General features: G+C 67.7%; 33 protein-coding genes and 3 pseudogenes (1 of these 36 cut by a window edge). 26 read left to right on the forward strand and 10 right to left on the reverse strand.

The window, feature by feature from the left end:
- The 10 genes from ACIRQP_RS33015 to ACIRQP_RS33060 form a co-directional block, all read left to right on the forward strand.
- Nucleotides 1-2,973, forward strand: partial view of an amino acid adenylation domain-containing protein gene (locus tag ACIRQP_RS33015; RefSeq protein WP_403896740.1) — the 3' portion only. It extends 7,944 nt beyond the left edge of the window; the window shows 2,973 of its 10,917 coding nt (coding positions 7,945-10,917); its start codon lies beyond the left edge, outside the window; its stop codon occupies nt 2,971-2,973.
- A 47-nt stretch (nt 2,974-3,020) separates the two neighbouring features.
- Nucleotides 3,021-3,248 (forward strand): MbtH family protein, encoded by a 228-nt coding sequence (locus ACIRQP_RS33020; protein WP_403896743.1) that lies wholly within the window; start codon nt 3,021-3,023, stop codon nt 3,246-3,248.
- 68 nt (nt 3,249-3,316) lie between these two features.
- Nucleotides 3,317-4,369 (forward strand): methyltransferase, encoded by a 1,053-nt coding sequence (locus ACIRQP_RS33025; protein WP_403896825.1) that lies wholly within the window; start codon nt 3,317-3,319, stop codon nt 4,367-4,369.
- Nucleotides 4,369-4,719: a nuclear transport factor 2 family protein gene (locus tag ACIRQP_RS33030; RefSeq protein ID WP_403896745.1), complete on the forward strand. Its 351-nt coding sequence runs from the start codon at nt 4,369-4,371 to the stop codon at nt 4,717-4,719. The genes ACIRQP_RS33025 and ACIRQP_RS33030 overlap by 1 nt, the downstream gene beginning before the upstream one ends.
- Nucleotides 4,720-4,753: 34 nt before the next feature.
- The gene (locus tag ACIRQP_RS33035) at nt 4,754-6,046 is read left to right on the forward strand and encodes a lysine N(6)-hydroxylase/L-ornithine N(5)-oxygenase family protein (RefSeq protein ID WP_403896748.1); all 1,293 of its coding nucleotides are present in this window, start codon (nt 4,754-4,756) and stop codon (nt 6,044-6,046) included.
- Nucleotides 6,047-6,064: 18 nt separating this feature from the next.
- Nucleotides 6,065-6,706, forward strand: a complete 642-nt coding sequence (locus tag ACIRQP_RS33040) for an FMN-binding negative transcriptional regulator (protein WP_403896751.1) — start codon at nt 6,065-6,067, stop codon at nt 6,704-6,706.
- Complete coding sequence (locus tag ACIRQP_RS33045; protein ID WP_403896754.1) at nt 6,696-8,309, forward strand: AMP-binding protein; 1,614 nt, start codon at nt 6,696-6,698, stop codon at nt 8,307-8,309. The genes ACIRQP_RS33040 and ACIRQP_RS33045 overlap by 11 nt, the downstream gene beginning before the upstream one ends.
- Nucleotides 8,310-8,328: 19 nt before the next feature.
- Nucleotides 8,329-8,601: a phosphopantetheine-binding protein gene (locus ACIRQP_RS33050; protein ID WP_403896757.1), complete on the forward strand. Its 273-nt coding sequence runs from the start codon at nt 8,329-8,331 to the stop codon at nt 8,599-8,601.
- A 24-nt stretch (nt 8,602-8,625) separates the two neighbouring features.
- Nucleotides 8,626-9,387, forward strand: a complete 762-nt coding sequence (locus tag ACIRQP_RS33055) for a hypothetical protein (protein ID WP_403896760.1) — start codon at nt 8,626-8,628, stop codon at nt 9,385-9,387.
- Nucleotides 9,388-9,399: 12 nt separating this feature from the next.
- Nucleotides 9,400-10,674, forward strand: a complete 1,275-nt coding sequence (locus tag ACIRQP_RS33060; RefSeq protein WP_403896763.1) for a cytochrome P450 — start codon at nt 9,400-9,402, stop codon at nt 10,672-10,674.
- 86 nt (nt 10,675-10,760) lie between these two features.
- On the opposite strand, the pseudogene ACIRQP_RS33065 reads toward ACIRQP_RS33060, so the two are convergent.
- The 3 genes and pseudogenes from ACIRQP_RS33065 to ACIRQP_RS33075 all read right to left on the reverse strand — a co-directional run.
- Nucleotides 10,761-11,480 (reverse strand): annotated as a pseudogene (locus tag ACIRQP_RS33065) (sensor histidine kinase); the annotation flags it as partial.
- A gap of 433 nt (nt 11,481-11,913) precedes the next feature.
- Nucleotides 11,914-12,936 carry an alpha/beta fold hydrolase gene (locus ACIRQP_RS33070; RefSeq protein ID WP_403896766.1) on the reverse strand — a complete coding sequence of 341 codons (1,023 nt, stop codon included), beginning with the start codon at nt 12,934-12,936 and terminating at the stop codon, nt 11,914-11,916.
- A 382-nt stretch (nt 12,937-13,318) separates the two neighbouring features.
- Complete coding sequence (locus tag ACIRQP_RS33075; RefSeq protein WP_403896768.1) at nt 13,319-14,167, reverse strand: SDR family oxidoreductase; 849 nt, start codon at nt 14,165-14,167, stop codon at nt 13,319-13,321.
- 99 nt (nt 14,168-14,266) lie between these two features.
- On the opposite strand from ACIRQP_RS33075, the gene ACIRQP_RS33080 reads away from it, so the two are divergent.
- Nucleotides 14,267-14,707, forward strand: coding sequence for a TetR/AcrR family transcriptional regulator (locus ACIRQP_RS33080; protein ID WP_403896771.1), 441 nt, complete (start codon nt 14,267-14,269; stop codon nt 14,705-14,707).
- Here ACIRQP_RS33080 and ppgK read toward each other — a convergent pair.
- On the reverse strand, nt 14,628-15,365 hold the full coding sequence (gene ppgK, locus ACIRQP_RS33085) for a polyphosphate--glucose phosphotransferase (protein ID WP_403896773.1): 738 nt from the start codon (nt 15,363-15,365) through the stop codon (nt 14,628-14,630). The two genes, ACIRQP_RS33080 and ppgK, sit on opposite strands and share 80 nt — an antisense overlap.
- Before the next feature lie 338 nt (nt 15,366-15,703).
- Here ppgK and ACIRQP_RS33090 point away from each other — a divergent pair, with 338 nt between their 5' ends.
- Nucleotides 15,704-16,447, forward strand: a complete 744-nt coding sequence (locus ACIRQP_RS33090; protein WP_403896776.1) for a beta-phosphoglucomutase family hydrolase — start codon at nt 15,704-15,706, stop codon at nt 16,445-16,447.
- A complete protein-coding gene (locus ACIRQP_RS33095; RefSeq protein WP_403896779.1) occupies nt 16,444-18,789 on the forward strand; it encodes a glycoside hydrolase family 65 protein in 2,346 nt (781 codons plus the stop codon). The genes ACIRQP_RS33090 and ACIRQP_RS33095 overlap by 4 nt, the downstream gene beginning before the upstream one ends.
- Before the next feature lie 116 nt (nt 18,790-18,905).
- On the opposite strand, the gene ACIRQP_RS33100 is transcribed toward ACIRQP_RS33095, so the two are convergent.
- Entirely contained in the window at nt 18,906-19,829 is a 924-nt protein-coding gene (locus ACIRQP_RS33100) for a GNAT family N-acetyltransferase (RefSeq protein ID WP_403896827.1), read from the reverse strand.
- A gap of 949 nt (nt 19,830-20,778) precedes the next feature.
- On the opposite strand from ACIRQP_RS33100, the gene ACIRQP_RS33105 reads away from it, so the two are divergent.
- The 7 genes from ACIRQP_RS33105 to ACIRQP_RS33135 all read left to right on the forward strand — a co-directional run bounded on the left by ACIRQP_RS33105 (nt 20,779) and on the right by ACIRQP_RS33135 (nt 30,323).
- The gene (locus ACIRQP_RS33105; protein ID WP_403896782.1) at nt 20,779-21,585 is read left to right on the forward strand and encodes an SDR family NAD(P)-dependent oxidoreductase; all 807 of its coding nucleotides are present in this window, start codon (nt 20,779-20,781) and stop codon (nt 21,583-21,585) included.
- Nucleotides 21,586-22,426: 841 nt separating this feature from the next.
- Complete coding sequence (locus ACIRQP_RS33110) at nt 22,427-22,516, forward strand: K(+)-transporting ATPase subunit F (protein ID WP_403896785.1); 90 nt, start codon at nt 22,427-22,429, stop codon at nt 22,514-22,516.
- Entirely contained in the window at nt 22,516-24,690 is a 2,175-nt protein-coding gene (gene kdpB, locus ACIRQP_RS33115) for a potassium-transporting ATPase subunit KdpB (protein WP_403896788.1), read from the forward strand. The genes ACIRQP_RS33110 and kdpB overlap by 1 nt, the downstream gene beginning before the upstream one ends.
- A 1-nt stretch (nt 24,691) precedes the next feature.
- Nucleotides 24,692-25,564, forward strand: a complete 873-nt coding sequence (locus ACIRQP_RS33120) for a potassium-transporting ATPase subunit C (RefSeq protein WP_403896791.1) — start codon at nt 24,692-24,694, stop codon at nt 25,562-25,564.
- Between the two features lie 2 nt (nt 25,565-25,566).
- Entirely contained in the window at nt 25,567-27,222 is a 1,656-nt protein-coding gene (gene kdpA / locus ACIRQP_RS33125; RefSeq protein ID WP_403896793.1) for a potassium-transporting ATPase subunit KdpA, read from the forward strand.
- A gap of 194 nt (nt 27,223-27,416) precedes the next feature.
- Nucleotides 27,417-27,506 carry a K(+)-transporting ATPase subunit F gene (locus tag ACIRQP_RS33130; RefSeq protein WP_403896795.1) on the forward strand — a complete coding sequence of 30 codons (90 nt, stop codon included), beginning with the start codon at nt 27,417-27,419 and terminating at the stop codon, nt 27,504-27,506.
- Between the two features lie 327 nt (nt 27,507-27,833).
- A complete protein-coding gene (locus tag ACIRQP_RS33135; protein ID WP_403896830.1) occupies nt 27,834-30,323 on the forward strand; it encodes an ATP-binding protein in 2,490 nt (829 codons plus the stop codon).
- Here the strand turns inward: ACIRQP_RS33135 and ACIRQP_RS33140 are convergent.
- Nucleotides 30,301-30,864, reverse strand: coding sequence for a hypothetical protein (locus tag ACIRQP_RS33140; RefSeq protein ID WP_403896798.1), 564 nt, complete (start codon nt 30,862-30,864; stop codon nt 30,301-30,303). The genes ACIRQP_RS33135 and ACIRQP_RS33140 overlap by 23 nt on opposite strands.
- Nucleotides 30,865-31,454: 590 nt before the next feature.
- Between ACIRQP_RS33140 and tkt the strand changes: the two genes are divergently transcribed.
- From tkt to ACIRQP_RS33170, 6 genes and pseudogenes are all read left to right on the forward strand, one after another.
- Nucleotides 31,455-33,518 carry a transketolase gene (tkt, locus tag ACIRQP_RS33145; protein ID WP_403896801.1) on the forward strand — a complete coding sequence of 688 codons (2,064 nt, stop codon included), beginning with the start codon at nt 31,455-31,457 and terminating at the stop codon, nt 33,516-33,518.
- Nucleotides 33,515-34,588: a transaldolase gene (gene tal / locus ACIRQP_RS33150; RefSeq protein ID WP_403896804.1), complete on the forward strand. Its 1,074-nt coding sequence runs from the start codon at nt 33,515-33,517 to the stop codon at nt 34,586-34,588. Before tkt ends, tal begins: the two co-directional genes overlap by 4 nt.
- Before the next feature lie 28 nt (nt 34,589-34,616).
- A complete protein-coding gene (gene pgi / locus ACIRQP_RS33155) occupies nt 34,617-36,245 on the forward strand; it encodes a glucose-6-phosphate isomerase (protein ID WP_403896807.1) in 1,629 nt (542 codons plus the stop codon).
- Between the two features lie 24 nt (nt 36,246-36,269).
- Entirely contained in the window at nt 36,270-37,307 is a 1,038-nt protein-coding gene (gene gnd, locus ACIRQP_RS33160) for a phosphogluconate dehydrogenase (NAD(+)-dependent, decarboxylating) (protein ID WP_403896809.1), read from the forward strand.
- Nucleotides 37,304-38,740 carry a glucose-6-phosphate dehydrogenase gene (zwf, locus tag ACIRQP_RS33165; RefSeq protein ID WP_403896812.1) on the forward strand — a complete coding sequence of 479 codons (1,437 nt, stop codon included), beginning with the start codon at nt 37,304-37,306 and terminating at the stop codon, nt 38,738-38,740. The genes gnd and zwf overlap by 4 nt, the downstream gene beginning before the upstream one ends.
- A gap of 122 nt (nt 38,741-38,862) precedes the next feature.
- Nucleotides 38,863-39,326, forward strand: a pseudogene (locus tag ACIRQP_RS33170) (MarR family transcriptional regulator); the annotation flags it as partial.
- A gap of 123 nt (nt 39,327-39,449) precedes the next feature.
- Here the strand turns inward: ACIRQP_RS33170 and ACIRQP_RS33175 are convergent.
- The 4 genes and pseudogenes from ACIRQP_RS33175 to ACIRQP_RS33190 form a co-directional block, all read right to left on the reverse strand.
- Entirely contained in the window at nt 39,450-40,424 is a 975-nt protein-coding gene (locus ACIRQP_RS33175; RefSeq protein WP_403896814.1) for a zinc-binding alcohol dehydrogenase family protein, read from the reverse strand.
- Nucleotides 40,425-40,773: 349 nt separating this feature from the next.
- Nucleotides 40,774-41,649: an alpha/beta fold hydrolase gene (locus tag ACIRQP_RS33180; RefSeq protein ID WP_403896817.1), complete on the reverse strand. Its 876-nt coding sequence runs from the start codon at nt 41,647-41,649 to the stop codon at nt 40,774-40,776.
- Nucleotides 41,646-41,867: pseudogene (locus ACIRQP_RS33185) on the reverse strand (alcohol dehydrogenase); the annotation flags it as partial. The pseudogene ACIRQP_RS33185 and the gene ACIRQP_RS33180, both read right to left, overlap by 4 nt.
- A gap of 43 nt (nt 41,868-41,910) precedes the next feature.
- Nucleotides 41,911-42,303, reverse strand: coding sequence for a VOC family protein (locus ACIRQP_RS33190; RefSeq protein ID WP_403896820.1), 393 nt, complete (start codon nt 42,301-42,303; stop codon nt 41,911-41,913).
- Nucleotides 42,304-43,092: the final 789 nt, after the last annotated feature.

The raw sequence follows: 43,092 nt of genomic DNA on the forward strand, positions 1-43,092 counted from the left end.
GACGCCGTGCGCGCGGTGATGACCGCCTGTCCCGGCACGGTGGTGGTCAATGGCTACGGCCCCACGGAGACCACGACGTTCGCGACCCGGCACACGATGGGTCCGGAGCGGATGCCGACGGCTTCCGTGCCGATCGGCCGTGCACTGGACAACCACCAGGTGCGCGTACTGGACGACGGTCTGCAGCCGGTGCCGCGGGGCGCCACGGGCGAGCTGTACGTGGCGGGCGCGGGGCTCGCCCGGGGCTACTGGGGCCTTCCGGGCGCGACCGCCGAACGCTTCGTCGCGGACCCGTACGGCCCGCCCGGCACGCGGCTGTACCGGACCGGCGACCTGGTGCGCTGGGGCGCCGGCGACGCCCTGGAGTTCATCGGGCGCGCGGACGACCAGGCGAAGATCCGGGGCTTCAGGATCGAACCGGGTGAGGTGGAGTCGGTGCTGCGCCGGCACCCGGCGGTCGCCCAGGCCGCGGTCGTCGTACGTGAGGACCACCCCGGAGACAAGCGGCTGGCCGCCTATCTCGTCCCCGCCGACACCAGCACCGGGGACGGCGGCGTCGAGGCGGACGACCAGGTGGACGAGTGGCGCTCGCTCTACGACACGCTGTACGAGAACACCGCCGACATCGCTTTCGGAGAGAACTTCTCCGGCTGGAACAGCAGTTACACCGGCGGTCCGATCCCGCACGAGGAGATGGCGGAGTGGCGGGACGCCACGGTCGCCGAGATCCTCGCGCTGCGGCCACGCCGCGTGCTGGAGATCGGTGTGGGCACGGGCCTGCTGCTGTCCCGCATCGCCCCGCACTGCGAGGCGTACTGGGGCACCGACTTCTCCGCCCCGGTGATCGCTGCCCTCGAACAGCAGCTCCGGCAGCAGCCGGAAGGCTACGACGGGGTCACTCTCCACCATCGGGCGGCGGACGACCTCGACGGGCTGCCCACGGGCTGGTTCGACACGGTGGTCCTCAACTCCGTGGTGCAGTATTTTCCCAACGTCGACTATCTGACGGGCGTCTTGCGCGGCCTGGTCGACCTGCTCGCGCCCGGTGGCACCGTCTTCGTCGGCGATGTGCGCAACCTGAGGCTCGTCCGCACCTTCCACACCGCGGTGAATCTGCACGCGGCCCGTGGGGGAGAGGACCCGGCTCAGACCCGGCGGGCGATCGAGCAGAGCGTTCTCATGGAGAAGGAACTGCTGCTGGATCCGGACTACTTCCCCGCGGTGCGGCGGGAGATCGACGGGATCTCCGGTGTCGCCGTCCGCCTCAAGCGGGGTCGAGCGGGCAACGAACTGAACGGATACCGCTACGACGCGATCCTGCGGCGCCGCGGCGCGGACGGCCTCGACGGGGGCACGGCCGAGGCCCCGGCCAGGTGGCCCGAACTGCGCTGGGGGCTCGATGTGGACTCCCTGGAACAGGCCACCGAGGAGCTGTCGGTCACCGATACCGGCCGACTGCGGATCACCGGCGTGCCCAACGGCCGTATCGCCCACGAGGTATGGGCGATGCGGGAGTTCGAGCGCGGCGGTGACCCGGTGTCAGTTCTGCGTGCGGCGGCCGATGGTGACTTCGGCCCGCAGCCGGAGGACTTCCACCTGCTCGGAGAGCGGCTGGGGCACCGGGTGCGGATCACCTGGTCCGGCGGCAGCGCCGAAGGGGACATGGACGTCCTGTTCACGGTGGACGGGGCCGACGAACTGCCGCCCGATCTCGGCCTCTACCAGGACAGGCACCATACTGAGGTGTCCGCGTGCGCGAACAGCCCGGCACGGTCCGCCGAGGTCGGCGCGCTGGTGACCGAGGTGCGTGCCACGGCCCAGGACGCGCTGCCGGACTACATGGTGCCGTCGGCCTTCGTGGTGCTCGACCGGCTGCCGCTCACCGTCAACGGCAAGCTGGACCGCCGAGCCCTGCCCGTGCCGGACCTTGGCGGTGCGGCCGGCGGACGGCAACCGCGCTCGGCCCGTGAGCAGGTCCTGTGCGAACTGTTCGCCGAGGTGCTCGGCGTCCCCCAGGTGACGCTCGACGACGACTTCTTCGCCCTCGGGGGCCACTCGCTCCTGGCCACCCGGCTGGTCAGCCGCATTCGGGTGGTGCTCGGCGTGGAACTGGCCATACGGAACCTCTTTGAAAGCCCGACGGCGGCCCTGCTTGCGGAGCGCCTGGACCAGGGCGCGAACACCGATGCCTTCAATGCCCTCTTGCCCCTGCGTTCAACCGGTTCCCGTGCTCCTTTGTTCTGCGTTCACCCGGCCGGCGGCCTGAGTTGGTGCTATTCCGGGCTGGTCGCTCAACTCGGGAAAGACCGGCCGATCTACGGACTGCAGTCGCCGCGACTTTCCCATGTGTCCAGCATTCCGGACACGTTGGAGGAATCGGCCGCCGAATATGTGAAGCGTATTCGAGAGGTGCAGCCGAGCGGTCCGTACCATCTGCTCGGATGGTCCTTCGGTGGTCTCCTTGCGTACGCCATGGCGACCGAGCTTCAGCAACATGGGCAGGACGTCGCACTGCTCTCCCTCCTCGACGTATTCCCGGTCCAGGACGAAGCGGTGTACGAGTTTCCCGAGGACCAGATCCTGCCGGCGCTCTTCCAGGTCGTGAGCCGGGAACTGGCCCGCGTCAACGGTCAGGCCCTGCAGGGCGACCTGCTGATGGAGACCATCCGGCGCGAGGGCGGCGTGCTCGGCGAACTGCGGGAGTTCCACCTTGAGGCCGTCAGGGAGATCTGTCTGCGCAGCGTGCGGCAATTGCGCGCCTTCAAGCCCGCCGTATTCCACGGAGACATGCAGTTCTTCACCGCGGTCGAGGGTCGTACCGAAAATTCGGCGGACCACACGGCCTGGAGGTCCTTGGTCGACGGGAAGGTCGAGAACCACGACATCCATTGCGACCACGGCAGCATGACACAGCCGGGCCCCATCAAGGAGATCGGAAGAATCGTCGCGGCCAAGCTCCGTTCCCTGAAATAGCGGACATCAGCGAGACATTCACCGGAAACCACCGGAAGGAAAGAAACATGAGCAATCCCTTCGACCAGGAAGACGGCGCGTTTCTGGTGCTCGTCAACGATGAGGGGCAGCACTCACTGTGGCCCGCCTTCATCGAGATCCCGGTCGGCTGGACGAAGGTCCACGGCGAGGCCGGCCGCGAGGAGTGCCTGGACCACATCAACACCCACTGGACGGATCTGCGCCCCAAGTCCCTGGTGGAGGCCATGGCCAAGACCGAGGGCGGCGGGCAGTGACGTCGGAGGGCGGGGTCTCCCTGGTCGACGAGTCCTTACTCGTCGGCGTGACGGACGAGGACCGGGCGGTGCGGTCGGCCCACCAGTTCTACGAACGGCTCATCGGACTATGGGCGCCCGCGGTGATAGAGGCCGCCCACGAGCTGGGTGTGTTCGTGGCACTGGCCGAAGAACCGGCCGGCAGCGCCGATCTTGCGCGGCGGCTGGGCTGCGACCCCAGGGCGATGCGGGTACTGCTCGACGCGTTGTACGCCTACGACGTCATCGGCAGGATCCACGACACCATCGGCTTTCGCTACGTCATGTCCGCCGAGGCCCGGGAGTGCCTGCTGCCCGGCGGACTGTTCAGCCTCGTCGGCAAGTTCGCGCACGACATCGATGTCGCCTGGCCCGCCTGGCGGAACCTGACCTCCGTGGTGCGCCACGGCGCCCGCGACGCAGCCGGCACCGACAGCCCGAACCGGATCGCGGAGGAGGACTACGAGTCGCTCGTCGGCGGCATCAATTTCTGGGCCCCGCCGATCGTCACCGTGCTGTCCCGCAAACTGCGCACGCTCGGCAGGTCCGGCGATGCGACGGCATCGATTCTCGACGTCGGCTGCGGCACCGGCCTCTACAGCCAGCTGCTGTTGCGGGAGTTCCCGCGTTGGACGGCGACCGGGCTCGACGTCGAGCGCATCGCGGCGCTCGCGAACGCGCAGAGCCTGCGGCTCGGCGTGGCCGAGCGCTTCGACACCCGTGCCGGCGACTTCTGGAAGGGCGGTTGGGGAAGCGGGTACGACATTGTCCTGTTCGCCAACATCTTCCACCTGCAGACACCCGCCTCGGCTGCCCAGCTGATGCGTCACGCCGCCGACTCGCTCGCCGCCGACGGCCTGGTCGCGGTCGTGGATCAGATCATCGACGCGGACCGCGAACCCAAGACCCCCCAGGACCGGTTCGCGCTGCTGTTCGCCGCTTCGATGACCAATACGGGCGGCGGGGACACCTACACCTTCCAGGAATACGAGGAATGGTTCACGGCGGCCGGCCTGCAGCGCGTCGAAATCCTGGACACCCCCATGCACCGCATTCTGCTGGCCCGGCGCGCCACGGAAAAACCGGCGACGGGGGGACGGTGATGGGACGGTCCGAGACAGTCCGTCGCTACTACGAACTGGTCGATGCGGCGGACTACGAGACCATGTTCGGCATCTTCTGCGACGACCTGATTTACGAGCGTGCCGGAACCGCACCGCTCAAGGGAATCAAAGATTTCCGCCGCTTCTATCTCGCTGAACGGAAGATCAGCTCAGGGCGGCACTCCTTGGACGTGATCGTCGAGAGCGGAGACTGGGTCGCCGCTCGGGGAGTCTTTACGGGAGAGCTCCGCAACGGGCAACACGTGACCACCCGGTGGGCCGACTTCCATCACTTCCGGGGAGACAAGATCTGGCGCCGGTACACCTATTTCGCCGATGAAGTGATGTAGCAGTCGGACCCAAGAGGCTGAGGACGGAAGACTTATGACCACACGTTCGGGACCTTCTGTCCTGGAAATCGCCGGAATTGGATTCGGGCCATCAAATATGGCACTGGCGATCGCCCTTGAGGAGATCCATGGCGCCGGGGTGAACTCTCGGGGCCCCACCATGGAGTTCTTCGAGAGGCAGCCTGCCTTCGGTTGGCACCGCGGGATGCTGATGGAGGGCGCCACCATGCAGGTGTCATTCCTGAAGGACCTGGCCACCATGCGGGATCCGGGCAGCCGCTACACGTTCACGGCCTATCTGAAGGCCAAGGGGCGGTTGGCCAAGTTCATCAACAGCAAGACGCTCTTCCCGTTCCGCGTGGAGTTCCACGACTACCTGGAATGGGCGGCGTCCCACTTCGCTCCGGTGGTGTCGTACGGCAGTGACGTCCTCGGTATCCGTCCCGTCGTCGAGGACGGCGTCATGGAATACCTCGACGTGATCGTACGGACCTTCCCGGACGGCTCGGACCCGATCGTGCGCCGGGCCCGGAACGTTGTCATCGGCACCGGACTCGCCCCCTGGCTGCCGGACGGGGTGAAGGAGTCGGCGCGGGTGTGGCACAGCTCCCGGCTGATGGACCGGGCGACGGCCCTGACCGGGGCGCCCCGCGGGTTTGTCGTCATCGGAGCCGGCCAGAGCGCCGCGGAGGCCGCCGAATACCTTCATCACACCTTCTCCGGGGCACAGGTGAACGCGGTCTTCGCCCGCTACGGCTACAGCGTCGCGGACGACAGCCCGTTCACGAACAGCATCTTCGACCCGGAAGCGGTGGACGAGTTCTACGGTGCCTCCCAGGAGGTGAAACAGGATCTGCTCGACTATCACGCCAACACCAACTACTCGGTCGTCGACCTCTCCCTGACCGAGGAGCTCTACCGCAGGACATACCAGGAGAGCGTCCTCGGCCGGCAGCGGCTGCGCATCCACAGAGTCTCCCGCGTCCGGGCGGTGGAGGAACACCCGGACGGAGTGCGCGTCACCGTCGAGCATCTGCCGGACCGCTCCGTGGAGGTACTCGACGTCGACGCCGTCGTCTACGCCACCGGCTACCGGCCGAGCGATCCCGCTCCGCTCCTGCAAGACCTGTTGCCGGAGTGCAAACTCGACGACGCGGGCCGGCTCGCCCTCGACCGTGACTACCGGATCGTCACCGCCGGCGACGTCCGCTGCGGCGTCTACCTGCACGGCGGGAGCGCCGAGCGCACCCACGGCCTGTCGGCCGGTCTGCTGTCCAACACCGCGGTCCGCTCCGGCGAGATCGCCGACTCGATCGTCAAGAGGTAGGCCTTGTTCGTACCACCGATGTACCGGACGAAGGACGAGAGCTGGCTCCGCCGTGTCATGGAGCGATACCCGCTCGCGACGCTCGTCAGCAACGGCGAGCCGACCCCCCATGCGACGCACCTCCCGGTCATCTTCAGCCGGGACGACGCACAGGGCGCGGGCGGCCCGGTGGGCACCACACTGCTGGGGCACATGAACCGGGCCAACCCCCACTGGGCGGCGCTGACCGATACCTCGGCCGCCAAGCTCGTCTTCACCGGACCGCACAGTTACATCACCCCGACGCTCTACGAGACGACGCCCGCCTCGCCGACCTGGAACTTCGTGACGGTGCATGTAGAAGGCACCCTGCAACCCATCGCCGAGTTCGAGCAGACCCTCGACGTGGTGAGGGCCACGGTCGAGACCTTGGAGGCGGCCTTCGGAAACAAGTGGGAGATGGACTCCTCCCTCGACTACTTCCGGAACATCGGCCCAGCGGTGGGCGCCTTCCGCTTCTCGGTCACCTCCGCCGACGGAATGTTCAAACTCAGTCAGGAGAAGACCCCCGAGATCCAGCGCCGGATAAGCGACCGGCTCACCGCCACCGAGGCTGGCACCCGGCGCGAACTGGGCGCCATCATGGCCGAGTTCACCCTAGGAGCCCACGATGGCGTCTGATATTCGACAGGACCGGCCGCTCACCCGGCCGCTCACCGTGTGGGGCGGCCCCGCCGCCCCCGACTGCCTGCTCACCTCACTGCGCCAGACCGCGGCGGCGCAGCCCGACACGGTCGCGGTGGTCGATGACGGGACCGAGTTCACCTACGCGGCTCTGCACGACTGGAGCCTCGTCATCGCGACGCTGCTCACCGAGCACGGGGTGCGGGCCGCGGACCGGGTGGCGGTGACGGGACCACGCAGTGCCGCGATCGTCGCGGCATTCCTCGCCACGGTGAGGACCGGCGCCACCTATGTGCCGCTCGACCCCGAGTACCCGGCCAGACGCCTGGAACACATGCTCAAGGACAGCGGAGCCAGGATCCTGCTCCACACCGGTGACCGGCCCGGGTACGACACGGCCGCCACCACGCTGCGCATACCCGCCCCGCCGTCCACCCCTCCCCGCTCCGCGGACACCGTGGACCAGACACCGGTAGCCTGCGGACCGGACCTCCCCGTCTACGTCATCTACACCTCGGGCACCACGGGCTGGCCCAAGGGCGTGGCCGTACCGCACAGCTGCCTCGACAACATGGCCGCGTGGCAGTGGAACCACTCCGTGCGCCCGGACCTGCGGACCGGCCAGTTCGCGCCTCTCAACTTCGACGTCTGGTTCCAGGAAGTCCTGGGAGTCCTCTGCGGCGGTGGAACACTGGTGATCATGCCGGAACGGCTGCGCAGAGATCCCTTCGAGCTGCTGAGTTGGCTGCACCAGCACCGCATCGAGCGCCTGTTCCTGCCGTACCTCGCCCTCAACATGCTCTCCATGGCCGCCTCGGCCGAGGGCTCCCTCGACCACCTCTCCCTGGTCGAAATCAACACCGCGGGGGAGCAGGTCGTCTGCACACCCCCCATCCGCGAGTTCTTCGCCCGGCTGCCCCGCTGCCGCTTCAACAACCACTACGGACAGAGCGAATCGGCGATGGTCACGGTCCACACTCTCGACGGTCCCAGCGACACCTGGCCGTCCCTTCCGCCGATCGGCTCCCCTCTGCCCGGCTGTGAACTGCTGGTCGACCCCCTCGACCCCGCGGAACCCGAGGTCGGCGAACTGCTGGTGGCCGGCCTGCCGGTGTCCCTCGGCTACCTCAACCAGCCCGAGCTGAACACGCGGCGCTACATCGCCGTCCCGCCGACCCCACAGGGCCACACCCGCGCCTTCCGGACAGGCGACCTGGTACGCCTGGACGAAGGAATCGTGCACTTCCTCAGCCGGCGCGACCACGACGTGAAGATCCGGGGCACCCGTGTCAACCTCCTGGAGGTCGACGCCTGGCTGCTCGACCAGGACCATGTGGCCGAAGCTGTCTGCGTCGCCGTCGAGGCGGCCGAAGGAACCCGCAGCCTGCGCGCGGTCGTCACCGCCGAGGATCCCGCGGCGCCACCGGACACCCGGGCACTGCTCGCCGGACTCGCCACTGTGCTGCCCCCCACCTCCATCCCGGCGTCGCTCACGGTCGTGGCCGAACTGCCCCGCACACCCAGCGGAAAGATCGACAGAGAACAGGTCCACAAGCAACTCGCCGGGACTTCCGCCGACGCCACGCACTGCCCCCACTAGCCGGTCTGGAGCACACGAGATGGAGCCCGCAACCCCGAACCCCACCGAACGCGCACTGGCCGCGATCTGGGAGGACATCCTCAACGTCCGCCCCATCGACCGCAGCCAGAACTTCTTCGAAGGCGGCGGGGACTCACTGCTCGCGACCAAGGCCGTCCTGCGGATACGCCGGACCTGGCCCGTCGCCATGACCGTCCGGACGATCATCGATCGGCCGGTCCTCAAGGACCTCGCGGCGCACATCGATCTCCTGACGGCGACGACGGCCACGCCGTCCCCGCCCGTTGCCTGAGCCCACCCGAAGACGAGGACCACCATGGCACGCACACTGCTGGTGCTCGACTACCCGGGCCGCCGCACCGAGGCCCACATCAGCGACCTCGGCCTCGACGCCCACGGGTACGAGCTGCTCGACCTGCTGGCCGCCCCACTGCCCGACGAGGTGACGGGACGGGAGTACGCCAAGGCCCTCGCCGGCCGACACTCCCTCGAAGGACGGGAGGTCACCGCGGTACTGGCCTACTGCGCTGCCGCCCCCCTGGCACAGGAACTCGCCCGATACCTGGTGGAGGCGGGCCACCCACCGCTTCCGCTGATCTTCTTCAACGCCACCCCCGGCACCGCCGTCGGCGTGGCGCACGACTACACCGCGATTCTGGAGCAGCTCGGCGCCGCACCGCCCGGAGAACCGGCCACCGGGCTCGACCTGCCGAGGCTCCTTCAGTCCCCGCGCGACCTCATCCACGCGATGAACGGCGAACTCGACCGGATCGTCCGGCAGTCCCTCGTCGGCGACCTGTACGACGAGGAGGAGGTCAACGAGGCGAGCGCCCAGATCGTCGCGGTCTATCTGGACCTCCTACGGCACCAGATCGCCGCCTACCACTCGGCTGCCCCGGCCTGGGGCGGCGACGCGGTGAACGTCGTCTCGGCCGGCCATCCCATCCAGAGCGACTGGGCGGGAGCACGCAGAACCCATGTCGTACGGGTCGATTGCGCCCCCGCGGAACTGCTGTCCCGCTCGGAGACCCGCGACAGCGTCCTTGCCCATTTCCCTTCCCACCCTCACGAAGACTGAGAGGCGCGTTCCATGACATCAGCCACCGACCCGGAGTGCCCGCACGCCGCGGAGCACAACACCGGGCCCAGCATTCTGGCCCCCGAAGTGATCGCCGACCCCTTCGGCGCCTACCGCCGGCTGCGGGAGGAAGGCCCCGTCATCCGTGGCCAGTTCCTCGACGGCTCGCCCGCCTGGTATGTGACCCGCATGGAGGACGTCCGCTCCGTGCTCCGTGACCCCCGGTTCGTCGTCAACGTGGCCTCCGTGCCCGACCTGCCGATCGTCGATCCGCACGAGAAGCTGGTCGCATCGATGGGCTTCCCCGCCGAGCTGGTCAAGTACCTGTCCAAAAACGTCCTGAGCAGCGACCCGCCCGACCACACACGACTGCGCCGCCTCGTCTCGCGTACGTTCACCGGCCGTCGGGTGTCCGCGCTGCGGCCACGCGTGGAGCAGATCACCGACGAGCTGCTGACGACCCTGCCCGACCACGCCGAGAACGGGGTGCTCGACCTCATCCCCCACTTCGCCTATCCGCTGCCGATCATCGTCATCTGCGAACTGTTCGGGATACCCGAGGCGGACCGCCCCCTGTGGCGGCAATGGGGAACCGACCTCGTCTCCATGGACCCCCAGCGCATGGCCACCGCCGCTCCGGCCCTCATCGAGCACATTCACTCACTGATCGACGCGCGCCGCGCCAACCTCACCGACGACCTGTTGAGCGGCCTCATCCGCACGCACGACGACGGGGACCGGCTCGACGACGTCGAGATGGTCGCCATGGTCCTGGCCCTCGTCCTGGCCGGACACGAGACGACCGCCCACCTCATCGCCAACGGCACCCTCGCCCTGCTCACCCACCCCGAACAGCTCGAACTCCTGCGCAGCCGACCAGACCTGATGCCGGGCGCCGTACACGAACTGATCCGCTGGTCCGGCCCCGTGCACATCACCCGGCTGCGCTACGCGGCCGAGGACGTCGAACTCGCCGGCACCAAGATCAGGAAGGGGGAAGCCGTCCAGGCCATCCTCGTCTCCTCGAACTTCGATCCCCGCGAGTTCCCCGACCCCCACCGGATCGATGTCACCCGCCACTCGGCGGCCGGGGAGAGCCATGTGAGCTTCGGCTACGGCATCCACTACTGTCTGGGCGCCGCGCTGGCCCGCCTGGAGGTCGAGGTCGCGTTCGCCAAACTGCTGACCCACTGTCCGAACCTGGCGCTCGCCACCGACCTCGGGCAGCTGGAGCGCACCCAGCTGCCCGGCGCCTGGCAGCTGAAGCGACTTCCGGTACGACTGTGACACTGTACGCCGCAAGCCGCTGACGACCTGGTCCCGGCCTCCGAGGCGCATCTCGCGCCGAGGCCCGCTCGCGCCCGCACCGGAAGTCAACTGTCGCTGCCACTCTTCTCGCTGTCGACCTCAGGGCGGAAGGGAAGTCGGATGCGGAAGGTGGCGCCCTCTCCCGGGGCTGTGCGGATCTCCACTCGGCCGTGGTGTGCTGCCACCAGGGAGTCGACGATCGCCAGGCCCAGGTCGGCTCCGCCTCCTTGTGCGCGTCCGCGTGCGTTGTCCGCGCGATAGAAGCGGTCGAACACGCGGGCCGCCTGGTCGGCAGTCATGCCGGGGCCTTCGTCGGCCAGTTCGAGGACCGCGGTGGTGCCCTCGGCGCCCACGCCAATGCGAACCGGTGTGCCGGGTGGGGTGTGGGCGATGGCATTGCCCACAAGGTTGGAGGTCACCTGGCGCAGACGCGCCTCGTCGCCGAGGACCGGTGCGACGCCGGGAGGACCGCCGTCGATGCCGGTGAGCGTGACGGGGTGTTCGGGATCGAGGGCGCGCAGATCGTGCAGCGCGTCGGCGGCCAGGGTGCGTAGGTCCATAGGGGTGAGGTGGAGAGGCAGGTGCGCGCCGGCATCGGCGGCGTCTTCGTCGAGGCGGGCGAGCAGCAGCAGGTCCTCGACCAGGCGGACGAGGCGGGCGGCGTCGCGTTCGATGCGGTTCATCGCGGTGTCGACGTCGGTGCGCTCGGCCATACCGCCCATCCGGTACAGCTCGGTGAAGCCTTTGATGCCGAACAGGGGAGTGCGTAGTTCGTGGCTCGCGTCGTCGCCGCCGAAGTCGTAGCGCCAGACCTGTCCCAGGACCTGGTCCCTGGACAGGACCTGGCCGGCGTTTGCCATCAGCACGTGCAGCAGGCTGAACTCGGTCGGGGAGAGCTGCACCGGCTCTCCGGCTGGAGGATGTTGAGGAAGGCGCGGAACTGTTCATCGGTGCCGTCCGGCGGGATCGCCTCTTTGAGCGCGGCGAGCAGACTCGGGTCGGCGGTGCGGTAGTTGGCCCGGCCGACACCGAGTTCGGCGGCGTTGCCGACGTTCAGGGCGGTGGGAGTTGCTGGAGACGGTTGCCATACGGGTCAGTCCAATGTCCGGTGGGCGGCGCCGCAGGCCTGCGCCCGCACGCGTGCCTGACGATCCGCCTGTGCAGGAGACGCTGTCCGTCGGCGCCTCCTGCACAGTGGGCGGCTGCTTTGACCCGAACCTACTTCTGCAGGAAGGACTGCAGCATGGCCGTCACTTCCTGCGGCTTCTCCTCGGTCACCCAGTGACCCGACCCCTTCAGGACCCGGCCGTCGACGTTCACGGCGTAGTCACGCCATTGGTCGGCGATTTTGCCACCGAACGATGCCTGGCCGCCGATCGCCAGGATGGGCATCCGCAGTTTGCCCTCGGCCAGGAACTTCTTGTTCTGCTGGACGTCTTGGCGGAGCTGGCGGTACATGCTCATCCAGGCCGTCGTGCGGCCGGGCTCCTTCAGGTAGTGGGCGTAGAGGTCGTAGTCAGCCGGGCCGAACGCTGACTTGTTGGCCAGAAGCTCCCCGATGAAGCCCTGGACGAAGGTGCGCTCGTGACCGGCGATGAGCTGCTCGGCGAGAGGCAGCTGGAACAGGCCGAAGTGCCACATCGACGGGGTTTTCGGGTCGGCCTCCAGAGCCGGGAAGCTGTACAGGCTGTCGTCCGGGATGGGAGCTTCCATCACGGCCATGCGGCGCACCTCCGACGGCCACTGGGCCGCGTAGGCGTAGCTGACCCAGAGACCGACGTCGTGGCCGACGATCTGGACGCCGTTGTTCAGCTTCAGCTGCTTCAGCAGCTGATGCACGTCATCAGCCATCTGCGCCTTCTGGTAACCGCTCTTGGTGACCTCGGAGTTGCCGGCGCCGCGCAGGTCGACGGCGATCACTGTGTGAGTCTTGGAGAGCGGACCCATCTGATGCCGCCACTCGGCCCACGTCTGAGGGAACCCGTGGATCAGCACCACCGGTGGACCTTTGCCGCCTCGCAGGTAGTGCATGCGGAAGCCTTTTACTTCCGCGTACTTGGACTGAAAACCAGGGGGCGGTTCCGCTCGCGGGTAAGGCGACCGCGACTGCGCCGCCGAGGTGCCGCGTCCGCGACTCTCGCTCCATGCTCCGGCGCTCGCGGTGACGGAGACGACCAGGACGGCCACCAACGCCGCGATGGGCGAGATGAGCCTATGGGTCTTTCCTGTTCGGGTGCCCATGATTCACCACCTACCTGAAGTCGGTTTCTCGTCAGGCGTCACCGGCACACGTGAGTACGGTCAAGCCACCCACCGAATCCGGCACGGCACACACCGACGAATTCACCCTGCGCTTCCTCAATCTCCCCCCAGTCCACCCGGACAGCAAGCCGAACCCAGTACCCCGGAAAAGGGGTGTCGTCAAGACCGCCTCAATATCCCTGGTGCCCACTGGGGCCTGACCGGGGTGTATTAGGAATCAGTGATTCGTCTGTTTGGTCGACGAGTTGGTCGGTGGGCTGTTCGGCCCGCACTCGGCCGGCGTTCTCGTCGAGCCGGATACCGAAGAGGACTGCCGTCGCAGCGGTGACGCCTATGGCGGGTAGAGCCACGGCAGGCCGGATCAGTCGGTGAAGGCGACGCATGCCGCAAGATCCTTTTGTGTTTCGAGTGCGCTGAGACGTGTGGTGAGTGCGGTGTGGACGGCGTCGTAGGTGTCGGAGCCGAGAGCCAGGCGCAGAGGCGGGTTCGGGTGGCGGGTGGTGTCGTAGATGATCGCGGCGAGCTTGGCGGGGTCGCCGGTGAAGACGCTCTCGTCGGCGGTCTCCAGGTAACGCCGTGTCTGGCCGACGGCGTTGTCGCGGTATGCGGTCGATTCGGTGGTGTAGTGCAGGGCCGAAGCGAAGCCGGTGCGGGTGGCGCCGGGCTCGACCAGAGTGAGGTGAATGTTGAAGTCGCGGACTTCGCCGCTGACGCTCTCGGTGAAGCCTTCCAGCCCCCACTTGCCCGCGTGATAGGCGCTGTGCGTGGGGATGCCGATCTGGCCGCCCATGCTGGAGATCTGGATGATCCGGCCTCCGCCCTGCTCGCGCATCGGCTTCAGGAAGGCCCGGGTGACGAGCATCGGGGCGAGCAGGAGGACCTCGATCTGGTCGCGGATCTGCGCGACGGTCATTTCTTCGGCGGCGCCCACGACCGCGTATCCGGCGTTGTTGACCACGACATCCACCCGGCCGGATTCGAGGGTCCTGCCGATCACGTTGTCGACGTCGGCCGGTCGGGTGAGGTCGAGGGTCTCGACGGTCAGATGGCCGCCGTACTTCGCGCGCAGGTCCTCCAGTGCCGCGGGTCGGCGGACCGCGGCCGTGACGTGGTCGCCGTTCCGCAGTGCGTGCTCGGTGAGGTGGCGGCCCAGGCCGCCGGAGGCGCCGGTGACGAACCAGCGTAGGGCCCTGTCGGATGAAGAGGGCATGGGAAACTCCCCGGGTAGACTGTTACCGGAATCTGTTCCGTTTAATCTAGCCGGAACAGATTCCGGAAAGCAATCGGAACCAGGCCCGAAGGGACCCACTTGCCCGCAACTCCCCGCCGGACCAGGAGCGACGCGCTACAGAACCGGGAACGTCTGCCGGAGGCCGCCGCGCAGGCCTTCGCCGAGCAGGGACTGGACGCATCTCCGGCGGCCATCGCCCAGCGGGCGGGCGTCGGTGTCGGCACGCTTTACCGCCACTTCCCGACCCGGGAGGCACTGATCGAGGCCGCCTGCCGGCGTCAACTCACCCGCGTGTGCGAAGAGGTGGCCGAGCTCCTTCCCCACCACACGGCTGCCGAGGCCACCCGGGCGTGGATGGAGCACTTCCTGGACTACGCGACGGCCGAGATCGGCATGTCAGAGGCCCTCAACATCGTCACCCCATCTGCGGGCAGAGGCGTCAGCGGCCGCCCGCGGCCATGGCCGCGCCGACGATTCCCGCGTTGTTCTCCAGCTGCGCCGGGGTCATCTCCGCCCTGATCCCCTTGATCAGCGGCAGGAACCTGTCCGCCTTCCGGCTGACGCCGCCGCCGATGATGAACAGCTCGGGCGAGAACAGCATCTCCACGTGCTTCAGGTACTTCTCCACGCGCTGCGCCCAGTGATGCCAGCTCATGTCGTGGTCGTCCTTGACCTTGCTGGACGCGTGCTTCTCCGCCTCGTGGCCATTCAGTTCCAGGTGCCCCAACTCGGTGTTGGGCACCAGCCGGCCGTCGACGAAGAAGGCGCTGCCGATGCCCGTGCCGAAGGTCAGCAGCAGCACCACGCCCTTGCGGCCCTGGCCGGCGCCGAACGTCATCTCGGCGACACCCGCCGCGTCGGCGTCGTTGAGGATGTTGACCGGTATACCGAGCCGGTCGCCGATCAGTCGGCCCGCGTCCGTGCCGACCCAGGCCGCGTCGACGTTGGCCGCCGTACGGATCACGGATCCCGTCACCACACCGGGGAAAGTGATTCCCACCGGCCCCGACCAGCTGAAGTGCTCCACGACATGCGCCACCCCCTCGGTCACGCCCTCGGGGGTGGCCGGGTGCGGGGTGAGTACTTTGTAGCGCGGTTCCTCGAGGTCGCCGCGTTCCAGGTCAACGGGTGCGCCCTTGATGCCCGAACCGCCGATGTCCACTCCGAAGACCTTCATGAATCTCACGTTACGGCCATCCGGCGACGGCTACCCCCCGGCCGCTTCCGGGCGCGGCCTCGGCGGGCACGCGGGTCATGGTGCCGGCGAAGACGGAGCGGTACGCGCCCCAGGCGTGGCTTTTCTTGCCATCGGTGACGGTGTGGAGGCGGATGGTTACCAGTCGTCGGTCGGAATGGGGATGGCATCTTGCGCGATCTCATCGCCTGCCAGGACCTCGGCCCCGACCGTCTTCACCAAGCGACTCGGCAAGGAACGGCGGGCCGGGGCGGCCCGTCCGTCTCGCTTTTCCGTGGACTTCGTGGATAGGAGTGCGGCGGAACGGGTACGCGCAAGACATGGCAAAGTTGGGCATTCCTGACGAGGTGCGAGCCTGCCTCTTCGATCTGGATGGTGTGCTGACCAAGACCGCGGTGGTGCACGCTGCCGCCTGGAAGCAAACCTTTGACGACTTCCTGCGGCGCAGGGAGGGCCCCGGCTTCCGACCTTTCGACGCGGTGGCCGACTACGACGAGTACGTCGACGGGCGTCCGCGCTCCGACGGAGTGCGCGCGTTCCTGGCCTCGCGCGGCATCGAGCTTCCCGAGGGAGCCGACGACGACCCACCGGACATGGACACCGTGCACGGTCTCGGCAACCGCAAGAACATCCTGCTACTGGAGAAGATCCATACACAGGGCGCCGAGGCGTACGCGGGATCCGTCCGATACGTCGAGGCGGCACGCGCGGCCGGGCTCAGCACCGCTGTCGTCTCCTCCAGTGCCAACTGCCGCGACATTCTTGTCTCGGTCGGCATGGAGCAGCAGTTCGACGTACGGATCGACGGCGTGGTCGCCGCCGAGCGCAAGCTGCCCGGCAAGCCACACCCCGACACCTTCCTGGAAGCCGCGCACGACCTCGGTGTCGAGCCCGGGGAGGCGGCCGTTTTCGAGGACGCCCTGGCGGGTATGGACGCCGGCCGGTCCGGCCACTTCGGATACGTCGTCGGCGTCGACCGCGTCGGCCAGGCGGATGCCCTGCGCGAGCACGGTGCCGACATTGTCGTGAAGGATCTCGCGCAGTTGCTGAAGGACTTGACGTGATCACCCATTCCGCCTTTACGGCCGAGCCCTGGCGGCTGCGCGAGAGCGGGCTGCACCGGGACGTCCTGGCACAGAGTGAATCGGTCTTCGCCTTGTCCAACGGACATGTCGGCTGGCGGGGCAACCTTGACGAGGGCGAGCCGCACGGACTGCTGGGCAGCTACCTCAACGGCGTGCACGAGAAGCATCCGAGTGCCCAGGCGGAAGCTGGATACGGCTATCCGGAGTCCGGCCAGACCGTCATCAACGTCACCGACGGCAAGCTCATCCGCCTCCTGGTCGGTGACGAGCAGTTCGATCTGCGCTACGGGCACCTGCGTTCCCATGAACGGGTGCTCGATCTGCGGAGCGGGCTGTTGCACCGCGTGTGCGAGTGGACCTCGCCGGCCGGCAAGACCGTTCGCGTGCGCTCCACCCGCCTGGTCTCCTTCTCCCAGCGGGCCATCGCCGCGATCGCCTACGAGGTGGAAGCGGTGGACGATGACATACGACTCGTCGTCCAGTCCGAACTCGTCGCCAACGAGCCCGTGCCCCAACTCGGCAGCGATCCACGGGTCGCCGCGGCACTGGACTCGCCGCTCCAGCCCGAGGAGCACAGCGCCTATGACACGCGGCTGCGGCTGGTGCACCGCACCTCCGCGAGCAACCAGCGCATCGCGGCCGCTGCCGACCACATCGTGCGGGGCCCTACGTCCACCCAGACCTCCAGCGAAAGTGGGGACGACGTCGCCCGGGTCAGTGTCGTCACCGAACTCAAGCCCGGCGAGACGCTCCGTCTGGAGAAGCTGGTCTCCTACGGCTGGTCCGCGATGCGCTCGCTACCGGCCCTCCGGGATCAAGTGGAGGCAGCGCTCGCCGGTGCGCGCAGCACCGGCTGGCAGGGTCTGGTCGACCAGCAGCGAGCATTCCTGGACGGCTTCTGGGCACACGCCGACGTCGAGGTCGACGGCGACGCGGAGATCCAGCAGGCCGTCCGCTTCGCGCTCTTCCACGTACTCCAGGCCGCCGCCCGTGCAGAGCAGCGGGCGATCCCGGCCAAGGGCCTGACCGGCTCCGGATACGACGGACACTCTTTCTGGGACACCGAAACCTTCGTCCTGCCCCTCCTCACCTTCACCTATCCGCGCTGCGTCGCCGAGGCGCTGCGCTGGCGCCACGACACCCTGCCCGCGGCGCGCCAGCGCGCCCGCCAACTGGACCTGAAGGGCGCGACCTTCCCGTGGCGCACCATCGACGGGGCGGAATGCTCCGGCTACTGGCCGGCCGGCGCTGCGGCCTTCCACATCAACGCCGACATCGCCAATGCCGTCGTGCGCTACGTCTCAGCCACCGGTGACGAGGGCTTCGAGCGGCAGACGGGTGTGGAGCTACTGGTGGAGACGGCCCGGTTGTGGCACTCGCTGGGCTACCACGACTCCCACGGCAGCTTCCACATCGACGGCGTCACCGGACCGGATGAGTACAGCGCGCTCGCGAACGACAACGTCTACACCAATCTCCTGGCCCAGAGGAACCTGTGGGGTGCCGCGGACGCTTCCGAGCGCCATCAGGAGCAGGCCGAGGCGCTCGGCGTCGATGAGGAGGAGATCGCCGCCTGGCGGGATGCCGCCAAGGCGATGGCCGTGCCCTGCAACAGCGCGCTGGGCATCCACGAGCAGTCCGCGGGCTTCACCCGACAGGAGGTCTGGGATTTCGCCCGCACCCGCCCCGACCAGTACCCGCTGATGCTGCACTTCCACTACCTGGAGCTGTACCGGAAGCAAGTGATCAAACAAGCGGACCTGGTGCTGGCGATGTACCTGCGCGGTGACGCGTTCGAAGAAGGCGAGAAAGCCCGGGCTTTCGCCTACTACGAGCCACTCACCGTACGCGACTCCTCCTTGTCCGCGTGTACCCAGGCCGTCATGGCCGCCGAGGTCGGCCACTTGCGCCTGGCCTACGACTACCTGGGCGAAGCCGCGCTGATGGACCTGGACGATCTGGAGAAAAACACCCGCGACGGCCTGCACATCGCCTCCCTGGCGGGCACCTGGATGGCGCTGGTCGCGGGATTCGGGGGCATGCGCTACCACGAGGAAACCCTGCATTTCACCCCCAGGCTGCCCGAGAATCTCAGCCGGCTCGCCTTCTCGCTGCACGTGCGGCAGCGGTGCCTGCGCGTCGAGATCACCAACTCCCAGGCCTCTTACTCCCTGCTGGCCGGTGAACCCATCGAGATCAGGCACTTCGGGGAGCGCGTGACCGTTTCCCATGGCACCCCGCAGACCCGGCCCATCAAGCCGCCGACCGTCTTGCCGGCACCCACCCAACCGCCAGGACGCCGCCCCGAGCGCCCCCACTGAACGCAGGCCCCGGCACCCCGGCACATGGGGGGAATCGCTCCATGGCTTCTCCGGTCGACTGGGGTGGGGGAGTCGGGCGGGGGACACCGTCGATGGAGCCCCCGCCCAGAACTCGATCAGCTCCAGGTCATGTTGATCTCGCGCTCGAAATTGATGTATCCAGCGCGCCGGAAGGCGTTCGCCATCGGGATGTTGCCGAGGTCCGTGGACGCGCGGATGCGGGGGACGTGCTGCTCGGTGAGGACCCGGGTGCCCTCGGCGAGGATGTCGTCGATGTAGCCGTTGCCGCGGTGTGAGGGCAGGACCGCCAGGTAGGCGATGATCGGGTTGTAGTTGTTGCGGGCCGGGATGACGAACCCCACTGGCTCTCCATGGGGCAGTGTTGCGATGCGCCACCAGTCCCGCGGGCTCGTGAAACGCGCCAACTCGTCCTCGTAGTGCCGGACGGCCGCTTCGTGCGTGGACATCCTCATCAGGTCGTCACGGCCATGCGCGTCCAACGTACCGTCAAGAACCGAGGCCATGAGAGCCACGAGTTCCTCGCGATCGTGGACCGGCCGGAAGACGAGGCGCCTGCCGGGCACGGGAGCCGGCGATTCCGGACGCCATTCCAAACGCAGTCGTTCGACGAAGAGCCGGGCACCGGTCCGTTCGAGTACCGTCATGCGGTCTTCGACGGCTTGTCTCGTTGCCGCGTTCTCACGCCAGTCCGGCGGGACGAAACGGCTGTACTCAGGGGGACGCGACCCATTCGGGAGGATGGCGGCCATCGCGGTGCGCAGAAGTCGCACCCCGATGTCCAGTTGATCGGGGCCCGAGGCGCTGTCTTCGATGTCGAAGACATCCAGGACGAGTGGTGCGTCGTCGGCTGATCGGCTCCACCAGGCTGCCCTGGCCAGCAGGCGGTCACCGCGCAGCGCGACCCACATCCACTCCGGACGTCGGCGGCCGTTGGCAAGGTCGTCCGCCAATTCCTCATTGAGGACGTACGGCAGTTGGGAGAAGAGGTCGAGTTCTTCGCGTCCGGTGATCGGACGCATGGTCAGGTCGTTCGTTTTCACGGTCAAGGCACGCTCCGGTGAAGGCGCCCGTCCGCTCCGGGGTCAGACGTGGTCCGTACCCCGGGAGGACACAAGCGCGGTGATCATGGGGATCATGGGCTTATCCCTCCTCTCGCTGTCGTGGCCCCCCAACCCTCGTGGTGGGGGCCCAGCGGCAATGTCTACCCAACCGCGGCCCTCGTCCGCAAACCGTTTTCGATCACCCTGCTTCCGACAGTGCCGAACAGCGGGTCCAGGTCTGTCAGCCGCAGGTTCCAACAGCCGCGTCCCGGTGGCCGGCGCGTGATCCCCGCCCGCCGCGTCGCGGGTCAGCTCGGCTTCCCGTGTCCATGAGTCTCAGACCTTCTCGATCGCGTGCGGCAGTTCCGTTGATACCTCCCTGATGTTCTTGGAGCGCTCCTTGACAAGGGCTTTACGGGTACTGTCGGCGGACTGTCAGAGAGCCGTAAATTCCACTACCCGAGGGGGAATTGGCGGCACCCGGAGCCGTAGATTCCTCCTCGGCCGCTCAATGGCACGGTCGCCGGTGCGAGGCAGCACCCCGCGGGAGCGTTCCTCCGGTCGCGTCTCCAGCGGCTGACGCGCGGGGGCGCTCTTCCCGCACCCGCGTCCGCCATCGGCCCTGCCGTCGCCGGAGCTCCGGCGACGGCAGGGCTCGAAGCCGTGTCAGGGCGACGTCAATACGGCCGGCAGACCTTGATGCCGTACTGAGCCATCGAGTTGGATGGTCGACATGAACAGCAGTCCATACCACGAGGACCGGCCGCCTCATACGGTGCCGCCGGCTCTGGGCGCTGTTCGCCGACCGGCGCGGTAACCGCGCCCTTTGGTCGCCTCCGGCTGCCTGACGCCGCATGTATCTTCGCGCGTCGGTGGTTCAAGTCGCACCTCTCACTCAACGCAACACACATCTCCAAGGAACCCTTCTATGTCCTCATCTCTGTCCGGGCGGACCGTTCTGGTCACCGGAGCCACCAGTGGCATCGGCTACGAGACCGCACGACAGCTCGCCGAGCACGGCGCCACCGTCCTGATGCATGGCCGCACCACCGAGGGAGCCCGTGCGGCGGTCGACAAGCTCGCCACCACCACTGAGGTCGACCACGCCCGACTGAGCTTCCTCGGAGCCGACTTCACGCGCCTCGACGAGGTTGAACGGATGGCCTACCAAGTCAATCAGGAACACTCACATCTCGACGTGCTGGTCAACAACGCGGGCATGGCCGCACCCGAGAGGCACACTCTTACCACCGACGGCAACGAAGTCGCCTTCCAGGTCAACTTCCTGGCCCACTACCTCCTCACGTGCCTCCTTGAAAGCGCGCTCACCAGTGCCCCGAGCGGTCGCGTTGTCAATGTCTCCTCCTCACTGCACCGCACCGGCTCCATCCAGTGGAGAGACCCTCACCGCCTCCGCCGCTACTCCCGTCTCGCGGCCTACGCCCAGTCCCAGCTCGCCCTCACCGTCTTCACCGCCGACACACGTGTGACCGCGGTCAGCGTCCACCCCGGCATCTGTGACACCGAGTTGCTGCCGCTGTACGCGCATGAGGGCGCGATGCCGGCTGAGGGCGCCGCGCATGTGGTGCGGCTGTGCGATCCGGCCACCAAGATCGTCAACGGCGCGTACTACGACCGCGACCGGCGCGTGGAGCCGGCCCCCGCCGCGACGGAGGAACGCACCGTCAAGCGTCTTACCAAGCTCGCCGACGTCCTCGTCGGCCAGAGCGCTTGAAGGAGGAGAACGAGCCCGAGCGTCAGCGAGAACACGGCGCATCACTCGGTGAGGCGGGCGCTCGCTGAATTCCCGAGGGGCGGTCTCCCACATGGAGCCGCCCCTCACGCGTAGGACCTCGTGATTCTTCCGTGATCGGGCTGCCGCCGCGCCGGCTCCATACCCTGGTGGGCCGGTCCTGGTGTCCGAACCGCCGGCTACCCGTATGCAGCGCGTTATATCTGGGGTGCCGCGCATCAAGCACCCGTAAGCGCCAGGGCCCCCACCCGGGCACTCGGGCATAGCGTCATCGATGCACGCCCACCGTAGTTCCGGCGGGGCGGCATATGTCGTCGTCCCCAAGGAGCAACAGCATGTCTCAGGCGGATCCCCCCCGAGCACCCGGAACCAGCCGAACGTATCCTGGCCGGGCTCTCCCGTCCGGTGGATGATGGCAGCCATGGCCTCCGTGTCGCGTCCGAAGCTGTTCATGGGCTGAAGTGAGCCTCGACGGAGGCGTCTTGGTCCGGTTTGGTCCGCGTCGGCCTCGCTGACGCCGCGCCCGAATCGTGTCGCCCGTGTCCTGTGTCCTGTCGAGCAGACCGGTCGACCGGGCCGACCGGATGTCGAGCCCCGACGTGCCCGCTTACCGTCTGCCCTCTGGCCTGTCCGCCTGTATGCCCGTCTGCCTGTACGGCGTGAACAGCTCGATGACATGAGCCGCCGAGACCGTGGCCCGCAGGACCCCTGGGCCCGCCCCTGAACCCCCGCCGAGTTCCCCCTTGGCGAAGCGGCGCTCCGCGTGTGCCGCGGGCAGCCCGCAAGATCACCGAATTTCCCCAAGCGTGAGGACGAGGTCTCGATGACCGTCGAAAACACTGCCGGCCTGATCGTGGCCGCCACCTCGCTTGTCCACCCGATGGTGGCCCTGAGCACGCCGGAGCGTTTCTGATGTCCGCCCCCGCGCCGGTCAAGCCCGTCCCCGCACGAGGTGCCGGGCCCGTGGACCCCGAGCGGCCCCGCCGTATCGGTGCCGGAATGCTCGACCCCGAACAGCTCTGGCGCGCGCTCCCTGAGGCGTTGCGCAAGCTCAATCCGGTCACCCTGTTCCGTAACCCGGTCATGTTCGTGACCGAGGTGGGTGCCGCTCTCACCACCGGCATCGCGGTCGTCAGCCCGAGTCTGTTCGGCTGGCTGATCACCGGCTGGCTGTGGCTGACAGTGGTCTTCGCCAACCTCGCCGAGGCCGTCGCCGAGAGTCGCGGTAAGGCACAGGCGCACACACTCCGAAAGACCCGGCAGCAGACCCGGGCCCGCCGTCTGGCCGGCTGGGAACCAGGTGCGGCGAGGGCCTCCTGGCGAGAGCGGAGTGTCGCGGCCTCCGAGCTGCGGCGCGGTGACTTCGTCTCCGTTCCGGCCGGAGAGCTGATTCCCGGAGACGGTGACGTCGTCGAAGGCGCGGCGAGCGTGGACGAGTCCGCGATCACCGGCGAGTCCGCACCGGTCATTCGCGAGTCCGGCGGCGACCGCAGTGCTGTCACCGGCGGTACGCGCGTCCTGTCCGACCGACTTGTCGTGAAGATCACCCAGGAGCCGGGGAAGAGCTTCCTGGACCGCATGATCTCCCTGGTCGAGGGCGCCAACCGGCAGAAGACCCCCAACGAGCTGGCACTGAACCTGCTGCTCGTCATGCTGACCTTCGTCTTCCTGGTGGCGGTGGTGACGCTGCAGCCGATGGCGATCTTCTCCAAGGGGTTCATGGCGGCCGCACCCGAAACCGCGGCACTCACCTCGGACGGTGTCACCGGCATCGTCCTGGTCTCGCTTCTCGTCTGCCTGATCCCCACCACCATCGGCGCGTTGCTCTCCGCGATCGGGATCGCGGGCATGGACCGCCTGGTGCAGCGCAACGTACTGGCCATGTCCGGCAGGGCGGTCGAGGCCGCCGGCGATGTCAACCTGCTGTTGCTCGACAAGACCGGCACCATCACGTACGGCAACCGGCGCGCGAGCGCGTTCCTGCCGGTAGGCGCCGTCCCCATGGACAGGCTCGTCAAGGCCGCGCTGCTCTCCAGCCTCGCCGACGAGACCCCCGAGGGCCGCTCGATCGTCCAATATGTCAACGGCAAGCACCACGAGGTCGTCGAGGACTGCCGTGGCGTCAGCGGCGCCGAGTGGGTGCCGTTCAGCGCCGCCACCCGGATGTCGGGCATCGACCTGCCTACCGGACAGCGGCTGCGCAAGGGCGCGGCGGCTTCCGTCGCGGCATGGGTGCGCGAGCACGGCGGTGAAGTGCCGGCCGCCCTCGAAGCGAGCGTGGAGCGGGTTTCGTCGGCGGGCGGCACACCGCTGGCCGTCGCGGAGCTGAGGAGCGACGGAACGGCCGAGGTGCTCGGCGTCATTCACCTCAAGGACGTCGTCAAGCCGGGCCTGCGTGAACGTTTCGCCGAACTGCGCCGCATGGGGATCCGTACGGTGATGATCACCGGTGACAATCAGCGGACCGCGAAGGCGATCGCCGAGGAGGCGGGCGTCGACGACTTCCTCGCGGAGGCGACCCCCGAGGACAAGCTCGCCCTGATCAAGCGCGAGCAGGCAGGCGGGCACCTCGTCGCGATGACCGGTGACGGCACCAACGACGCGCCCGCGCTGGCCCAGGCGGATGTCGGCGTCGCGATGAACACCGGTACGTCGGCCGCCAAGGAGGCCGGCAACATGGTCGACCTCGACTCCGATCCCACGAAGATCATCGAGATTGTCGAGATCGGCAAGCAACTCCTGATCACCCGGGGCGCGTTGACCACCTTCTCCATCGCCAACGACATCGCCAAGTACTTCGCGATCCTTCCCGCGATGTTCGTGGCCGTGTATCCGGGGCTCGAACGGCTCGACATCATGAATCTTCACTCGCCGCTGTCCGCGATCCTCTCCGCGGTCATTTTCAACGCGGTGGTCATCGTGGCGCTGATCCCGATCGCCCTGCGCGGCGTGCGCTACCGGCCGAGCAGCGCCTCCGACCTGCTCACCCGGAACCTGTGGATCTACGGACTCGGCGGCGTGATCGTGCCGTTCCTGGCCATCAAGCTCATCGACTTCGCCCTCGTCCAGTTCATCCCGGGGATCTGACATGAACCAACGACTCCCGCACTGGCTCGCCCAGCACATCGCGGCCGTACGCGTCGTCCTCGTCCTCACACTGCTGACGGGCCTGTTCTATCCGCTGGCCATGACGGCCGTCGCCCAACTGCCCGGACTGCGCGACAGCGCGCAGGGCTCGCGGATCGAGGGCCCCGACGGCAAGGCGGCCGGCAGCTCGCTGATCGGCCAGTCCTTCGCCGACGAGAAGGGAAATCCGATCAAGCGGTACTTCCAGTCCCGGCCCTCCAACGCCGGGACGGGATACGACGCTTCGGCGTCCGCGGCCGGCAACCAGGGACCGGAGAGTGTCGTGGACGCCCAGGACAAGCCGAGTCTGCTCACTCTGGTGTGCGGACGCAGCCGGGCGGTCGGCCACCTCGAAGGTGTCGACGGCTCACGTCCGTACTGCACGCGCGATGGTGTCGGCGCGGTTCTCGGTGTCTTCCACAACGGCGGTACGACCGGTCGTGTCACCCGGGTCGTCAGCCTCAACCAGCCTTGTCCGGCCGAGCCGTTCCGCCCCTCCTACGAGGGGATCGCCGTCGAGTGCGCCAAGCCCGGCACGGACTACAGCCGTGCCGTGACGGTTCCCGTACGGGGCGACGCGCCGGAAGAACCGGTCGTCCCCGCCGATGCGGTCACGGCGAGCGCCAGCGGTCTCGATCCGCACATCAGTCCGGCCTACGCCGAATTGCAGATTCCACGCGTCGCGCGAGAGCGCGGCGCCGATGAGACCTCCGTACGAGAGCTGATCAAGAAGTACACCACCGCCCGTGCGCTCGGCGTACTCGGTGAACCGGCCGTCAATGTCGTCGAGCTGAACATCGCGCTCGACCGTACCTACCCGAAGCGAGGGGCCTGACCATGGCGCCCTGGATCCAGGCATCGATCGTCCTCGCCGTCGTCGTGGGACTGCACATCCCGCTGGGCGACTACATGGCCCGCGTCCTCGACGGGGGCAGACACAGCCGGGCGGAGAAGGCTCTGTACCGCGTCTGCGGAGTCAACCCGGACAAGGAGCAGACATGGCGGCACTACCTCGTCGCCCTGATCGCCTTCTCGGTGATGAGCATCGCGGCGCTCTTCGCCCTCTTCACCCTCCAGGGCAAACTTCCCTGGTCGACCGGGCACGAGGGCATGCCGTGGCGCCTCGCACTGCACACCGCCGTCTCCTTCACCACCAACACGAGCTGGCAGAACTACGCGGGTGAATCGACGACCGGCCATCTCGCCGTCATGGCCGGCCTGGGCGTCCAGGCCTTCGCCTCGGCCGCTGTCGGCATCTGCGCGGCTCTCGCGCTGGTGCGGGGTCTTGTCCGGCACTCGACCTCCGACCTCGGCAACTTCTGGGTCGATCTCCTGCGCACCGTCTTCCGGATCCTGGTCCCGATCGCCGTCGTCGGCGGACTGGTCCTGATGGCGGGAGGCGTCGTCCAGAGTCTCGGCGCCCCGGAAACCGTCGAAACGGTCGCGGGCGGGCAGCAGACGGTGCCCGGCGGGCCCGCTGCTTCCTGGGAGGCGCTGAAACTCTTCTCCGGGGACGGCGGCGGTGTCTTCAACGCCAACAGCGCGCACCCCTTCGAGAACCCGTCGGCATGGACCAACGTGGTGGAGATCGTGTTGATGCTGCTGATCCCGACGGCCTGCATCCGTATGTACGGCAGGATGATCGGCAGTCCGAAGCAGAGCTGGACCCTGCTCTCGGTCGTCGCCATCCTCTTCGGCCTGCTGCTCACAGCCGGCACCCTTGCGCAGAGCGCCCACACCGGAGTGGTGACCGAGGCGGTCGGCGGACAGTACGAAGGCACCGAGACCCGGTTCGGAATCCCCGGCTCCACCCTCTTCGGCGTCGCGGCCACGGGCTCGGCGGACGGCGCCTCCAACGCCTCGTACGACAGCTTCTCCAGCCTCGGCGGCGGTGTACTCCTCGCCGCGATGATGCTCGGCGAGATCGCCCCTGGCGGCACCGGCAGCGGGCTCTACGGTCTGATCATGGTCGTCCTTGTCGCCGTCTTCATCGGCGGGCTCATGGTCGGCCGCACCCCCGAATATCTGCGCAAGCGGCTCGGGTTCGCCGAGATGCGGTACGTCGTGATGTACGCCCTCGTCCCGCCCACCGTGATCCTGGCGTGCACGGGTCTCGCACTCTCCCTGGGGCACGGCCGGACGTCGATGGGCAACCCGGGAGCGCACGGCCTGACCGAGCTGATCTACGCCTACACCAGCAATACCAACAGCAACGGCAGCGCGATGGCCGGCTTCAACGGCGCCACCGACTTCCACAATCTGCTGATGGTCGTGGCGATGCTGCTCGGCCGCTACCTGCCGATGGCGTGTGTCCTGGCGCTGGCGGGCCGACTGGCCGGACAGCGGCCGGGCGTCGTGACGGTCGGCACGCTGCGTCCGCAGGGTGCCAACTTCGTCGTCCTGGCCACCGGAGCGGCCGTCATCCTGGCGCTCCTCAATTTCCTTCCCGCGCTGTCCCTCAGCGCACTCGCGGAGGGACTGTTCGCGAACTGAGCCGGTACGGGACGGCCCTTTGCCCGCGATCTGTCAAGGCGGTGACAGTGAATACCCGGGCGACGCCAGGGACGTGTCAAGGCATGTGCCTTCCGGGCGATCACGCGAGTCCGGTGCGGGAGCGTGGTCTCACCGGAACGCGTGGCCGCCCGGATCTCCCGTATCCTCCCTGCGATCAGAGGAGCTCAGTGCCCGTGAGCATCGAGAATGTCGTCGGAATATTCGTGGCCGTCAGTATCGTCGGCTATCTGGTGCTCGCGGTGATGTACCCCAACCGGTTCTGATGCCGGATGACGGCGGTTTCAACCGGAAGGCCGCGGACAGCCGTCGTCGGCCCTCTTCAGCAGTGGGCTCACCCGGCTGCCGGGTCCCCGAGTCAGAACCGCGTCAAGGTCGGTGAACTCTCGCACGATCTCGTAAACCACCCCGGATGATGATCTACAGCACACGGCGCGCCCCGGCCGCGCGGGAAGACCTGCCGGTCGAGCGCAGGTCGGTATGAGGGAGCAGGTGCTGTGGTGAAACCGGATGCCAGGCCGGGAGGGCACGGAGGACCTGGGAGGCTGAAGGTCTTTCTCGGTGCCGCGCCCGGTGTGGGCAAGACATACCGGATGCTGGAGGAGGGCAGTCGCCGGGCGGAGCGCGGCACGGATGTCGTCGTGGCATTCGCCGAGTGCCACGGGCGCCCGCACACCGAGGAGAAGCTCGACGGTCTTGAGATCCTGTCCCGCGTTCCCCGTACCCGGGGGGACGGCACGGCCGGCGAGATGGACCTCGACGCGGTGCTGGTGCGGCGGCCCGGGGTGGCGCTGGTCGACGACCTCGCCCACACCAACCTCCCCGGCGGCCGCAACGCCAAGCGCTGGCAGGACGTCGAAGAACTCCTCGCCGCCGGGATCGATGTCGTCACCACACTCAACATCCAGCACCTGGAGTCCCTCAACGATGTCGTCGAGGAGATCACCAAGGTGCCGCAGCGGGAGACCGTCCCCGATGGTGTGGTGCGCCGTGCCTGGCAGATCGAGCTGGTGGACATGCCTGTCGGGGCCCTGCGCCGCCGTATGGCCCATGGTGATATCTACGCCCCGGAGAGCGTGGACGCGGCGATGGCGAGCTACTTCCGGATAGAGAATCTGACGGCCCTGCGTGAACTGGCTCTGCTGTGGGTGGCGGGCCATGTCGACGAGGCGCTGCGGACATACCGTTCGGAGCATGGCATCGGCGGTGTCTGGGAGACCCGGGAACGGGTGGTGGTCGCGCTCGGCGGTGGTCCCGAGGGCGAGACGATCATCCGCCGGGCGGCTCGTATCGCCGACCGGTCAGCCGGCTGCGACCTTCTCGCCGTACACGTCGCGCGCAGCGACGGTCTGGCGGGCGGCTCCTCACCGGCGGCTCTCGCCGGGCAGCGCGCACTGGTCGAGAGCCTCGGTGGCAGCTACCACTCCGTGGTCGGCCACGACGTGCCCACCGCGCTGCTGGAGTTCGCCCGTGCCGAGAACGCCACCCAACTGGTGCTCGGTACCAGCAGCCGGGGGCGTCTGGAGCGCTTCCTCACCGGTCGCGGTATCGGAGAGACGGTGGTGGCACGGTCCGGGAACATCGACGCCCACATGGTCACGCACGAGCGGGCCGGGCGGGGAAGCCTCCTGCCGTCCCGGCGCCGTACCCTGTCCACCTCACGGCTTGTCGCGGGCCCCGTCTCCGGCCTCGTTCTCCCCGTGGCCCTCACCTTTCTGCTGGACCACGCCCGGGGCACCCTGAACGTCACGAGTGAGGCGCTGCTCTTCCTGCTCACGGTGGTCGGCGTCGCCTGCGTCGGCGGGGTCGTGTCCGCCGTAGTCGCGTCGGCGACCGCGTCGCTGCTGCTCAACTACTGGTTCATGCCCCCGGTCGGTGCCTTCACGACCAGTCTCGACAGCGTACTGGCCACCATGGTGTTCGCCGTAGTGGCGGGCACGGTGGCTGCTGTCGTGGACCGCTCGCTGCGGCTGTCCCGTCGTGCGGCGCGGGCGACGGCCGAGGCGGAGACGCTGTCCTCGCTCGCCGGTTCCATCGTGCGCGGCGACCAGGCCGTCCCGGCGCTGCTGGAACGTATGAGAGAGACCTTCGGCATGGACTCGGCCCATCTGGTGGAGGCACCGGAGACGGACGAACAGGCGTGGGGCGAGTCGGCCGTAGCGGTCGACCGCGGCGGGGGCGGTGCGACGGGGGCGTCCGTCGTGCGGATGCCGGTGGGGCAGGACGCCCACCTCGTCCTGCGTGGCCGTACGCTGCCCGCCTCCGACCGCCGGGTGCTCTCCGCGTTCGCCGCGCATGTCGCGGTCGCGCTGGAACGGACCCGGCTGGCCGAGGCCGCGGCCGAGATCGAACCGGTCAAGGCGGCCGACCGGATGCGTACAGCGCTGCTGGCAGCCGTCAGCCACGATCTGCGTACCCCGCTCGCCGCCGGATGGGCCGCCATCAGCTCACTGCGCAGCCAGGATGTGGACTTCAGCGACCAGGACCGGCACGAACTCCTCGCCACCGCCGAGGAATCCATGGCCCGGCTCGGCCGGCTCATCGACAACCTGCTCGACATGAGCCGGCTCCAGGCCGGGGCACTGACTCTCAACCTACGGGCCACCTCGTGGGAAGAAGTACTGCCGGCGGCGCTGGAATCGCTGCCCGCCGACGCGCCCACTGTCGACTTCCGGAGCCTCGAAGGCGCGCCCGCCGTGCTGGCCGACCCACCCCTGCTGGAACGGGTCGTGGCCAATCTGCTGAGTAATGCAGCCCGTTACACCCCGGAGGGACAGGGGGTGGTACTGACGGCCGGCACGCTCGCCGGCTACGTCGAGTTCCGTGTCGTGGACCGTGGTCCCGGGCTGCCCGCCGAGGACCATGAGCTGGCCTTCGTACCCTTCCAGCGCCTGGGGGACACCGACAACACCTCGGGGGTCGGGCTCGGTCTCGCCCTCGCCCGTGGGCTCACCGAGGCGATGGGGGGCACCCTCACGCCCGAGGACACCCCCGGCGGAGGTCTGACCATGCTCCTGCGCCTGCCCACGGCCGACTCGCCGTTTCCGCCGGAGGCGGGGACTACTCGACGTCGGAGATCTTGAACACCGTACGGGCCGTCTCTCGGTCGATACGCTCCGAGAGTTTCCGCAGCGCTGTCGCGCCGCGCGAGAGGTTTCCAGCCGCCATCGAGGTACGGGCATCCGCGTCCAGGAGTCGCCACAGCGCGGGGTTGGCGATCAGGACGCGCGGATCGATCTCGATCTGTCCGCCGTCGCCGTCCCGGAGGACGAGCCGCTGTGCGACGCCGTCGGACCAGCTTGCCGAGGTGAGGCGGACCGTACGCACCCGTCGCTCGCGCAGCAGCCCGCGCGAGGCCAGCCAGCCCGGCCCCGCGGTCAACCTTGGCGGCCAGAGCACCAGGAAGAGCAGGACGGCCAGTACCACCCACATGGCACCACGCGATCCACTGAGGGTGCCGACACCGAAGTCGGTCACCAGCAGCAGCACGAGAAGCAACAGGGCGCAGCCGACAGCCGACCACGCGTCCCCCGCCCAGCCGGTGTCGTACGCGGCGGACTTCCCGCCCGCCGTGCTGTCAATGACATGGAGCTCACGCAGGGAGCGGATGACGCGTCGTCGCATGCCGGGAATGCTAAGGACGGGGGCGGGCAAGGGAACGTGCGTTGACGGGCCACTGACGTGGGGCCCGTCGTTCCTGATGGGATGCATATGTGCCCTTGACACATGCCTGTTCGTGCCGCGTCGCGTCCCTGGCGATGGTCCGCCACGGCTCCTGAGCCGGCAGGAGTGGAATGTTCGCCCGCGGCCACTCACCAGCGAGGGCCCACGTGGAAGAACTCTGCGTCGAACATCCGGCTACTCTCCGCCATGTCTCCCGGCTTCCCCTTCGGCCACGGCCTCTGCGGTACGCAGGAGTTGCTCACTGGAGCGCGCAGGTCACGTGCCTTGTCGTAGACCGATCGGCAGGCGCGGAACGCACGATATCCGCCAGAAGTTGAGGGCAGGTCCCGGCCAGCCTAGGCTTGCAAGTGCGGGTACGTCAGATGCGCGTACCCGGCCAGGCAAAAGGAAGCGATGCCTGCAATGGCGGTCCTCCCGAAGCTGTGACTTGCCTCATCGCGTGACCGGGTTCCGCTCCGGCCTCTCGGCTGGGCTCGCCGATGTAGTGCACTCATGGAGATATCCACCGAGAGCACGGATGTGGCGAAGCGATGATCGACCTCGACACGCTGTCAGTGAACACGATTCGTGGACTGTGTATGGACGCGGTCCAAAAGGCCCGCTCCGGGCACCCTGGGACCCCCATGGGCATCGCACCGGTCGCCTACACACTGTGGCAGAAGTTCCTGCGCTTCGACCCCGACGACCCGATCTGGCCGAACCGCGACCGTTTCGTGCTCTCCGAGGGCCACGCCTCCACCCTGCTCTGGTCGCTGCTGCACCTGACCGGCGTCCGCGCGGTCGATCCCGACTACGAGGTGCTGGGCCGCCCGGCGGTCACACTCGACGACCTGAAGGCGTTCCGGCAACTCGACTCGCACTGCCCCGGCCACCCCGAGTACCGGTGGACGAGCGGCGTGGAGGCAACCACCGGCCCGCTCGGACAAGGGGTCGCCGACTCCGTCGGCATGGCCATCGCGGGCCAGTGGTTGGCGGACCGGTTCAACCGTGACGCCTTCACACTCTTCGATTTCGACGTCTACGCGCTCGCGGGCGACGGCTGCATGATGGAGGGCATCTCCTCCGAGGCCGCCTCACTGGCCGGGCATCTGAAGCTGTCCAACCTGTGCTGGATCTACGACTCCAACCAGGTCACCATCGAGGGCCACACCGACATCACCTTCACCGAGGATGTCGCCGCCCGCTTCCTCGCCTACGGCTGGAACGTGACCACCGTCGCCGACGCCAACGACCTCGACCAGGTCAGCCGCGCCCTTCACACCTTCCGAGCCGAGACCACCCGACCCACTCTGGTTCTGGTACACAGCCACATCGGCTACGGCTCCCCGGTCGAGGATTCACCGAAAGCGCACGGGACGCCGCTCGGGCCCGAAGGGGTCGAAGCGACCAAGCGCTTCCTCGGCATACCGCCGGACGCCGAGTTCCACGTCCCCGACGGCCTCTACGACTGGTTCGCCCGGGGGATCGGGGCACGTGGCGCCGAGGTGCGCACCGACTGGGAGAAGATGTTCGAGGACTACCGCGGCTCCCACCCCGGCCTCGCCGACGAACTGGAGCGAATCCAGCGCCGGGAGCTGCCGGAGGGCTGGGAGAACGCGCTTCCCACCTTCCCGGCCGACCCGAAGGGGCTGGCGAGCCGCGACTCGTCGGGGCAGGTGCTGGACGCCGTCGCCCAGGCGGTGCCCTGGCTCCTCGGCGGATCCGCGGACCTGACACCGTCGACCAAGACCCGACTCGCTTTCGACGGCGCCGGCGACTTTCAGCCCGACGACCGGTCCGGGCGCAACCTCCATTTCGGCGTCCGGGAGCACGCGTCGGCAGCGGTCGCGAACGGCATGGCACTGACGAAGCTGCGGCCGTACTGGTCGGGCTTCCTGATCTTCTCCGACTACGCCAAGGCCGCCATTCGTCTCTCCGCGCTGATGGAGATCCCGACCGTACACATCTTCACCCACGACTCCATCGGGGTCGGCGAGGACGGACCCACCCACCAGCCTGTCGAGCAGCTTGCCGGCCTGCGTGCGATACCCGGGCTGCTCGTCTTCCGTCCCGCCGACGCCAACGAGGTGGTGGAGATGTGGCGGGTGGTCGCCGCCCTCCGCCACGAGCCCGCGGCTCTGATCCTCTCCCGTCAGGCCCTTCCTACCTTCGACCGCAGCCGGCTCGGTGGGGCGGGCGGGGTCGCGCGGGGAGCCTACGTGCTGGCGGACGCACCCTCGGGCGAGCCGGAGGTGATTCTCCTCGCCACCGGCTCCGAAGTATCACTCGCCATGGACGCGTACGAAGAACTCACCGCCGAGGGCATCGCGTGCCGGGTGGTGAGCATGCCGTGCTGGGAACTGTTCGACCGACAACCGCAGGATTACCGGGACGAGGTGCTGCCACCCGCGGTGCCGGCCAGGGTGGCGGTCGAAGAAGCCTCGACACTCGGCTGGGACCGGTACGTCGGCGACCGTGGAGCCGTTGTCGGCATGCACACCTTCGGCGCCTCCGCGCCCCTCAAACAGCTGCTCAAGAGGTTCGGCTTCACCCCTGAACGGGTCTCGCAAGTGGCACGCGAACTGGTGGCACACGGTAAGGAGACAACAACGTGAAAGCGACCCGGATGCTGCACGAGCTCGGGCAAAGCCTGTGGCTGGACAACATCACCCGCGACCTGCTCGACTCCGGTGAGCTCCAGCACTACATCGACAACTACGCGGTAACCGGCCTGACATCGAACCCCTCGATCTTCGACAAGGCCATCTCCTCCGGCTGGTACGACGACGCCATCCGCGCCAAGTCCGTGGCGGGACGGCCGGATGAGGAGCTCTTCTTCGCGCTGGCCATCGAGGACCTTCAGCGTGCCGCCGATCTGTTTCTGTCCATCCACGAGAGAACCGACGGTGTCGACGGCTGGGTCTCCCTGGAGGTGTCACCTCTTCTGGCGTATGACACGGCGCGGACCATCGAAGCGGCGAGGGCACTTCACGCACGAGCGGGCAGGAGCAACCTGTTCATCAAGATCCCGGGCACCGCCGAAGGTCTCCCGGCGATCACCGAGAGCATTGCCTCGGGCGTTCCGGTGAATGTCACCTTGTTGTTTTCGGCCGACCACTACCGGGCCGCCGCCGACGCGTATCTGACGGGGGTCGAGCGGAGAGTGGAGAAAGGGCTCGATCCTGATGTGGGGTCCGTGGCGTCGGTGTTCATGTCCCGCTGGGACGCGGCTGTCAGCGATAAGGCACCGGAGGAGTTGCGCGACCGGCTCGGTCTCGCCGTCGGCGAGGACATCTACCGGGCCTATCGCACGTTGCTGGACTCGGACCGGGTGCAACGCCTGGAGAACGAGGGCGCTCGTATGCAGCGGTTGCTGTGGGCGAGCACCCGCACCAAGGACCCCGCCGCGTCGGACACGCTCTATGTTCACGGGCTCGCCGCACCGTTCACGGTCAACACCATGCCCGACGAGACGCTCAAGGCCTTTTACGACCATGGCGAAGTGGGCGAGCCGATGCCGGCCGACGGTGACGGCTGCGACGCGGTACTGGCACGGTTCGCCGACGCGGGCGTGGACGTCAAGGCCCTCGCCGCGAAACTGCAAAGCGATGGTGCGACATCCTTCGTAGCCTCCTGGAACGACCTCCTCGCGCGTATCTCCGCGCAACGAGAGGTCCTTGTTTGACCACCTCAACGGACGCGAGGGCCGACAGATGTCGATCAACCCCCTCCGGCAACAGCCGTCATGGAAAGCGCTCGAACAGCATCATTCCGACATTGGAACCATTCATCTGCGTGAGCTGTTCGCCCAGGATCCCGGTCGCGGTGAGCACCTGCACGCGGAAGCGGCGGGCCTGTACCTCGACTACTCCAAGAACCGGGTGACCGACGAGACGGTGCGACTGCTCTGTGATCTCGCCCGGGAGTGCGGACTGGAACAGCGCAGGGACATGATGTTCCGCGGCGAGCACATCAATGTCTCCGAACATCGTCCGGCCCTCCACGTGGCACTGCGCATGCCGAGCGGAAGCTCGCTCGTCGTCGACGGCGTCGATGTCGTCCCTCAGGTCCATTCCGTCCTGGAACGTATGGCCGCCTTCGCCCGGCGTATCCGGTCAGGCGAATGGAAAGGGCACACCGGAAAGCCGATCCGCAATATTGTCAATATCGGCATCGGCGGCTCCGACCTCGGGCCGGTCATGGCGTACGAGGCACTGCGCCACTACTCCCAGCGCGACCTGACGTTCCGTTTTGTGTCCAACGTGGACGCGACCGACTTCGTGGAAGCGACCCGAGCCCTCTCCCCGGAGGAGACCCTCTTCATCGTCTCGTCCAAGACCTTCGGCACGCTCGAAACCCTCACCAACGCCCATACGGCGCGCGACTGGGTGGTCAACGCCCTCGGCAGCGAGGACGCGGTCGCACGGCACTTCGTCGCGGTCTCGACGAACGCACAGCGGGTAGCCGCATTCGGCATCGACACAGCGAACATGTTCGAGTTCTGGGACTGGGTGGGCGGTCGCTACTCGATGGACTCCGCCATCGGCCTTTCCACGATGGTCGCGATCGGACCCGAGCAGTTCCACGACATGCTGGCCGGCTTCCACGCCATGGACGAGCACTTCCGCACAGCCCCGCTGGAGGAGAACCTCCCCGTGCTCATGGGTCTTCTCATCGTCTGGTACGTGGAGTTCTTCGGGACCCAGACCGTCGGAGTCATGCCCTACGAAGAGTATTTGAAGCGGTTCCCCGCCTACCTCCAACAGCTCACCATGGAGTCGAACGGCAAACATGTGACCCTGGAAGGCCAGGTCGTCGACTACGACACCGGACCGGTCTACTGGGGTGAGCCGGGCACCAACGGCCAGCACAGTTTCTACCAACTCCTCCACCAGGGGACCAGGCTGATACCGGTCGACCTGATCGGCTTCGGCAAGGGCCTGAACCCACTGGGCGACCACCACGACATCCTTTCGTCGAATGTCTTCGCGCAGGCCCAGGCGCTGGCCTTCGGCAGGACCGAGGAGGAAGTCCGGGCCGAGGGCACCCCGGCCGATGTCGTGCCGCACCGGGTGATGGACGGCAACCGCCCCACCAACGTGCTCCTCGGCGAGATCCTCACACCTCGCCTGCTCGGCGCCCTCGTGTCGCTGTACGAGCACAGTGTGTTCTCCCAAGGTGTGATCTGGGACATCGACTCCTTCGACCAGTGGGGCGTGGAACTCGGCAAGGTGCTCGCGGTCCAGATCATCCCTGACCTCACGTCCGAGGCCGAACCGGAGTTCGCCCGCGACTCGTCGACCAACGCCCTCATCCGTCGTTACCGCGCCCTGAAACGATAGGGCCCTTCCCACAGGAGAACAGCCATGGCAACCGATACCCCCATGCAGCTCGGCATGATCGGGCTCGGCCGGATGGGAGCCAACCTCGTCCGCAGGCTCATGCGCGACGGCCACCACTGTGTGGTCTACGACCTCAACGAGACCGCGGTGAAAGAACTGGAAGGCGAGGGCGCGGTCGGCGCTGCCTCACTCGAGGAATTCGTGGCGAAACTGGAGCGGCCCCGAGCCGCCTGGCTCATGCTGCCCGCCGCCATTGTGCAGCCGACCCTCGATCAGCTCGTCGAACTCCTCGATCCGGACGACGCGGTCGTCGACGGTGGCAATTCGTACTACCGGGACGACATCACCCGTGCCAAGCAGCTTGCTCCCCGCCGGATCCACTACCTGGACTGCGGTACCTCAGGCGGTATCTGGGGGTTGGAACGTGGCTACTGCCTCATGATCGGCGGCGAGCCGGAGCCCGTCGCCCGGCTCGACCCGATCTTCCGGACCATCGCCCCCGGTATCGGCTCCGCGGCCTCGACACCGAGCCGAACACGGACCACCGGAACCGCACCCAACGGCTATCTGCACTGCGGCCCGAGCGGCGCCGGGCACTTTGTGAAGATGGTCCACAACGGGATCGAGTACGGGATGATGGCCTCGATCGCCGAAGGACTCAGCATCATCAAGAACGCCGACGCGGGGTGCCGCGACGTCAGCGCCGACGCCGAGACCGCTCCGCTGCGCGAGCCGGAGGCCTACCAGTACGAGATCGATGTCGGCGAAGTCGCCGAAGTATGGCGCCGCGGCTCGGTCGTGGGGTCCTGGCTCATCGACCTGACGGCGGATGCCCTCGCCCGATCACCGCGCCTGGAGGAGTTCACCGGACGCGTCTCCGACTCCGGCGAGGGCCGGTGGACGGTACTCGCCGCCGTCGACGAAGGCGTACCCGCCGCAGTGATCACCACCGCACTCACCGAGCGATTCGAATCCCGGGGCCTTGGCGAGTTCGCCGACAGGGCCCTGTCCGCCATGCGCGGCGAGTTCGGCGGCCACGCCGAGAAGAGGAGCCGACCGTGACACGCCCCGACGACCACGTGATCGTACTCTTCGGCGCCACCGGCGACCTCGCCAAGCGCAAACTGCTGCCCGGACTGTTCCACCTCGCGAGGACGGGCCTCCTCCCGGACGGCTACCGCATCGTAGGCTCATCGACGCCTCGGTCCGCGCTCAGCGACGACGCGTTCCGTAAACACGCGAGAGACGCGGTCGCCACCTTCGGACTGTCCGAGCCGTCCGGGCAGGCATGGGAGTCCTTCGAGGCCTCGCTGTCCTTCGGCGCCGCCGATCCGGACAACCCCCAGCCGCTGCTCGCGGCGGTGCGCGCGGCCGAGGAGTCCCTCGGCGGGCAGCCACGCAGGCTGTTCCACCTGGCCATTCCCCCCGCTGCGTTCGAGGCCACCATCGCGATGCTCGGCGACACGGGTCTCGCAGAGAATGCCAAAGTGATCGTCGAAAAGCCCTTCGGCACCGATCTCGCCTCGGCCCGTGAGCTCAACGAAACCATCCATACGGTCTTCGACGAGTCCCGGGTGTTCCGCATCGACCACTTCCTCGGCAAGGAGTCGGTGGAGAACATCCTCGCCCTCCGCTTCGGCAACGGGCTGTTCGAGCCCATCTGGAACCGCGAACACATCAGCCATGTGCAGATAGACGTGCCCGAGACACTCGGGATCGAGGGCCGGGCGAGGTTCTACGAGGGCACCGGAGCCTTCCGGGACATGATCGTGACACACCTGATCCAGGTGCTCGGGATCGTGGCCATGGAACCGCCCTCCACACTCGACGCCCAACCGTTGCGGGATGAGAAATCCAAGGTCTTCGAGGCGCTACGCCCCATCGAACCCGCTCACGTCGTACGCGGCCAGTACGTCGGATACCACGACGAACCCGGTGTAGCACCGGATTCGCACACCGAAACGTTCGCCGCACTGCGCCTGGAGGTGGACAACGGACGGTGGGCCGGAGTGCCCTTCTATCTCCGTTCCGGCAAGAACCTCGCACAGCGCCGCGAAGTGATCACCCTGGGCCTCCGTGAGCCGCCCTTGAGGATGTTCCGGACCGACATTCCCAAGCGGGTAAGGGACCACGGCAACAAGATCGTGATCGACTTCGGAGACCCCGGATGGATCGCCGCCGACTTCCTCGCGAAGGAGCCCGGCCCCGCCATGCTCCTCGGACCGGCGAGAATGGCCTTCCACTACGAGAACGCCTTCAATCAGGCACACGGACTTGAGGGCTACGAACGATTGATCCTGGACGCCATGCTGGGAGACCAGTCTCTGTTCACACGGTCCGACGGCATCGAACGCGTCTGGGAGGTTTCCGTCCCCCTCCTGGAGTCTCCTCCGCCACCGCAGCCATACGACCCCGGCTCCTGGGGCCCAGAACCGGCCATCACCGAACTGATCGCCCCCCACCGCTGGTACCTGCCGGACGATTACAAGGCCTGAAAGAAAGACGTACGTTGTGGCCGGCGGTGCGGCTCATGAACAGGGCGTCCCGACCTTGACCTCAACCTTGCTTGAGATCCTACGGTGCTCACACCAGCGTTCATTCCTGAGGGGCACCACGCATGACGACCCAGCACACCTCCGACGCCGAACTCGCCGCACAGCCGGCCGCTACTGGACCGGAGTGGCCTACGCGGCCATCATCTCGTTCACCCGAGCCCGACAGGCCGAACGGGGCTTCACACAGCCCCAGTTCTGGCTTCTGCGCAATCTGTCGAAGAACGACATCTCACCCGACGGTCACGGCATGACCATCCCCGAACCCCAGCAGGCCATGAGCTCTTACATCAGGCCCGAGGACGACCTGAAGACCGAGGCGGAAGCCCTGCTGGAGCGGGGCTGGCTCGCCCGTGATGCCCAGGGGAGGCTATGGATCACTGAGTCTGGGGACGAGGCTCGTGCCGGTCTCCGGCAGCACGCGCCGGCCATCCGGGCCCGCATCCACCAGGGCATCGATGACGCCGACTTCGTCACCACGGTGAAAGTGCTCCAGCAGATGATCCGGAACACCGGTGGCACCCTGGCTCAGGCCGGTGTCCGACGGGTCGGTGACCACCCGCATCGCGGAACGTTCTCGGCCGTACGGGGGAGACGCCGGTCCACGGGTCGGCCGCGGCATCATGGAAATCCACGGGCAAGCAGCAGTCGCTCAGGGACAGATGACCATCTTGCCCCGGATCCGATTCTCTACCGCCCGGTAGGCGTCCTTGCCGTTTTCAAGGCTGTAGCGGTCGGCGACGGGGAGGGGACGGAACTGTCCGGAGTCGAAGTGCGGCGTGAACTCGGCGAGCCGTGCGCACGACTCGACGACATCGAGGGTGAGGCTGTTGCATCCCAGAATCCGGGTTTCGTTGCGGTACAGGTGAATGAGGTCGATCTCCACGGTCCGCGTGCCGACGGCGCTGATCACCACAAGGCGGCCACGGCGGGCGAGTGAGGACAGGGCCGCCTGCGTCGTGACGCCACCAACGGTGTCATACACCACCTCGGCCCCCGCACCTCCTGTCAACTGCCTGATCTTGGAGCCGATCTCCTGTGGGTCGCCCTCGACCGCGACGAACCCCTCGATGATCGACGCGGCAGGGGTGCCGTCAGCGGGCTGGGTCCGGTCCACACCGATGACCCGGGCGCCGAGGGCATGGGCGATCTGCGCGACCGCGCCCCCCACGCCACCTGAAACACCGAACACGGCGATGGTCTCGCCCTTGGTCAGCTGTGCGGCTTCGACGACGCCGAGCCAGGCGGTAATGAAGTTGACTCCTACGATCGCGGCCTCCTCGAAGCTCAGCCGCTCAGGCTTGCGGGCCAGTGCCGCCGCCGGAATGGCGAGCAGCTCGGCATGCGAGCCGTCACGTGTGAAGCCGACATCTCCTCCGGTGCCCCAGACCTCCGCACCGATCCAGTCCTGCGGTCCGTCGAGGACGACGCCGGAGTAGTCGCGGCCGGGGGTGCGGGGAAGCGTCGTTCCCTCCATCTGCCCGGCGACGTTCATCAGGTCCGAGAGATTGACCGAGGCGGCTTTCACAGCCACGACGGCCTGACCGTCCCGTGCCACGGGATCGGGCACGTCGGCGAGATTCAGGACCTGGAGATCACCGAATCGATCGAAACGCAGAGCGCGCATGGCGGGCCTTCCTTGGGTTGGGTCTCCACCGTCCGCGGGGCGGGATTCCGGGTGACGTCACCATGGGAACTGCCTTCGCTACCGACGGTCCCGATCCCCACGTGCACGGTGTGAGCGGGCAAGCCACCATTTCCGGTCCCCCGACAGCAGGACTGCCGGTGTACGAGCTAACCGGCGGTGTGGACTTCGTGCCCAGAAGCGATATACGCCACCATGGAAACATGATATGAAAAAATAGGCATTTCGATCGACGCGGTCGCCGACTACGACGAATACCTCGACGGCCGCCCGCGCGCCGACGGGGTCCGGGTCTGTACTTCAACACCCGGATTCCGCCGCTGTGGTCAACTCAACCCGGCCCCTCGATTGCCTCGTTGATCGCCGCCGCGAAGCGGGCCGGGTACTCCCTGGGCGCGAAGTGTCCGACCCCGTCGACGAAGTCGAGGGTGACGTGGTGGAAGAACTCGTCCAGCCGGTCCGACCACGTCCTTGGAAAGAGCGGGTCGTGTTCGGGCCACAACACGGTCGTCGGTGTCGCGATCCGGTCCTCACCGGTAGGCGGTGTCTCGCTCAGCGATCGCGCGACGGTGCCCGAGCCGGCCCGGTACCACCCGATGGAGGCCGTGAACGCCCCCGGTGGGGCGTATACGGAGACAAGGTGATCCAGGGAGCCGTTGTCGAGGGCGAACGACGGACCGGACCAGTGGGCCCAGAAATGCGCTACGTAATCGCGCAGCGCCTCGGGCCTGCCGTCCAGCAGCTGCTCGGCCAATGCCAGCCGATGGAACCACTGGTACCAGAACTCCTCCTGCGCCCGGGGATCCAGGACGCGGTCGCCGACGCCGGGCAGCGGTGGCGTCACGACCAACGCACGCACCAACTCCGGGTGGTCGACGGCAACCGACTGGGCGATGCGACTGCCGATGTCGTAGCCGGCCAGCACAGGGCTCTGCAGCTCCAGCTCCCGGATCAGCCCGACCACACTGCGGACCTGGCCTGCGACGCCGTAATGATCCGCAGGGGCGTCGGCACGCTTGTCCGACGCGCCGAATCCTCGGAGGTCGGGGACGATGACATCGCGATTCCCCGCCAGCAGCGACACGACGTCGCGGTAATCCGTTCGGTCACCAGGCCAGCCGTGCAGCAGGACCACGGCTTCTCCGGAGGCGGAGCCCGAGCGGTCGTAGGCGAGCCGGAAACCGTCGACCGGTGCGCTTCGATTCACGGGGCGAGCACCATCCCGAAGTGTGCGGCACCGGAGAGCATCATGCGGTATGCCCTGGGTGCCTGGTCCAGTGGTACGGCCTCGATCATCGGGCGGACCCCGTGCAGGGCGCTGAACGCCATTGTGTCGTGCACGTCCCGCACCGTACCCGACGGATGGCCGCGGACCACCGTGCCGCGCATGTGCAGCTGGGGTGTACTGATACTCACCGGCCCGGCGGGACGCGTGTCCGTGGACATGCCCGTCCCGCCGTGTCGGCGGTCAGATGCCCGGCCGGTAGCGCATCGGGTGGTCCTGTGGCACTTCGACGATGCAGATCCTTATGCCGTCAGGATCGGCGGTCCACATCTCGATCAGTCCCCAGGGCTCCTTTCTGGGCGGGCCCAGCATCTCGACGCCCTGCCGTGCGAGCTGCTCGTACGCCGCCTGTGCGTCCCCGACCTGCAGCCACAGTTGAAGGCCGGGGGACGGCGGAGTGTCGGAGCGGCCTGAGACCTCGAGGAAACCGCCGCCGAGGAAATAGACGGTGCCGCGCTCGGGTCCGGTGCCGAACTCCCGGTAAACCGACAGGCCCAGCTTCTCGCCGTAGAAGACCCGTGAGCGCTCGGGATCGGTGGGCCGGAGCAGGGTCCTGCTGCTCAGTACATGCACCATGCGGTCGCGCCTGTCCAGAGATGATTGATTCCAAGGGGTTCCTGCGGAGACGGGGAACGCCGGTGCGGAGTTTTGCGGTGACGCCTTGCCGGCCCGCCTCCGGAGGCTGATCTGTGTGACAGCCTCAACGGCAAGTGACACTGTAGCCCTCAGCGGCCTTCCGGCACTCAACGCTGACAGCTCAAGCCCCTGAGGTTCTGCTATGAAACCCAGGGGGCTCGCTGCGTACGTGGTTTGACCTCCGGGTCAACGACAGGCCGTGCTTCCTGTCACCGCGTCAGGCCCCCTCCACTCCCCGTTCGACCAGGGCGGCGCGCTGCGGGTCGGCGAGCTTGTCGCGATGATTCTTGGTGTTGCTGACGAAGGCTCCCAGTTGTGTGGGATCAGCCGGGCCGGAAGTGCTGATTGGTGGAGTTTCCACAGTCCGGCTGGGCGGCTTGGCCGTTGTGGGTGTTCGCGCCGCTGACGGACATGCACTTCTGGCTGTTGCGGGCTACCAGCGCTGCGGTGGACGTGGCCGGCGGATGCGGTGGGGGCCTGGCCGGGTGCGCGGGCGGACGCTCGTCTGTGCGGATGGTGTGGGGATTCTGGGTGGTGGGACGGGATGTCGTGGTGGCGGCTCCCCGGGTGGCTGAGGAGGTTCAGCGGATTCTCGTGCTGTACCCGGTCAGCTTTCGGGGTGTGTTGTCTCGTTGTGGTTGTGGTTGTGGTTGTGGTCGGTGGGGTGGGGGTGTAGTTCGGTGTGGACGGTTTTGCCTCGGTGTGGGGTGAGGTTGACGGAGGTGAGTA

This window comes from Streptomyces sp. NPDC102274, assembly GCF_044766385.1.
Taxonomy (GTDB): domain Bacteria; phylum Actinomycetota; class Actinomycetes; order Streptomycetales; family Streptomycetaceae; genus Streptomyces.

What these genes read in the sequence shown, in the direction of transcription:
- ACIRQP_RS33020 (WP_403896743.1), top strand. Translation starts at nt 3,021, where the DNA reads ATGAGCAATCCCTTCGACCAGGAAGACGGCGCGTTTCTGGTGCTCGTC.
- ACIRQP_RS33110 (WP_403896785.1), top strand. Translation starts at nt 22,427, where the DNA reads ATGACCGTCGAAAACACTGCCGGCCTGATCGTGGCCGCCACCTCGCTT.
- ACIRQP_RS33055 (WP_403896760.1), top strand. Translation starts at nt 8,626, where the DNA reads ATGGCACGCACACTGCTGGTGCTCGACTACCCGGGCCGCCGCACCGAG.
- ACIRQP_RS33105 (WP_403896782.1), top strand. Translation starts at nt 20,779, where the DNA reads ATGTCCTCATCTCTGTCCGGGCGGACCGTTCTGGTCACCGGAGCCACC.
- ACIRQP_RS33190 (WP_403896820.1), bottom strand. Translation starts at nt 42,303, where the DNA reads ATGGTGCATGTACTGAGCAGCAGGACCCTGCTCCGGCCCACCGATCCC.
- ACIRQP_RS33135 (WP_403896830.1), top strand. Translation starts at nt 27,834, where the DNA reads ATGCTGGAGGAGGGCAGTCGCCGGGCGGAGCGCGGCACGGATGTCGTC.
- ACIRQP_RS33090 (WP_403896776.1), top strand. Translation starts at nt 15,704, where the DNA reads ATGGCAAAGTTGGGCATTCCTGACGAGGTGCGAGCCTGCCTCTTCGAT.
- ACIRQP_RS33045 (WP_403896754.1), top strand. Translation starts at nt 6,696, where the DNA reads ATGGCGTCTGATATTCGACAGGACCGGCCGCTCACCCGGCCGCTCACC.
- ACIRQP_RS33175 (WP_403896814.1), bottom strand. Translation starts at nt 40,424, where the DNA reads ATGCGCGCTCTGCGTTTCGATCGATTCGGTGATCTCCAGGTCCTGAAT.
- ACIRQP_RS33035 (WP_403896748.1), top strand. Translation starts at nt 4,754, where the DNA reads ATGACCACACGTTCGGGACCTTCTGTCCTGGAAATCGCCGGAATTGGA.
- ACIRQP_RS33075 (WP_403896768.1), bottom strand. Translation starts at nt 14,167, where the DNA reads ATGCCCTCTTCATCCGACAGGGCCCTACGCTGGTTCGTCACCGGCGCC.
- ACIRQP_RS33100 (WP_403896827.1), bottom strand. Translation starts at nt 19,829, where the DNA reads ATGCGTCCGATCACCGGACGCGAAGAACTCGACCTCTTCTCCCAACTG.
- ACIRQP_RS33060 (WP_403896763.1), top strand. Translation starts at nt 9,400, where the DNA reads ATGACATCAGCCACCGACCCGGAGTGCCCGCACGCCGCGGAGCACAAC.
- ppgK (WP_403896773.1), bottom strand. Translation starts at nt 15,365, where the DNA reads ATGAAGGTCTTCGGAGTGGACATCGGCGGTTCGGGCATCAAGGGCGCA.
- ACIRQP_RS33140 (WP_403896798.1), bottom strand. Translation starts at nt 30,864, where the DNA reads ATGCGACGACGCGTCATCCGCTCCCTGCGTGAGCTCCATGTCATTGAC.
- ACIRQP_RS33070 (WP_403896766.1), bottom strand. Translation starts at nt 12,936, where the DNA reads ATGGGCACCCGAACAGGAAAGACCCATAGGCTCATCTCGCCCATCGCG.
- ACIRQP_RS33120 (WP_403896791.1), top strand. Translation starts at nt 24,692, where the DNA reads ATGAACCAACGACTCCCGCACTGGCTCGCCCAGCACATCGCGGCCGTA.
- ACIRQP_RS33050 (WP_403896757.1), top strand. Translation starts at nt 8,329, where the DNA reads ATGGAGCCCGCAACCCCGAACCCCACCGAACGCGCACTGGCCGCGATC.
- ACIRQP_RS33040 (WP_403896751.1), top strand. Translation starts at nt 6,065, where the DNA reads ATGTACCGGACGAAGGACGAGAGCTGGCTCCGCCGTGTCATGGAGCGA.
- tkt (WP_403896801.1), top strand. Translation starts at nt 31,455, where the DNA reads ATGATCGACCTCGACACGCTGTCAGTGAACACGATTCGTGGACTGTGT.
- gnd (WP_403896809.1), top strand. Translation starts at nt 36,270, where the DNA reads ATGGCAACCGATACCCCCATGCAGCTCGGCATGATCGGGCTCGGCCGG.
- pgi (WP_403896807.1), top strand. Translation starts at nt 34,617, where the DNA reads ATGTCGATCAACCCCCTCCGGCAACAGCCGTCATGGAAAGCGCTCGAA.
- kdpA (WP_403896793.1), top strand. Translation starts at nt 25,567, where the DNA reads ATGGCGCCCTGGATCCAGGCATCGATCGTCCTCGCCGTCGTCGTGGGA.
- ACIRQP_RS33030 (WP_403896745.1), top strand. Translation starts at nt 4,369, where the DNA reads ATGGGACGGTCCGAGACAGTCCGTCGCTACTACGAACTGGTCGATGCG.
- kdpB (WP_403896788.1), top strand. Translation starts at nt 22,516, where the DNA reads ATGTCCGCCCCCGCGCCGGTCAAGCCCGTCCCCGCACGAGGTGCCGGG.